44 protein-coding genes, 1 tRNA gene and 2 pseudogenes (2 of these 47 cut by a window edge) are annotated in these 57,671 nt (G+C 65.2%); 29 read left to right on the plus strand and 18 right to left on the minus strand.

What is annotated here, in order from left to right; all coding sequences use genetic code 11:
* From OF380_RS16265 to OF380_RS16300, 8 genes are all read left to right on the plus strand, one after another.
* A protein-coding gene (locus OF380_RS16265) for a hypothetical protein (RefSeq protein WP_264045745.1) crosses the window boundary here: on the plus strand, positions 1 to 678 show its final stretch. Its footprint begins 1,689 nt before the window's first position; 678 of the gene's 2,367 nt are visible here — the last part of the coding sequence; its start codon lies beyond the left edge, outside the window; its stop codon occupies positions 676 to 678.
* Between the two features lie 236 nt (positions 679 to 914).
* Positions 915 to 1,684 (plus strand): IS5 family transposase gene (locus OF380_RS16270; RefSeq protein ID WP_264045747.1). Its coding sequence is split into 2 segments (ribosomal slippage): positions 915 to 1,230 and positions 1,230 to 1,684, totalling 771 coding nucleotides; the frame shifts between segments, so codons are not numbered across the junction.
* A gap of 55 nt (positions 1,685 to 1,739) precedes the next feature.
* Entirely contained in the window at positions 1,740 to 2,945 is a 1,206-nt protein-coding gene (locus OF380_RS16275) for an IS701 family transposase (protein WP_404810462.1), read from the plus strand.
* 11 nt (positions 2,946 to 2,956) lie between these two features.
* Positions 2,957 to 3,172, plus strand: coding sequence for a hypothetical protein (locus OF380_RS16280; protein ID WP_264045155.1), 216 nt, complete (start codon positions 2,957 to 2,959; stop codon positions 3,170 to 3,172).
* Positions 3,173 to 3,326: 154 nt separating this feature from the next.
* Complete coding sequence (locus tag OF380_RS16285) at positions 3,327 to 4,124, plus strand: DUF1883 domain-containing protein (protein WP_264045749.1); 798 nt, start codon at positions 3,327 to 3,329, stop codon at positions 4,122 to 4,124.
* A gap of 144 nt (positions 4,125 to 4,268) precedes the next feature.
* Positions 4,269 to 5,033, plus strand: a complete 765-nt coding sequence (locus OF380_RS16290) for an IS5 family transposase (RefSeq protein WP_264045750.1) — start codon at positions 4,269 to 4,271, stop codon at positions 5,031 to 5,033.
* Between the two features lie 520 nt (positions 5,034 to 5,553).
* Positions 5,554 to 8,040 (plus strand): OmpA family protein, encoded by a 2,487-nt coding sequence (locus OF380_RS16295; RefSeq protein WP_264045751.1) that lies wholly within the window; start codon positions 5,554 to 5,556, stop codon positions 8,038 to 8,040.
* The gene (locus OF380_RS16300; RefSeq protein ID WP_264045753.1) at positions 8,028 to 18,032 is read left to right on the plus strand and encodes a hypothetical protein; all 10,005 of its coding nucleotides are present in this window, start codon (positions 8,028 to 8,030) and stop codon (positions 18,030 to 18,032) included. The genes OF380_RS16295 and OF380_RS16300 overlap by 13 nt, the downstream gene beginning before the upstream one ends.
* Here the strand turns inward: OF380_RS16300 and OF380_RS28815 are convergent.
* Positions 18,025 to 18,228 (minus strand): hypothetical protein, encoded by a 204-nt coding sequence (locus OF380_RS28815; protein WP_404810467.1) that lies wholly within the window; start codon positions 18,226 to 18,228, stop codon positions 18,025 to 18,027. The genes OF380_RS16300 and OF380_RS28815 overlap by 8 nt on opposite strands.
* 169 nt (positions 18,229 to 18,397) lie before the next feature.
* On the opposite strand from OF380_RS28815, the gene OF380_RS16310 reads away from it, so the two are divergent.
* The gene (locus tag OF380_RS16310) at positions 18,398 to 19,207 is read left to right on the plus strand and encodes an IS5 family transposase (RefSeq protein ID WP_264045755.1); all 810 of its coding nucleotides are present in this window, start codon (positions 18,398 to 18,400) and stop codon (positions 19,205 to 19,207) included.
* A gap of 84 nt (positions 19,208 to 19,291) precedes the next feature.
* Here the strand turns inward: OF380_RS16310 and OF380_RS16315 are convergent, their stop codons facing one another.
* The 3 genes and pseudogenes from OF380_RS16315 to tnpC all read right to left on the minus strand — a co-directional run bounded on the left by OF380_RS16315 (position 19,292) and on the right by tnpC (position 22,411).
* A complete protein-coding gene (locus OF380_RS16315; RefSeq protein WP_264045757.1) occupies positions 19,292 to 19,618 on the minus strand; it encodes a hypothetical protein in 327 nt (108 codons plus the stop codon).
* A 493-nt stretch (positions 19,619 to 20,111) separates the two neighbouring features.
* Positions 20,112 to 20,876 (minus strand): IS5 family transposase, encoded by a 765-nt coding sequence (locus tag OF380_RS16320; RefSeq protein ID WP_264045759.1) that lies wholly within the window; start codon positions 20,874 to 20,876, stop codon positions 20,112 to 20,114.
* Positions 20,877 to 21,131: 255 nt separating this feature from the next.
* Positions 21,132 to 22,411: pseudogene (gene tnpC, locus OF380_RS16325) on the minus strand (IS66 family transposase).
* A gap of 188 nt (positions 22,412 to 22,599) precedes the next feature.
* On the opposite strand from tnpC, the gene OF380_RS16330 reads away from it, so the two are divergent.
* From OF380_RS16330 to OF380_RS16340, 3 genes are read left to right on the plus strand one after another with little or no spacing between them, the layout of a single operon-like run.
* Positions 22,600 to 23,088, plus strand: a complete 489-nt coding sequence (locus tag OF380_RS16330) for a TIR domain-containing protein (protein WP_264045761.1) — start codon at positions 22,600 to 22,602, stop codon at positions 23,086 to 23,088.
* Positions 23,089 to 23,097: 9 nt separating this feature from the next.
* Entirely contained in the window at positions 23,098 to 24,258 is a 1,161-nt protein-coding gene (locus OF380_RS16335; RefSeq protein WP_264045763.1) for a toll/interleukin-1 receptor domain-containing protein, read from the plus strand.
* Between the two features lie 2 nt (positions 24,259 to 24,260).
* The gene (locus tag OF380_RS16340) at positions 24,261 to 24,917 is read left to right on the plus strand and encodes an SLOG domain-containing protein (RefSeq protein ID WP_264045765.1); all 657 of its coding nucleotides are present in this window, start codon (positions 24,261 to 24,263) and stop codon (positions 24,915 to 24,917) included.
* A 406-nt stretch (positions 24,918 to 25,323) separates the two neighbouring features.
* Here the strand turns inward: OF380_RS16340 and OF380_RS16345 are convergent, their stop codons facing one another.
* Together OF380_RS16345 and OF380_RS16350 are read right to left on the minus strand one after the other, a co-directional pair.
* Positions 25,324 to 27,966 carry a patatin-like phospholipase domain-containing protein gene (locus tag OF380_RS16345; protein WP_264045767.1) on the minus strand — a complete coding sequence of 881 codons (2,643 nt, stop codon included), beginning with the start codon at positions 27,964 to 27,966 and terminating at the stop codon, positions 25,324 to 25,326.
* A 324-nt stretch (positions 27,967 to 28,290) separates the two neighbouring features.
* Entirely contained in the window at positions 28,291 to 29,052 is a 762-nt protein-coding gene (locus OF380_RS16350; protein WP_264045769.1) for a toll/interleukin-1 receptor domain-containing protein, read from the minus strand.
* 175 nt (positions 29,053 to 29,227) lie between these two features.
* On the opposite strand from OF380_RS16350, the pseudogene OF380_RS16355 reads away from it, so the two are divergent.
* Positions 29,228 to 30,093 (plus strand): annotated as a pseudogene (locus tag OF380_RS16355) (IS3 family transposase); the annotation flags it as partial.
* 206 nt (positions 30,094 to 30,299) lie between these two features.
* Here the strand turns inward: OF380_RS16355 and OF380_RS16360 are convergent.
* On the minus strand, positions 30,300 to 32,345 hold the full coding sequence (locus OF380_RS16360) for a DUF6538 domain-containing protein (protein ID WP_264045771.1): 2,046 nt from the start codon (positions 32,343 to 32,345) through the stop codon (positions 30,300 to 30,302).
* Between the two features lie 99 nt (positions 32,346 to 32,444).
* Positions 32,445 to 32,519, minus strand: a tRNA-Gln gene (locus tag OF380_RS16365).
* Between the two features lie 96 nt (positions 32,520 to 32,615).
* On the opposite strand from OF380_RS16365, the gene OF380_RS16370 reads away from it, so the two are divergent.
* The 3 genes from OF380_RS16370 (at position 32,616) to OF380_RS16380 (ending at position 36,133) form a co-directional block, all read left to right on the plus strand.
* The gene (locus OF380_RS16370) at positions 32,616 to 33,368 is read left to right on the plus strand and encodes an SDR family oxidoreductase (RefSeq protein ID WP_264045773.1); all 753 of its coding nucleotides are present in this window, start codon (positions 32,616 to 32,618) and stop codon (positions 33,366 to 33,368) included.
* A gap of 121 nt (positions 33,369 to 33,489) precedes the next feature.
* Positions 33,490 to 35,109 (plus strand): peptide chain release factor 3, encoded by a 1,620-nt coding sequence (locus OF380_RS16375; RefSeq protein WP_264045775.1) that lies wholly within the window; start codon positions 33,490 to 33,492, stop codon positions 35,107 to 35,109.
* A gap of 232 nt (positions 35,110 to 35,341) precedes the next feature.
* Positions 35,342 to 36,133, plus strand: a complete 792-nt coding sequence (locus OF380_RS16380; protein ID WP_264045777.1) for a DUF2189 domain-containing protein — start codon at positions 35,342 to 35,344, stop codon at positions 36,131 to 36,133.
* A 31-nt stretch (positions 36,134 to 36,164) separates the two neighbouring features.
* Here the strand turns inward: OF380_RS16380 and OF380_RS16385 are convergent, their stop codons facing one another.
* Both OF380_RS16385 and OF380_RS16390 read right to left on the minus strand, forming a co-directional pair.
* Positions 36,165 to 36,617 (minus strand): response regulator, encoded by a 453-nt coding sequence (locus tag OF380_RS16385; RefSeq protein WP_264045779.1) that lies wholly within the window; start codon positions 36,615 to 36,617, stop codon positions 36,165 to 36,167.
* A 55-nt stretch (positions 36,618 to 36,672) separates the two neighbouring features.
* Positions 36,673 to 37,140 carry a BLUF domain-containing protein gene (locus OF380_RS16390; RefSeq protein WP_264045780.1) on the minus strand — a complete coding sequence of 156 codons (468 nt, stop codon included), beginning with the start codon at positions 37,138 to 37,140 and terminating at the stop codon, positions 36,673 to 36,675.
* A 253-nt stretch (positions 37,141 to 37,393) separates the two neighbouring features.
* Between OF380_RS16390 and OF380_RS16395 the strand changes: the two genes are divergently transcribed.
* From OF380_RS16395 to OF380_RS16410, 4 genes are all read left to right on the plus strand, one after another.
* Positions 37,394 to 38,785, plus strand: coding sequence for a flagellar hook protein FlgE (locus OF380_RS16395; RefSeq protein WP_264045782.1), 1,392 nt, complete (start codon positions 37,394 to 37,396; stop codon positions 38,783 to 38,785).
* A 45-nt stretch (positions 38,786 to 38,830) separates the two neighbouring features.
* Positions 38,831 to 40,708 (plus strand): flagellar hook-associated protein FlgK, encoded by a 1,878-nt coding sequence (gene flgK, locus OF380_RS16400; protein WP_264045783.1) that lies wholly within the window; start codon positions 38,831 to 38,833, stop codon positions 40,706 to 40,708.
* Between the two features lie 8 nt (positions 40,709 to 40,716).
* Positions 40,717 to 42,531: a hypothetical protein gene (locus tag OF380_RS16405; protein WP_264045785.1), complete on the plus strand. Its 1,815-nt coding sequence runs from the start codon at positions 40,717 to 40,719 to the stop codon at positions 42,529 to 42,531.
* 148 nt (positions 42,532 to 42,679) lie between these two features.
* Positions 42,680 to 42,997, plus strand: coding sequence for a porin (locus OF380_RS16410; RefSeq protein WP_264045787.1), 318 nt, complete (start codon positions 42,680 to 42,682; stop codon positions 42,995 to 42,997).
* Between the two features lie 26 nt (positions 42,998 to 43,023).
* Here OF380_RS16410 and OF380_RS16415 read toward each other — a convergent pair whose 3' ends face one another.
* From OF380_RS16415 to OF380_RS16425, 3 genes are read right to left on the minus strand one after another with little or no spacing between them, the layout of a single operon-like run.
* Positions 43,024 to 43,509 (minus strand): hypothetical protein, encoded by a 486-nt coding sequence (locus OF380_RS16415; protein WP_264045789.1) that lies wholly within the window; start codon positions 43,507 to 43,509, stop codon positions 43,024 to 43,026.
* On the minus strand, positions 43,502 to 43,867 hold the full coding sequence (locus tag OF380_RS16420) for a rod-binding protein (RefSeq protein ID WP_264045790.1): 366 nt from the start codon (positions 43,865 to 43,867) through the stop codon (positions 43,502 to 43,504). The genes OF380_RS16415 and OF380_RS16420 overlap by 8 nt, the downstream gene beginning before the upstream one ends.
* A 46-nt stretch (positions 43,868 to 43,913) precedes the next feature.
* Positions 43,914 to 45,056, minus strand: a complete 1,143-nt coding sequence (locus OF380_RS16425) for a flagellar basal body P-ring protein FlgI (protein ID WP_264045792.1) — start codon at positions 45,054 to 45,056, stop codon at positions 43,914 to 43,916.
* Positions 45,057 to 45,293: 237 nt separating this feature from the next.
* Here OF380_RS16425 and OF380_RS16430 point away from each other — a divergent pair, with 237 nt between their 5' ends.
* On the plus strand, positions 45,294 to 45,716 hold the full coding sequence (locus tag OF380_RS16430; RefSeq protein WP_264045794.1) for a flagellar assembly protein FliX: 423 nt from the start codon (positions 45,294 to 45,296) through the stop codon (positions 45,714 to 45,716).
* 78 nt (positions 45,717 to 45,794) lie between these two features.
* Here the strand turns inward: OF380_RS16430 and OF380_RS16435 are convergent, their stop codons facing one another.
* Positions 45,795 to 46,349: a YciE/YciF ferroxidase family protein gene (locus OF380_RS16435; RefSeq protein ID WP_264045797.1), complete on the minus strand. Its 555-nt coding sequence runs from the start codon at positions 46,347 to 46,349 to the stop codon at positions 45,795 to 45,797.
* Between the two features lie 551 nt (positions 46,350 to 46,900).
* On the opposite strand from OF380_RS16435, the gene dksA reads away from it, so the two are divergent.
* Complete coding sequence (gene dksA / locus OF380_RS16440; protein ID WP_056186249.1) at positions 46,901 to 47,320, plus strand: RNA polymerase-binding protein DksA; 420 nt, start codon at positions 46,901 to 46,903, stop codon at positions 47,318 to 47,320.
* 85 nt (positions 47,321 to 47,405) lie between these two features.
* Here the strand turns inward: dksA and flgH are convergent, their stop codons facing one another.
* The 4 genes from flgH to flgF all read right to left on the minus strand — a co-directional run bounded on the left by flgH (position 47,406) and on the right by flgF (position 50,868).
* Positions 47,406 to 48,194 carry a flagellar basal body L-ring protein FlgH gene (flgH, locus tag OF380_RS16445; RefSeq protein WP_264045800.1) on the minus strand — a complete coding sequence of 263 codons (789 nt, stop codon included), beginning with the start codon at positions 48,192 to 48,194 and terminating at the stop codon, positions 47,406 to 47,408.
* A 62-nt stretch (positions 48,195 to 48,256) separates the two neighbouring features.
* Entirely contained in the window at positions 48,257 to 49,309 is a 1,053-nt protein-coding gene (gene flgA / locus OF380_RS16450) for a flagellar basal body P-ring formation chaperone FlgA (protein WP_264045802.1), read from the minus strand.
* Between the two features lie 14 nt (positions 49,310 to 49,323).
* Positions 49,324 to 50,115 carry a flagellar basal-body rod protein FlgG gene (gene flgG, locus OF380_RS16455; protein WP_264045804.1) on the minus strand — a complete coding sequence of 264 codons (792 nt, stop codon included), beginning with the start codon at positions 50,113 to 50,115 and terminating at the stop codon, positions 49,324 to 49,326.
* A gap of 12 nt (positions 50,116 to 50,127) precedes the next feature.
* A complete protein-coding gene (flgF, locus tag OF380_RS16460; protein ID WP_264045806.1) occupies positions 50,128 to 50,868 on the minus strand; it encodes a flagellar basal-body rod protein FlgF in 741 nt (246 codons plus the stop codon).
* A 263-nt stretch (positions 50,869 to 51,131) separates the two neighbouring features.
* Between flgF and fliL the strand changes: the two genes are divergently transcribed.
* The 7 genes from fliL to OF380_RS16495 form a co-directional block, all read left to right on the plus strand.
* Positions 51,132 to 51,638 carry a flagellar basal body-associated protein FliL gene (fliL, locus tag OF380_RS16465; protein WP_264045808.1) on the plus strand — a complete coding sequence of 169 codons (507 nt, stop codon included), beginning with the start codon at positions 51,132 to 51,134 and terminating at the stop codon, positions 51,636 to 51,638.
* Between the two features lie 61 nt (positions 51,639 to 51,699).
* Positions 51,700 to 52,917, plus strand: coding sequence for a flagellar motor switch protein FliM (gene fliM, locus OF380_RS16470; RefSeq protein WP_264045810.1), 1,218 nt, complete (start codon positions 51,700 to 51,702; stop codon positions 52,915 to 52,917).
* A 10-nt stretch (positions 52,918 to 52,927) separates the two neighbouring features.
* Positions 52,928 to 53,449 (plus strand): DUF6468 domain-containing protein, encoded by a 522-nt coding sequence (locus tag OF380_RS16475; RefSeq protein WP_264045811.1) that lies wholly within the window; start codon positions 52,928 to 52,930, stop codon positions 53,447 to 53,449.
* Positions 53,446 to 54,234 (plus strand): MotE family protein, encoded by a 789-nt coding sequence (locus OF380_RS16480; RefSeq protein ID WP_264045812.1) that lies wholly within the window; start codon positions 53,446 to 53,448, stop codon positions 54,232 to 54,234. Before OF380_RS16475 ends, OF380_RS16480 begins: the two co-directional genes overlap by 4 nt.
* Positions 54,235 to 54,359: 125 nt before the next feature.
* Entirely contained in the window at positions 54,360 to 55,016 is a 657-nt protein-coding gene (locus OF380_RS16485; RefSeq protein ID WP_264045814.1) for an invasion associated locus B family protein, read from the plus strand.
* 84 nt (positions 55,017 to 55,100) lie between these two features.
* Positions 55,101 to 55,505, plus strand: coding sequence for a hypothetical protein (locus tag OF380_RS16490; protein ID WP_264045816.1), 405 nt, complete (start codon positions 55,101 to 55,103; stop codon positions 55,503 to 55,505).
* A 121-nt stretch (positions 55,506 to 55,626) separates the two neighbouring features.
* Positions 55,627 to 57,671 carry the 5' portion of a hypothetical protein gene (locus OF380_RS16495; protein WP_404810468.1) on the plus strand. Its footprint extends 1,288 nt past the window's final position, so only the first 2,045 of its 3,333 coding nucleotides appear in the window; its start codon is at positions 55,627 to 55,629; the stop codon falls past the right edge of the window.

Genomic DNA, 57,671 nt, shown 5'->3' on the forward strand with positions numbered 1-57,671 from the left:
GCCATCCTCGGCCAGTTCGGCTGCTTCGTCCGGTTCGAGGGCGTCCTGCGGGTGAACAGCGGCGGCCCGACGCTGGACTTAACGCGGGATATCGAGCCACTCCTCGCCTCTACGACGCCCCATCAGCGTCTGGAGTTACGGCTCGCGATGGTGAGCGCTTTCTGCGCGTACGGCATGGACATCTTCGTGCGCGCGTTCGAGACCGAGTTCCGGGCGCTCCACGACGACCTGCACGCGCTCGTCCGCGACGAGTTGGGGCGTCAAGGCCGCCCGGAGCGCAGCGATGCCGCGCTCAAGCTCATCGCCCACCTCGACATGGTCGGCGTCGTGCTGCTGCTCACCGAGCCTTCGCCCGGACCGGACGTGCGCGAACTGCTCGGGCTCGTGCAGGACGGGACGATCGTCCCGGCACGTCACGATCTGGCCGGACGGCATCTGGCTTGCTGCCTCTGGCTGGCAGGGGACATCGAGCGGGCGCTGACCGTGGCGACGCGGTTGACGCAGCGCCAGCCCGGATCCGCATCCTACGAACTGCTGCGGCTCGAAATCCTGACCAACCACCCCGGCTGCAAAGAAGAGGTCATGGCCGGCGCGGTGCGCCTCCGGCGCGATTTTGACCTGTCGGCCGAGGAGCTTGCGCGGGTATCGGCGATCGAGGCCTCGCCCGAACCGACCTGATCCAAGTCGGCTGCCGCGCCCTCGTTCACAGGGCTGCTAGCACCCACGGCTCGGAGCGCGTCGAAATCCCGCGTGCCTTCACGGCGATCGGCCGGATGGGACCGATGTCCCGCCATCGGCCCATCAGGATCTCGGCGCCCACATGGGTTTACGGCTGTGTTCGTCCATTAGGGCCTGTCGTCGCCTGAACGGATTGGGGTCGCTGGCGTTTTCCTCTCTCTGATGCAGGAGGGGTGATGCTGAGCGACGCGCAATGGTCTGAACTGGAGCCCCTGGTCGAGGCCTGCCGGCCCAAGGCCAAGACACCCCCGCAGGATCTGCAGCGTACGCTCTCGGCGATCCTCTGGCGGCATCAGAACGGGGCCAAATGGCGGGCCATTCCGGAGGAGTTGGGTCCGTGGTGGCGGGCAGCGCAGATCTTCATCCGCTGGTCCCGTGCCGGCGTCTGGGAGCGGCTGCTCGGCCTCGTGCAGGAACGGGGCGTCCAACTCGGAATGGTGTTCCTCGACGGTACGAACATACGCGCGCACCAGAAGGCAGCCGGTGCCGCTAAAAGGGGGGATCTGGGGCCGAGCGAGACGCTCGTGAAGCTCTTGGCCGCTCGCGTGGCGGCTATGGCACCAAGGCGTGCGTGATCGCCGACGGGCAGGGCCGCGCCATCGCCTTCCAGCTGGCACCGGGGCAGGCCCATGAACTGCCCCATGCGGTTCCGCTCCTCGATCAGCTGCCCGGCGTGCCCAAGTGGGTCGTCGGGGACCGCGGCTACACCAGTCACGCCTTCCGCGAGCACATCTGGGATATGGGCGCTCGGCCCGCGATACCGCCCCAACGTCACGAAGCGCCCGTCGCATGCCCGAACTGGATCTACAACAACCGCAATCAGGTCGAACGCCTCTGGGCCAGGCTCAAGGAATGGCGTGCCATCGGCACCCGATACGAGAAGACCGCCATCAGTTTCATGAACGTCCTCTGCCTCGCCGCCGCCATCGATTGGCTCAAGCGATGACACACCCTAGCATTACAGTTGCGTTTTCGATGGGGTTCTGACTCTGTGCAGCACCATGACGCGCACATTATGGACGACCGGGACCTCTATCGAGGCGACGCTGGAGTTGTGGGCCTCGTCTCTGCGAGAGGTGAAGGGGCGCATGCGGCCCCTGTTCAGCCAGGAGCGGGTCGCCGCCTCGGCGGGAGCGTTCCTGGACGGACTGCTCGGCGCGGAGCGGCGTAAGACCGGTTGGATGCGGGCGGAAGCCGCGGGCGATCCTGGGCCTTGGCGTCAGCAGGCGCTGCTCGGTCGCGGACGCTGGGATGCCGACACCCTGCGCGACGTGGTGCGGGATTATGCCCTGGAGACGCTGGCCGACCCGGACGCGGTTCTGGTCCTCGACGAGACCGGCTTCCTCAAGCAGGGCAAGGCTTCGTGCGGGGTGCATCGCCAGTACACCGGCTCGGCCGGCAAGATCACGAACTGCCAGATCGGTGTGTTCGCAGCTTATGCCTCGCGGCACGGTCATGCCTTCATCGATCGGGCCTTGTACCTGCCCAAGACCTGGACCTCGGATCCGACCCGGCTGGCCGCCGCCCACGTGCCGGAGGGGACAAGCTTCGCGACCAAGCCGGGGCTGGCTCTGGCGATGATCGAGCGGGCGATAGCTGCGGGCGTGCCGTTCTCTTGGGTGGCGGCCGACACCGTCTACGGGGTCGGCGACATCGAGATGGCGCTACGCCGGGCGGGCAAGGGCTACGTGCTCGGGGTCAAGACCGATCACGCATTCAACTCCTGGGTCGGCAAGCCGGAGATCGCCGGCACTGCCGAGACGATCGCGAACGGCCTCGCTCCCTCGGCCTGGATGCGCCTGTCGGCGGGAGACGGAACGAAGGGCGCGCGGCTGTATGACTGGGCCTATTGTGAGTTGGCTGACCTCGATGGTGCCGACGACCAGACCGGCCTGTGGACGCGGGGGCTGCTGATCCGCCGCAGCCTGGCTGACGGCGAGCAAGCCTACTTCACGACCTGGTGCCTGGCCGGCACGCCGCTCGCGACCCTGGTGGCGGTCGAGGGACGGCGCTGGAGCATCGAGGACGCGTTCGAGACCGCCAAGACCGAACTCGGGCTCGCCCACAACGAGACCCGCTCCTGGCATGGATGGCATCGGCACGTCAGCCTGGTGATGCTGGCCTTCGCCCTGCTGGCGGTGATCCGCCATCACGCCAACGCGCCGCCCCCAAAAAGCCGAGCCCGGCCGAGACAGCGCGCCCCCTGATCCGCTGGTCGGTGCAGGAGATCCGCCGCATCGCCGTGCGGCTGGCGCAGCGGCGCATCCAGCCCGCTCACGTCATCGCATGGTCGCTCTGGCGACGGGCGCATCAGGCCGCGGCCCATCAAGCGCATCTGAAACGCCGTGCTGTAAACCAGAAGATGCGCCGACGACGCAAAGGCCGGCCGTCCACGCCGAACAAGGAACCCATTCGCAACAAAACGCAACTGTAATGCTAGGGGGGCGAGTGTGGGATCGTTGAGTAAAAATGAACGTCGACGAAACAGTCGTTTTTCGCACATATGCATCATTGCAATTTGCGGGCACAAACCGGGAACAAGCTAGCTTGGCACACGTTATAATACTTTGGCCTTTTGGGGTGGCCCTATGAAATTCACGAAATATGACTTTGGCCACCTGGACCGTGGTGACGTTGTCGAAGTTACACTACAGGGCAGTGCAGCCAATGTTAGGTTAATGGATAGCTCAAACTTCAGCAACTATAAATCAGGTCGTCAGCACCGTTATACGGGTGGTCTGGCAAAACAGTCACCAGTTAAATTAGTAGTACCAAACTCCGGGCATTGGTATTTGACCATCGATATGCAAGGGCTTCAGGGTACGACTCGGTCGTCTGCACGTGTTATTCCTGCCGCGGCGATGCGACCACTGCCAACCTTCAATGAGGCACCTCTTAGCAGTATCCGGTCATTGGTTCGAGATGCAGAAGAGGAACTTGTTCCAGCTGTGGATGGACCGGATGGACGCACCTTCGACGTGTTTATTTCACACGCGTCAGAAGACAAAAGTGACGTTGTCCGCCCGCTCGCTAACGCTTTGAAGCAGGCTGGCCTCAGTGTCTGGTATGACGAGTTCGAGCTACGCATTGGCGATAGTCTCCGGCGCAAGATCGACAAAGGGCTAGCTAGCAGTCGTTTCGGTGTTGTTATTCTTTCCAAGGCTTTCTTCGGGCGTGGCTGGCCGGAATATGAGCTGGATGGCTTGGTCACACGATCCAATTCAGGCGAGCAGATTATCCTTCCTGTCTGGCATGACGTCAGCAAAAAGGAAGTTATCGGCTACTCTCCGTCGTTGGCCGACAAGCTGGCACGTAGCACGTCGACCCATACGGTTGAAGAAATCGCCGCCGAAATAGTCGAGGTCATCCGTTCTCCGGCAGATTAAGTCAAAGCTAAACATCATCTGTCAGTCTCTGCCGCAGTAGGAGTTTCGAGGCTAGAGGCTGTTTCGGATCTTTGGGTGCACCAGTTTTGGGGGATGCAGTCCCGCCGCGCCTACCCATCCGATGTCAGCGATGAATAATAGGGGTTGGTCGCCCCTTACCTGACGCTGCTGCCTGAAGCGGCCGGCCAGCGTGAACACAGCCTGCGGGAGGTGTTCAATGGATTGCGCTACGTGGTGCGATACGGCGTGGCTTGGCGCGCGATGCCCCATGACTTGCCATCCTGGCACGCCGTGTACGATCAGGCGCAACGCTGGCTGGGGGCCGACTGCTTCGAGAACCTAGTCCACGACCTCCGCGCCGTGTTGCGCCTCGCCTCGGGTCGGGCCGAGGAGCCCTCGGACGTGGTGCTCGACAGCCGCACCCTGCGCTCGACGCCTGAAAGCGGCGCTCGCGAGGCCTGGGATGGACACAAGCGCAACCGCGGCTCGAAGCTGCACGTGGCGGTCGATACGCTTGGACAAGTGCTGGCGCTGCACGTCACACCGACCAACACCGACGATCGGGCTGCCGTGGCCGCGCTGGCTGATGCCGTGCAGGAGGCGACCGGCGACAGCGTAGATCTCGCCTATGTCGATCAAGGCTACACGGGCGAGCGTGCAGCAAAGGCGGCGGCAGATCACGGCATTGCCCTGGAGGTCGTGAAACTGCCCGAGGCCAAGCGCGGCTTCGTTCTGTTGCCGCGACGGTGGGTGGTCGAGTGCGCCTTCGCCTGGATGGCGCGCTTCCGCCGCCACGCTCGTGACTATGAACGCCTGCCCACCACCCTGGCAGGACTTCACCTGGCCGCCGTCAGTGTACTGCTACTCCGCAGGGCGGCCGACCTCGCAGAAGCCCCTAACAGCCTCTAGTTGGATATTGGAGAAAAGCTTGACGTAAATCCCGATAGTCGCACAAACCAGTCTGTCCTAATACCCCAAGATGTCAAAATCAGTAAATACTAATCAATACTCGTCGTCGATAGGTATCTTACGGCAATTCTAGATACATCAGATGTACCATTCGCCGTATATGCTGCAGCAGTACGATTAAATATAGACAATTAGCCCAGCATTGTTATCTGCCATTTATTTTACGCCCGAGAGTTGCATCGCATACAGCGCAAGGTGACAGCATGGGTTTGTAAATAATATTCATTTCCCTCTTTGACACGTATCGCAATTTGATTATTCTAGAGCACGAGTGACACACAGATCCGGCTGGGATTGAAGTCAATAGGTTATCGTCACTTCTTGTCAGACATGAGCTGCCGGGCAATCATTGGTGGTGTCCGGGCTCACACTGGACCAATAGATCATTCTGAAACGATCGGTCGGAAGTGAGCTGGCAGCAGATGAAGCGGCAGCTCCGAACTTGGTGGCGGAGCTTCGCATGATCACGCGATTGTTGGTCCTGATAGGCCTTGCCCTTCTTCTGCCCCCAGTGCAGGCCCCCGCGAGTGGAGCGACGCTCCCGGAACGCGACCCCTCTTATGGCGGAAGCGAGGTCACCGGCCTCTACCGCCTCTTGGCCCGGCTGAACGGCGAGCCGCTGCCGCTCGCCGACCCGGACCCGTATCCTCGCGCCGGTGACATGCTGACGACTGGGGGGGGCGCAGCGCCGCCTTACGTGGCCGGCAAGCCGGTGGTCTGCTTTCCGCTCGGGGTCACGCGGCTCGACGGGACTTTCAGGCGCAAGGCGCCGGCACTCTTTAAGTCCGTCGAACGAGCTCTTGGCGCGCTCGCCTCCGAGTTGCAGCGGGCGCGCGCCGCCAGCACCTCCGGGCGAGCATCGCCCACGATCACGCTGCGCCTGATCGGCTATTCCGACCCGACCACCAATCCGCCGCAGGCCAGCCTGCCGGGGCGGGACGGTACCAATTTCGAGACGTCGCTGGAGCGCGCCGAGGCCGTCCGCGAGGCGCTGCGTCGACGGCTCGGCCCCGGCTTCACGTTCGAGGTAGAGGGACGGGGACATTACCGCCCCCGCCCGACCGATCCCGCCGATGGCGAGGGCACGCTCGAGCACGACCGGAACGACGACAGTTGCGCGACCTTCGAGTCGGGGCCGGCCGGCGCAGCCGCCATCCAGGCGACCACGCCGGCGCCCCCGGAGGGGCCCGGCTCGCTGCGATACGTCGCGTCGCAGCGGCGCGTTGAGTTCGAGATCGTCACGCCTGTCCTGACCCATGTCGGCCACCGGCTGACTAAGGTGCCGGAGGCCGACGACGCCTCCAACGACGTCCGTCTGCGGCTGTTCCCGGGCAGAACGATGCCGGCGCGGCTGTTCGCGCACGAGATCTCCTGGTTGCCCTTTGGGCCGCGCCTACCGGGCCGAGACCATCCCTGCGCGCCGTGGCCGGGCACCGGGTCGCTCAAGCTGCTGCGCTCGCCCTCGTCTGGCTGGGTCCGTCAATTAGGGGCCGACAACAGGGAGCTCCCGACCAGCCGGCTCGACGGGCGCGACACGCTCGCGCTGCGGCTCGACGTCGACGAGGTCTGGAAGCGCGAGGGGGCGCGGACACTCAAGGCGTGGCGCGTGTCGGTGGCGTTGGCGGCCCTGCCCGACTTCAATCACGACCCGGACACGCAGCCGGACCTGAACCCCAAACTGCCTCCGGAACGGCGGCCGTATTCCTATGACCGGGGGATCGGCATGCCGACCTACTGGGCCGTACACCAGCGCTTCGAGGCTCTCGTCATCAAGGCGGCTACCGATCCGCCGGAGGGTGCCGCGGCCAATCCGGTGAAAGCGTGCCTCGACGCGCTCGGGATCATGCCGGCAGACGCCGACAAGCGGGCCGCCTGGCTGCGCGCGCTGCGCGACGCCGTCCTCGCGCAGCTGCCGAAGGACATAGACGGGATCCTGCTGCACGTTCACCGGCTCGACCGCCGCTTCCGCTTCTACGACCTCGCGCCCGGCATGGTGCTGCGGCCGCGGCCGACGGATTACGATCTGCTGGCGCTCTGGACGCGGCCCGCCGACCCGACGCCGATCCTGCTCAGGTCCGACCCCGTCGACCCGTGCGCACGCGTCCCGGTTCCGCGAACGACGGCGGGCGGGTCGATCGATCCGAGGCGGGTTGTGACCGGCGACCCCTTCGCAACACTGTTCACCGGCCTTTCCTTCGGCGCGGTCTGCACCGGCACGCCCTATCCCGGCGACTCCCTGTCTACCCCCGAATGCCGAGTGGATGGGGCGAGCGGTACCGGCGACGAGAATTGCACCAAGCAATATCGTCCGCTCACCAGCCCGGGCGACATCGGGCAGTACGTGGCGGGCACGCACGTTCGGGTTTTCGCGCCGCTCGGGGACGGGGAGCCCAAGAGCTACGACGCGAAAGCACCACGCGTCGTCACGTGCCCGCGCAGCGGAAGCAAGCTGTGCGATACCAAAGCCTGGATATTCGGCCTCGACGCATCCAACAATCCAAATGCGAACCACGTCACGATCCTGGCGCGAACGCCTTGGGGTGCACCCCTCGATGACTGGCGCTCGGCTCGGAACGACGCTCTTCCGAAGCCTAAGGCACTCCTCCCCTGCGTCGGTCCCGTCGAGTGCGGCTACCTGGGCGGCGGGCTGTCGCTGTCTCCGGCGATCAAGGTGAAGCTGAACGGCCGCGACGAGTTGGCGAGCCTTGGCTCCGGGGTCGCCCACCTGCTGCCGACCGAAGACAGTGCGGCCTGCTTCGAGCGGCTTTTACCCGCCGCGCGTGGTTGGCCGCGTGGTGCGCAACTGGCTATGCCGCTGGACGTCGAGCTTGCAGGGCCGGGCGGAGCTCCGCTCGTTTTGGCGTCCGAGCTCGTCGCGGATCGCCGCGACTGCAGGCTGCTCGGCCTCATCCTCACGCACGGGAGCCGTCTGAGATGGTCACGCTGACACGCCTGCCCGGCACCAAATGCTTCTCGAAAGTCTCCGGAGAGGCGCGCGTTATAGTCCGCCCGCGCGGCGAGGTGCCGGGCGACGACTTCATTCCGACGCAGGACACTATCCGGGAGGCCATCGTGGCGTTCCCGCATCGGCTGGCAGACGCAGCCGAAGTCTGTACTTGGCTCGAAAATGAGGCCGAGGCTCAGCGTCAAGCGGCACCGGACGCGCCGACTCGACGGGTGGTATTCCTCGATCGGTTGATGAACGTCGTCGCGGTGATCGTCGGGAGCCGCCGGGGCGAGATCCCGGCTGTCCTGAACGACGGCGGCCAGTCCCGCGCCAACGGCGTCGATCTCGGCGATCAGTTCGGGTTGCTCCTGTCGGAAGCCGAGTTGCGCTTCGACGGGACATCGCTTTCCGTCGAGCCGTCCGAGTCGCCGCACCGCCTGGTTCGCTGGCGGCAGGCCCCGTCGAGCGCCGATCACCTGGCCACCGACGCCGTCACGCTGGCGCTCGACGGAGACATGCTCGGGCTCGTGATGGCGCGCGGTCGCGCTGGGCCGCACGAGAACGGCAAGGTCACGTCCGATCTCACGACCTATCACGATTTAGGCCTCGTCAGCAGCTTCGTCGAGCTGATCAAGACATCCGGTCCATTCGGCGACACCTTGAAGTACCGCGCGACACGTGCTGCGCTGCTGCATGCGGGCGACGGATTTGACACGGTGGCGTCCTTCGCGGCCTCCTTCGACCCGCACGAGCTCTACGACGGGGAGCGCTCATTCTTGCGGCTGCTGCCGGAGAAAGGAGGCGACGCCCTGACCTTGTCGCTGCCCGCCACGCCCGGACAGCCGGTCCGCGTCAGGCCCAGCGGCGGAGACTGGGAGCGCGGGAATGCGCCCCGGTTCGTGTTCACCAATCAGATCGGTGATGGGAAAAGCCTGGAGGATCAGCGCGAAGACCTGCTGACGCTCGTCGGCGAATACCTCGTCGAACCGCTGGCCGTCTCTTCGGGCGGTATTGGGGCGGCGCTGGACGTCTCCGATCTCGGCCTCGTGCCGGGTTTCGCGGCCAGCGAGGCGATGCAGCCGATGGTCGAGGCCGGTGGGCTCAGGACGCAGGCGGCGAAGCCTCTCACCGTCAGCTTCGTGCTCGGACCGGCCTTCGACTCGACGGAGAAGACCGTCGACGGACCGCCTGTGATCGAGGAGGAGTACGCCCTCGCGCTCACGGCCGGAAACAAACCGCACCGCGACCGCACGTCGTGGATGAAGCTGCATCGCGGGGGCGAGATGGACCTGCTTGCCGAGCCGCCGAGCGGGCGCACGCTCGACGCCGTGGCGAGCGCTGGCGCGACCGTCCTCAACCATGCGCCGCTGCTCCGCCAGGTCGGGACAGGGGGGACGGACAAACATGCCGGCTTCCTGCCGGTTCTGCCGCCACGCGGCGTCCTCGCCGACGACCTCGACCTCGCGAAGGCTTTCGACCGCGGCCTACTGGCGCGCGAGCGTCGGCGCGTCTCGCAGGCACCCCGCGGCGCGAAGCGGGGTCAGGTACCGATGGTGGCGGGCGCAGCGTCGCCCGTGACGACGCCCCTCGGCTTCGAGGTCGAGACGAACGCGGACGGATCGCCGACCCGCCTTGTCTTCGCCCGAGTCAAGCTTGAGACCGGGGAGGCCGTCTTTGCGCTTCGAGGCAAGGCCGGAGCGCCGATCCCGTCACCGATCCTCGACGCGCTGGTCCGCAACAAGCTGTTCCTGGTCGCAAACCGCATGCCGAGCGCGGTGGAGGTGCCGGGTCTCGACTTCGAGAGTAGCATCAACATCGGCGGCTACTCCTTCGACGTGCGGCTGGACGCGCCGGACTCGATGGTGCCGATTGGTGAGACGTCGCCGCGCTTCGACACCTTCGTAATCGTCAAAAATGTCGCCGACCGATCGATCGCCGAGCTGGTGGGTGACCCCTCGTCATGGTCGGGGCGCGGGCTGTTCCTGACCAACCCGCGTGCGAACACGAAGGCCGGCGCCGATCCGAAGCAGGCCGTTGGGGAGGTCCAGAAGGCGCTCGACGCCTTCATCGCGCGCGCCCGCGCGATCTCGGAGGGCAAGATCCCGACTGGAGGGGACGAACCCACGCCTGCCGACCCCGCGCGGTACGGGCGGCTGTACAACGCTATCCTGAACGACGCGTCTTGGCAGGGCGTCCTCGTGGTCGGCGCGAGCTTCGACCTGGCAGGCTTACCCGTGCAACTGAAGGGGCTGCTCGGCGGCATCGATCTAGAGAGGCTAAAGGCGGAGTACATCGCGGTCCCGCTGAAGCCGCTGCCGAGCGGCGGGGTGCCGCAATCGCGACTCCAGGGCCTCGTCGACTACCGGGGCCCGCCGAAAGCTAAGCCCGATGTCAGTCCGGAGGAGGGTCAGAAGGACGACGAGGAGGGCCCTTACGGCTTCGACGTGCCCCGGCTCGTCGTAGAGTTCGCCCGCGGCGAGGTGTTGGGCTTCGAGGCCAGGGTGCGCCTCGTCGCGACCAAGCTGTTCCGCGCGGTTGGCAACATCCAGCAGAAGAAGAACGGAGGCTGGGAAAGCGCCACGACCATCGAGCTCGACGGCCGCTACGAGAAGCGGCGCGAGGGCGACACGGTGCTGGAGAGCTACGTCTTCGAGACCTCCGGCTCCTATCGCTACGTCAGCGGCACGGATCCGGAGGGAGACCCGGCTGCCATCATCCGGCGCGCGACGCTCGACCGCGTCGCCTACGAGACCCTGTCGGCCGAGTCCAAGGACGGCAAGTCAAAGGTGGGAGCCGCGTTCCGGATCAACGGCGACATCGAGTTCGGGAACGTGAAGATCCCCGGGCTGTCGGACCTGTTCAACATCGAGAAGGTCGCGTTCTCCGACCTGCGCATCTCGTGCGACTTCCTGCTCGATCTCGTCAAAGGCGTCATCGACGGCGTCAAGAAGATGTCGTTCCGGGTCGGCGCGCTCGGCTTCGACTTTCCCAACGCGAGCGTCCGCAAGGACGGCGGAGGCCTGTGGTCGGCCTTCCCGCTGAAATTCCGGAAATTCTGGATGTTCGACGGGCCGGTCAACCTGCCGTCGCTCGGCTATGTCAGCTTCGCCGAATTCGACGCCGCGCTCGCATTTCGGTTCGGCTTCGACTTTGATCTCGACCTCGGCACTCTCGGCGGCCTGTCGTCCTTCAAGGGCCTGCGGCTCGGCCTCCTGTTCGCCTTCGTGGACGGCGGGTCGTCGGCCGGCAACGTCACGTTCGGCTTCCGCTTTCCCGAAGGCGACGGCTCGCTCGATATCGGCCTGCAGGGCTTCCTGAAGCTCAAAGCGAAGAACTACGGCATACTCAATACCGCCTATTCTAACGGCAAGAAAGCAAAGGCGATTTACAGCGTCGGCACCCAGCTGGAGGTGCTCGGCCAGGACTTTCCGGCCGATCCGGGCATCACCTTCGCGGTGCTGGCCGCCCCTGAGCTGATCAAGAAAAACGGTCTCGGTTCCATCGGCTGGCTGGCTGCGCGCAAGTTCGCTTCCGACACGGGCAGGATTGGCAATGTCATCGACCTCGAACTGATTGCGCTCGGTCAGCGCGTCGACCCCATGAAGGGCGTCGAAGTCAGGACGACGAAGGACTTCGTTGCCCAGCTCGGCAATCTTTTCGCGGATGACCTCGGCAGCGAAGAAGCCGACCCCAAAAAGATCGCCGAGAAAATCATCAAGGCGATCGAGACCAGCATCGGGTTCGCGCCCGACCGCAATTGGTCGCTCGGCTTTAGCGCCTGGATCGCCGACCGGGTGCAGATCGGCCTGGCGGTGCGCGACGCCGACATATACGGCCTGCGTGTCGACCTCCGCAAGTCGCGCAGCAGTCCCGATCCGCTCTTCGCGGTCGACGTGCTCTACCGCAAGCTATCGGAGCGTCTCGGCGTCTACTCGATCGAAATCGTGCCGCCGGAGCAGTTGCGCCAGATCGATTTCGGCTGGGTGGTCGTTGACCTGCCGGCGATCGGCATCGAGATCTTCACCGACGGCGGCTTCACGATCGATCTCGGCTATCCACACAACATGGACTATGCGCGCGCCTTCAGCGTGCAGGTCCTGCCCTTCATCGGCTCCGGCGGGCTCTACTACCGCCAGGTCTCGGGGCCGGGCGCGAACTTCATTCCGCACCCCAGGTTCAAGAAGGGCGGCGTGCTGCAGCCGCGGGACGAGACGGTCCTGTCCTACCAAGTGGTGGAGGCCGGCATCGCGTTCCGGGTCGGGCTCGGCAAGGAGATCGACAAGGGCATCTTTAGGGCCGGGCTATCGCTCACCGTATTCGCCACGCTTGAGGGCGGCTTCGGTTACCTGAAGAAGAGCGACGCCTTCGCGCAGAACGGTTTCGAGACTGGGGCGGCCACGACCTTCATCGCCGTTGGGGGCACCGTGGGCGTGATGGGCGAGGTCTACGGCTACGTCGATTTCGGTATCGTCAAGGCCGGCGTCGCGATCAGGCTGTGGGTCGCGCTCAGTCTCGACTTCAAAACCGACCACCGCACACGGCTCTTCATGCAGGTCGGCGTCAGCGTCGCGGTCGAGGTGGAGATCGCGAGCTTCAAGATCTTCGGCCGGCGCATCTCGATCTCGATCTCGTTCAGCTTCGACACGACGGTGGAATACTCTACCTATCTTGGCAGTGACCGCAACGCCGAATATTACGAAGTGGGCGCGGGTGTCGGAGTCGCCTCGATCCCGCGAGCCCGGACGGCGGTCGCGGAGTACGGCCCGATTGCCGCGTTCGACTGGACACGGTCACTCGCGCCAGCCGAGTGGCGCGAGGCGGCCGCGAAGCTCGCGTTCGCGCTTCGCTTCTCGCCCGACGTGACTCTCGCCAACCATGCGAACCAGATGCGGCCCGAGGCCGTCATGATCCTGACCTCGGAGGTGCCGGACAAGACGCCGACCGACATTGACGGAGTACCGGCGATGCTGGCCGCCTGGGCATTCAGGGCCGCTTACGAACCGGGCTCGATTCGGGACAAGACCGTTAGCCTCGACGAGCTCGACGCGCTGGCGCGCGCGGTCGCCGAGGGTCCGCCGCCGATACCGGGCGCTCCGGCGCCGACCGCACCGCCCGCCCGCCTCGCCCATCTCCCGGACGTGAGCGCGATCCTGTCGCTTTTCGCCGACAACATCGCGGCCACGTTCGAGGAGCACCTGGTCCACGACGACCCACCGCCGCCACCGGTGCCGGCGGTATTCTGGCCGATACCGCCCCGGACGCGGATCCGCCGCCACGGGTTCGCGGACGACGCCATCTTCGACGACGTCACGCCGTCCGAAAAGCGTGTGGTCGATGACCACTACCGCGACACGGTCGACCTCGCGTTCCGCGAGCAGATGGCGGTCCTCAACCGGGAGGATGGGCCGGGGACGGTTAGGACCCAGGCCGCGCCGCCGCCGATCTCGATCGCGGACGCGGCCTTCACCGAATACGCGATCCTGCTAATGCGCGCCGCGCTGGTACGGCTCGCGAGCCTCGCACACGAGTCGATCCTAGCGGACAAGGACCGCCCCGATCGCGTCCGGCTCGGTCCTCTGCTCGACCGGCTGACCGCCTCGCCGGGCGGGACCGGCATGCCGGACGTCCCTGGCCCGGCGCGCGACATTCTGCGGTCGGCATCGCGGATCTTCATGCACGCACCGCGCCTGCCGTTCCCGGAGCTGGCGAAGGGCGACCTGTCGCTCGTGCCGCCCGACGCGATGGACCCGACTGCGCATCACAGCCTGTTCCGCCTCGGCTGGCTGCAGGTCCCGCTGGGCGCCGCAGCGAATACGGGGGGCGCCGGAGCGGACACGAGGAGGATCGAGGTCGAGATCGATCCCGGCTTCGGCGCGAAAGCCACGCTGAGCGTCGACGACGTCATCGGGGCGAACCTCGACACCTTCGCGGCGCTCGGCACGACCAAGCCGGCGCTCGGCGGTGCCTGGCACCCGTCGCAACTCGTCCGCACCGAGCGCCGACGCTTCCACGCCGGCCTTTCGCATCCGCGCAACGACGGCGGCCGGCTGGTGATGCTCGACCCGCTACTCCTGAGCCAGCTGGCCGAGCGCGCCCTCGCGGACGCTAGCCTCAAGCTGTTCCTGCGGAAGCTCCCGGACAGCGACAAGGAGCTGCCCGCGCTTCCGGCCGATATCGAGCACGACAAGGACACGTTGAAGGCAAAGCCCGCGATCGCGGTCCGCATCCGCCTCGCGTCGCGCCGCGCCGAAGGCGGCACGAGTGATCTCGACGTGTTCGAAATCCTCGGCATGAGCGAGGCGAACCGTGTGCGGCTCGACCGCTACGAGGACGGGCAGAACCCCGGCGAGATCGTCGGCATCGCGTTCTACAGGCTTGGCGACACGCTGCTGAACGACGTCGGGGCGCCACCCGACGCCACGGTCGTCCAGGTCGACGTCTCGGCCGAGCCGAAGCCGGATGCCGACGGCGCCAAGGTGCAGCCGGCGCCGGTCCAGGCGACCTACGTCGCGAGGCTGGACGAGATCGGCGCCTTCGTTGACATCGTCCGGCGTACCGGCATGGTCAATCGTGGCGGCACCGTCTTGGGCTGGGATGGCGGTAAGGGAACGTTCGGCGCCGGCTCGACCGTCGAGGCCTTGATGGTGCTGACCCTGCGGGCTGATGCCGTCGGCCAAGCCAACGCGATGCTGATCGCGCCGGCGGACGCGGCCGGGGCAGATCGGCTTGAGGCCGTCCTCGCCGGCGACGCGGGCACGGATGCGGTCGCGAGCGTCGGCGAGCCGGTCGCGCAGGCCGGCACCATGCCGGCTATGGTCGTGCGCAAGCCGCTGCCGCCGCCGGAGGGCGCGGATGCCGGCGCCTGGAAAGCGCTAATAGACCGGTTCTCGATGCTGGCGGTCGGTATCTCGGGCCAGGACGGCACTGTTCTGGTAGAGGCCGCGAAAGCGCTCTCGGTCGGCCCGACGAAGGACGCCACGACGGGCGCACTTATGTTCTCCTTGCCGATCCCCGTCGCCAAGCTGTTCCGCGACGCCTCGCCGTATCGTCGGGTGGGCCAGACGCTGATGCTGCGCGGCCTGTGGCGCGACGTCTACGGCAATGAATGGCCGGTCCCGGCCTTCGTAAAGCCCGACGCGCGAGTCCAATATGTCGATCGGCTGACCCCGTTCACCGACCTGCCCGGGCTCGGCATCGGCTGGTGGCCGACCGCGACGCCTGGCATCCTTCAGGTCAAGCTCCAGATCGAAAGGCGCTGGCCCGACAGCCTCGTCCCGTCACCGCCTCCGACTCAGTCCCAACCCGATGACAAGCTGACCGCGGCCGCCCAGGCCGAGCTCGCGGGCCGTCTCGAACGGACACGCGCCGTCTATGCCTGCGCGGCCGAGCAGATCGCTGATCCTCTCGCGGATGCGACCCTGACGGCGAGCTGGAGCGAGGCGACGGTGGCGCCGGATCTAGGGACTGCGCTCCAGACCTTCATTAAGCTTGCAGCTGATGCCCTCGGAAAGCTGGTAGAGCTCGATCTCACGCGATCGGCGACGGCGATCCGCGATGACATTAAGAACGCTATTGCCGGGCTGTCTCGGTCCGTGTCTGCGACGGCACCCATTCCAACTATCGGAGAGTCGAACGCGGACTTCTTCGAGCTGGCGCTCACCCTCAAGGTTGCCCGGCGGGAGACGAATGACGCAGGCGACCAGATCTTCTTCAGCACCGACGCGACGTCGGACATGAAGTCGTTCTCCATGCCGGTCCGGCTGCGACTGCGCGAGCTGGACTCGATCCCGCCGGACGACCCGTTCGGCGGCACGCTGGTCGAACTGCAGCAGGCAGTGTGGAGCGGCTTCGCGCCGCACCACCTCGTCGGCACGGGCCTGTCGGCCCAGCCGGGGATCGGCGACCGCGCGGCCTGGCTGATCCGCCGCGAGGTCCTGCCGCCACCCGACCATCTCAAAAGGGGGGCGCGGCACGATTTCGCGCTGCCGCCCGTGTCGACGCACCTTCATACGGTGGAATTTACGGAGAAGACTGGTCTCTTGCCGACCTTCGGCGGGATGCCGCGCTCGGCCACCTTCCGGGCCGTCGATGCGGATGTCGAGGCGGCGCGGGCACTCGCCGCCTATGAGCAGATCCTGAAGCCCGAGATCGTTGATCGACTGATGCGATCATCGGTAGGCAGGGCGGCCCTGCAAGAAATCGTTACAGCCAAGGCCGGTTTCTCCGAGGACGTGACTGAAGAAGAGAGCGAGAAATTGGGCATCGCGCAGCTTCTCGCGACGCGGGCCGCACCCGTCTTCGTCGGCAGCGCGCCCGCTCCGCAAAGCCTAGCACTCACCCATCGGGTGCTGACCGATCTGGTGCGGGGCGTGCTGACCCGCGCCGACACGATCGACACGATCGTGGTCCTGGGTGACCCTGATCCGACGACCCGACCCGTAGCGGGTAAGAAGCTCGAGGCCGGCCCGCAAGCCTACGGGCGCTTCGAGCCGGAGGGTGCCGCGATCGCGTCCGTGCGTCCCTTCGTGATGAGCGTCGGCACGCAGAGGGTCCGACGCGACCTCGCGATGGCGGTGGACGTGCCGCCGGACTTTGCCGAAGCTTTCATCCAGGTCGTGGGTCGCTATCGCGTCACGCACGTGCAGCGCCTGGACCGGCCAGACAACGTGGAGGCGGGGCGGCCCGGCCGCTACCGGCCGACCGCGTGGCTCGCCCTAGTGCCCCCCCCCGTCGAGAAGAAGCAACCGGGATTGTCGCATGCCCCTATTCCCGCCTGGCTCCCGGAATACGAGATCGAGCTGAAAGACGTCCCCGTGTTGCGCCGCCGCTATCCGGTCGTGCCGGCCCTCCTGCGCGAGACCGCGACGGAAACGTCCTGGCCGCCGGCGATGCCGATCGACGCCAGCCTTCGCGACTGGTCATCGTCCCGGACCTGGAAGGCGGAGGCCATTGGCCCCGACCGTATGGACCTCGGGCTGCGCTACAATCCCAGCCCTGCTCGAAACGACGTGGTCTCGTCGGCGGCGAGCGCCACGGAGTTCGCCTGGGCGACCGCCTTCCTACGCTTCGCCGAGACGGTCGGCCCAGCGCTGGAGACGGCGCGCAAGACCGGGCCATCCGCCGCCGACGTCGAGCTTGCGGCATTCCTGCGCGACGCCTGCCAGTCGCTCTGGGTCACCCTGCGGACGCCGCTCGCGACACCCGCCTCCTCGGATCCCGACATCTTCGATCGGCTCAGGCTTGAGGAAGAGCCGTCCACCGGCGGTTCTCGCCGGATCAAGCTGCGCCGAAACGCAGACCCCCGGGTTGCAGGAACCAGGCTCACGCTGGACGTTATGAAGAGCGACACCGCGGTGGCGGGCTCGTACGCAGTTGCGGACGGCGACTGGGCGAACGCGCCCAGCACGCCTGGGTCGCTGCAGATCCGGCAGCTCGGCGCGGAGGGTGCCGACATCCTCCTGCTGCGTGCCGTCCAGACGGAGCTCACGCTGAGCCGCAACGCGATGATCGGTCCGAAGACGGTCGACGAGCCCTTCGTGTACCGTGTGCCGACCGTGGTTTCGGGCGCGCCGGTCCTGCCGGTCATCGACGTCGCGGAGGCTCCGCTCGCGACCGCGCCGGCCCCTTTCGAGACGCATCTCGCACAACTGCTTGACGCCTTCATCGGGCCGGATGGTGGCCCAGCCGCGGAGGCCCTACAGGAACTAGCGCTCGATCTCGTGCTAACATTTGAGCCCGAACTCGCTCCCGGGCTCGACGTGACGGCCGACGGGCTGCACGTTGCAGGGTTGAGCCGGCTCGACCTGTCGACCAAGCGCGCGGCGTGGATTCAGCCCTTCGTGGACGCCGTCGCTGCGTGGCGAGGCACGCGGGCTCCGACGCAAGGCCTGTTCGCATTTGACGTGCGGCTCTACGAACGCGGTGAGGGCCGGAGCGAGCGGCTGATCATGCGAGTGCGGCGCATCACTCTGGGCATAACATTGATTACGTGATCATCACGAGCAAGTAATGAGAAGAGATTACCGTCCCGTGCCGGGAAAAATCGGACACGGCTGGTGCCGAAATGTCTTCGTCCGCCTGCACGGCTTGGTGATTGCCCTCCAGTATGCGTCGCGTCCAGGCGAAGAGCTGAGACGCCCCGATCCCGGCCCACCTCGTCACGAACGAGACCGACATGTTGGGCTGCATCGTCTCCTCGACCAGCCGCACCTTCTCGGCCGTGGATCAGCGACGACGACGCTGAACGAAGGTGATGACCTCCACACGACCGGGCGGAGCAAACCTCGGATCCGATGACATAATCTTGCTCCTAGAGGCTGTTATGGACCTATGACGGCTGGATTCCAGATGAAGGGACATGACCTCTTCACGCAAAGCCTACCCGTCCGACGTCTCCGATGACGAATGGGCGCTGGTCGCTTCCTATCTGACGCTGCTGCGCGAGGATGCGGGACAGCGCGAGCACAGCTTGCGCGAGGTGTTCAACGGGCTGCGCTACGTGGTGAAGACGGGCGCGCCGTGGCGCTGGATGCCCAACGACCTGCCGCCCTGGGAAGCCGTCTACCAGCAGGCGCAGCGCTGGCTGGCGGCCGGCTGCTTCGAGCAACTCGCCGACGATCTGCGGGCATTGCTGCGTCTGGCCTCCGGACGTTCGCCCGAACCGAGCGCGGCCATCCTCGACAGCCGGACCCTGCGCTCGACACCCGAGAGCGGCGAGCGGGCCGGCTACGACGGTGCCAAGCGCAAGAAGGGTTCAAAGGTCCACTTGGCCGTCGACACCCTCGGCCACCTCCTGGCCCTGCACGTCACCCCCGCCGATGCCGACGACCGCGCCCAGGTCGGGCGTCTGGCGCAAGCCGTGCAGGCTGCCACCGGCGACAGCGTCGATCTCGCCTATGTCGATCAGGGCTATACCGGTGAGAAGCCGGCCAAGGCTGCCCGCACGCACGGCATCGAACTGGAGGTCGTCAAACTGCCGGAAGCCAAGCGCGGCTTCGTCCTGCTGCCGCGCCGCTGGGTGGTGGAGCGCTCCTTCGCCTGGGCCACCCGCTTCCGTCGTCTCGTCAAAGATTACGAGCGCTATCCCAGCACGCTCGCAGATTTCCACATCGTCGCCTTCGTCTGCCTCATGCTCAAACAGGCCGCTCAACTCGCGGCCGGTTCATAACAGCCTCTAGGCGAATGCCTATGCGAGCTACGTTGCTTGCTCGGTGAAAACGGGGTGCAGTTCATCCACCCGCACTGCATCCCCCTACTTGACCTCCCACTTGCCGACTTTCCCCGTTCCTAGAAAATGAGCAACTCCGGAGTTGCCAGGTTGGGCTTCACCCGGAATAAGATTGTAGAAGAAAGCCTCAACGTTAGCGCCGCTCTCGCCGACGAGCAGTCCCGTCCCCTTTACGGCGAAGCCGGGAACCACGTTCGTACCAGATTTGTACTTACCGCTTCGAGATTTAATAATATCACCCGCCCCGCCATTGGTCCCCGACCATTTCTCAGTTCCTCCGTTAAGAAATACAGAAGCAGTCTCACTATCTGATGAGGTGAGTCGAACGGTAATATCTGCAGCATTCGCCACGGATACACCGTATAGAAGTCCTACGAGGGTAATTGCTAAGCTCGCGCATCGTACGATCATCATCGGGTCCCCCTCTGAAATTAGGAAGTCTGTGATACCTAGCGCGTATCTGACGTCACTTAAGATCGCTACAGGCACTTCAGCGACATACGAGACTCCGAACGATGCGGTCGTTGTCGGCACGCCACCAGTACCGCAATCGTGCACCGAGATAGTAGTTAAAGATTCCGCCCCGGATCAAGGAGAAGTCACCATCAGCCCGCGTTTGAGCTTGCGTGCGGGGTTTCGGGTCGACCGACTGTGCGCAGGAGGTGCTGCGAGTTGGCGCTACCCCATTCTGCTTACGAGGCTTCAACGCCCAAGACCTTACGGCGGGTTGTTCTCGTCCCCGGTCTGTCCGGTTCGCCATCAACTCACATGGCCCTCGCAATCTCATTCGCGCGGGTACCACGCTGTTGGTGGAACGCGTCCTCAGGCCGTCGCCGAGCCGAACCTAGAGGCTGTTAGGGGCTTCTGCGAGGTCGGCCGCCCTGCGGAGTAGCAGTACACTGACGGCGGCCAGGTGAGGTCCTGCCAGGGTGGTGGGCAGGCGTTCATAGTCACGAGCGTGGCGGCGGAAGCGCGCCATCCAGGCGAAGGCGCACTCGACCACCCACCGTCGCGGCAACAGAACGAAGCCGCGCTTGGCCTCGGGCAGTTTCACGACCTCCAGGGCAATGCCGTGATCTGCCGCCGCCTTTGCTGCACGCTCGCCCGTGTAGCCTTGATCGACATAGGCGAGATCTACGCTGTCGCCGGTCGCCTCCTGCACGGCATCAGCCAGCGCGGCCACGGCAGCCCGATCGTCGGTGTTGGTCGGTGTGACGTGCAGCGCCAGCACTTGTCCAAGCGTATCGACCGCCACGTGCAGCTTCGAGCCGCGGTTGCGCTTGTGTCCATCCCAGGCCTCGCGAGCGCCGCTTTCAGGCGTCGAGCGCAGGGTGCGGCTGTCGAGCACCACGTCCGAGGGCTCCTCGGCCCGACCCGAGGCGAGGCGCAACACGGCGCGGAGGTCGTGGACTAGGTTCTCGAAGCAGTCGGCCCCCAGCCAGCGTTGCGCCTGATCGTACACGGCGTGCCAGGATGGCAAGTCATGGGGCATCGCGCGCCAAGCCACGCCGTATCGCACCACGTAGCGCAATCCATTGAACACCTCCCGCAGGCTGTGTTCACGCTGGCCGGCCGCTTCAGGCAGCAGCGTCAGGTAAGGGGCGACCAACCCCTATTATTCATCGCTGACATCGGATGGGTAGGCGCGGCGGGACTGCATCCCCCAAAACTGGTGCACCCAAAGATCCGAAACAGCCTCTAAATTTTCTGATGCACAAGCGCTTGGATAATCGCCTGCGCGCGCTGTCCGGGGGCAGATCACAAACTAATGCTGCAGGGCAGACATGCAGCAAGAGACTTCTCGTGCAAGTGATTCGGTACCATGGCTGTTGCGAGTAATTACCCACGCCTGTGATGGCAGGGTTCAGGCACCGATGGTTTTGAGGACGGTGCTGAAGGGGCTGCTGCCTGTGAGGCGCGCGGTGTCGACGACGGTGCGGATGGCGGCCTCGCCCTCGGCCGCCCACATGACGCGATAGCCGTTGGTCACCTTCCGCTGCACGACAGCCGGACGAAGCAGCCGCTCGGAGCCGTTGTTGGTCGGCTCGACCTTTCCGGGATAGGCGAGGAAGACCAGGAGCTGCTCGCGGGCGCGGCTGATCTTGGCCTGCAGCTCGCGGGTCAGGTCACAGCGGCTCGGCGTGGTCAGGATGGCACCGAGTTGCCGATCCAGGCTCCGGCGCTTGGCCGAGAGCGTCGAGGCCGCCAAGTCGGTGACGCGCTCGGCCAGGGCGAACACGCTCTGCAACCAGAGCTGCAGGCGCCAGGGGACGGGATCGTCGCTGACCTCGACAGCGTAGGCGACATCGCGCGCCAGATGCGCCAGGCAGGTCTGGTGCTCATCCGCGTGGCCTTGTTGGGCCGTGTAGCGATCCGAGATCCACACTGCGGGCCGGTGCCCGTCCATCATCTCGCGCACCCGACAGCGCCGCGCGTCGGCGAGGCCGTGTGCACCACCGCGTCGGCCGAGTGGAACAGCCAGTGGTACGCGTTCGAGCCCTCGATGCGCACGCCGGTCTCGTCGCAGGCGACGACCTCGGCCTTGCGCAGGACCGAGACGGCCGCGTCACGACCGGCACGGAACCGGCCCTGCGCGCGCCGGAGCAGGTTCATCAGCCCGCCCTGGCTGAGGGTCAGGCCGAACAGGTCGGACAGCGCCGCCTGCAGCCGTTCGTATGAGAGCGCCTGAAAGGTCTTCAGGTACGTCGCCACCGCATGCAGCCGCGGACCAAACGGGGTGCCGCGCGCTGCCTCCGGCACCGGTGCGACCACCCGATCCCCACAGCGCGGGCAACGGACCGCGAGACGCTGGTGCTGCGTCACGATCGGCGCCACCGCGGGCAGCTCGATCTGCTCGGCGACGCTGACGACCTCTGCCGGAAGAGCGGCGTGCAGGCTGGCGCCGCAGCACGCGCACGCCTCGGGACGATGCTCGACGACAGCATCGGGATCGTCGCTGACGACGCGGCTATGGCCCTCGTGACCGGGCTTGGCGCCGCCGGGCTTGGACTGCGCGCGCTGCTCCTTGCGATCGGTCGCGGGCGGTTTGGACGAGGTGCGCGACGTCTTCTCTGGCCGCTGCAGACGCAACACCAGCTCGATCAGCTCTTCGCGGCTCAGCCGTTCCAGTTCGCTGCGGCCCATCTCACGAGAGAAACAGCGAAACCCATCCCGCGCAAGGGCGTGGATAATTACTGTTGCGAGACGCCGAATGCCGTCGCGCTCGCCTGAACGATTGCCTGATGCCATAAGAGGGAAGCTGGAGGGTTTGCCATCGAGGCATCCTCAGCGACAAGCTCGACCGAACCATTGGGCATGGGACGAGGTTATCTATGGCGAGACGGGTCTTTTTCAGCTTCCATTACGCTCGGGATGTCCGACGTATCGTCCAGGTCCGCAATTCTTGGGTCGTTCGGGCGAAAGGCGAAGCGCAGCCCTTCTACGATGCCGCCGCGTTTGAGGAGGCGAAGAAGCGCGCTGGCGGCATCGAGAAGTGGATTGAGGAACAACTCAGGGGCACGTCGGTGACCGTAGTACTGTTCGGCGCGCAGACCTACGAGCGTGAGTGGGTACGGCACGAGATCAAGCGCAGCTACGAACTCGGAAAGGGACTGCTCGCTATCGACATACACAAGGTGAAGGACCCGCAGCTTGGCGCAGACGTGCAGGGCAAAAATCCTCTATCCTACTGGTCAGTCGAACAAAACGGCCAGAAGGTACCCTTTAGCAGCCTCTATAAGACATACGATTGGGTCCAAGGCGACGGCTACACCAACATGTCTTCGTGGATTGAGGCAGCAGCGACAGCGGCAAGGCGTTGAGGTGCACCGATGAGTTTATATGAGCTCGCGATCCTGGGTCACGTAACGCAAGACGAGAAGGCAATCCTTACCGCGACGCTGTGCGGGATGATTGAGGACTTCGGTCTTGCCATTGACGAGGACGTGCGCATTCTCGATGGAACGAACGTGGCTGCGCGGGACAAGCGTGCGGCGTTTGCCGCCGTCTATTTCGCCAGCGAAAATCCCTTGGACGTTGAGGCCACGCGGGAGGTGGTCCGCTCGAGCGCACCGGTCATTTCAACTGTCGCTGCCGACAGCGACTTCGGATGTCAGGTTCCCAATTTCCTCCAATCTACTAACGGATTGAGGCGGCGCAACGATGATCCAGCGATGTCTGAACTCGCTTCCGCGTTGCTCGAATGCGTGGGACTGCTACGAAGGCAGCGACGGGTATTTGTCAGCTACCGTCGAACAGAGTCACGCGCAGCCGCATTACAATTCCACGACCTGCTCACCGAGCGCGGGTTTGATGTCTTTCTCGATACGCACGACATTCGGCCAGGAGACCCGTTCCAAGACGTCATCTGGCACCGCCTGGTCGACGCGGACGTTATGGTTATGCTCGACACGCCGACCTACTTCGACAGCCGCTGGACACGCCAGGAGATTGGGCGCGCCCGCGCGAAGGACATTCAGGTGCTCCGGGTAATCTGGCCTGCGCATACGCCCAACAAGCTGACGGACATGGCCGAGACGGTCTACCTTGAGCCCGCCGAACTTGCGGGACCTGATGGGCCCATCGCTCAGACTGCTGCCGAAGCAATCGTACTTCGGTTGGAGCGACTGCGCAGCCGTGCGATCGCTGCCCGATACATGTCCATTACCGGTAAGTTGCGGGCCGATGTCGAAAAGATCGGCGCTTCAGTGGACGGCGTAGGCGCTCATCGAGCGATCGCAGTGCGGCTGCTTGATGACCGAAAGATCTGGGCTTACCCGATCGTCGGCGTGCCGACCGCCGAAATCCTTAACGATGTCGCCGAAAAGGCGCGGCGCGCGGATCAAGGCGAGGTCCCGGTGCTGGTCTACGATCACATCGGAATCCGCGAAGCCTGGAGCGCGCACCTGCAATGGCTCCAAGAAAACATCCGTGTCGTCCGTGCCATCAAGGTCTCCGAGGCCGGTTGGGCGCTAGCCGGCTGGGAGGGCTGAGCTTGACCGAAGCCGTATTCCTCTCAGCAGGTATCCCCGATCCACGACGCGGACCGCAATACGCTGCTACCGCCGACACCGTAGCGATAACTGCGGCGGTGTCGGCGCTCGTCCATGTAACGCTCGGTCGTCGGCTGCTCGTCTGGGGCGGCCATCCGGCGATCACGCCGATGATCTGGGTGATCGCACAGGACATTGGCGTCGATTACGGAAGCTGGGTCCGACTCTACCAGTCGCGGCATTTCGAGGATGAGTTTCCTCAGGACAACGAGCGTTTCAAGAATGTAACGTTTACTGATGAAGTAGGATCAGATCGTGAGAAGAGCCTCCTGGCAATGCGCGAGCGGATGTTTTCAGATCATCGATTCAAAGCCGCCGTGTTTATTGGCGGCATGGGCGGGATAGTGAATGAGTATGAGATGTTTCGCCGCCTGCAACCTGACGCTACTGTCGTCCCAGTTATATCAACGGGTGGTGCAACACTCGATGTCGCCGCAAAGGCCGGACTCTTCTCAGCTGATCTTGTCAGCGACTTTGACTATGTGGCGTTGTTCCATCGACACTTGAATGTTTCGGTTAGGGAGGAGCGTTTCAGAAGTCCGGAAGCTCAGCCAGCCGCGGTCGAGCAACGCTTCTGGGACGCTGGGACAAAACCGTGATCCGCACTGGCATTCCTGCAAGAGGACGACAGACACTCGTGAGCGCAACGGCGCTGCCTTCCAATATCCTCGCGGTGTGACTCGAAGTAAGAGGTGTCAATGCCGCGAATTTCTTATCAACGCATACGCGGCCGCCATCGTTCTATACAGCTTTTATTACGCTCAAAAAATATTGTTCATCTAAGAAAATGTGAAAGGAAGATAGACCCTGCCAGAGAGGCCTTTTATGCCTTTCGAACCATACACTGCAGATCTTCGGCAATGATCTGCCTTCCAAATCGATCGAGATCATCTAAGGTTGCATACTGAGCCGAAGAAAAATCTCGTTTGGTACATCCGGAGGAGAAACATGCCCCCTGGCATGATAGAACAAAGCTTATAGGTGTTTTGCTAAAACATACCTAAGCTAAATAATGGGTCTGAGCAAATTCCTGCTTAAAGCTGCGAACCAGTCTTGTAGAACCACATTTTGTTCCTTATTTATGTCGCCGACCAATGCGTCTAGGAACAGTTTTTCCCCCACGTGCTCACCCAAAGCTCTGTAAGCTTCGAATTGAACCTCGCTGAAATTCTGGTGGGCGGTCGGATGATGCGGAAAGACCGGCTCATCGAGACGGTGCCTTCGCAGAAACTCTCCCTCATTACCAGTGAGAGACAATTTAACATAAAGCAAATATCCGCAAGGAATTCCGGTTCCCGGATAGATGATACGGCAGAGTCGAAAATGCGACCGACTCAATCCCGTCTCTCGTAATCTAAGATCGTCTAGGTCGATTTCCACTCGGATCCCAAAGTCTATTGCTGCCAATCGCTGCAGGTTTGCGAGACCATGAAAGGTCATCTCGGGATCCTGCTCTCCGTCGATCGCGACTATGAATTGGCATCGGCGGCGCAGAAGTTCATAAACCCCTAGATTCTCGATATGCCCCCCATCCGTGACATTGATAAACCCTGATTTTTCATTCATTGATCCGCGTAATTCTTTGAGAAGGTAGAAAATATTCGGCGGAAGTAGACGTAACTTGTTTGGCTTTCTCAACCAGTAGCCAAGACGAGCGTTCAGTAATGTAAGCCAAAATCTAGCTCGATTATCCGAATTCATCCCCATAACAGGGGAAACGGCTGCGCCCGAGATGGCCATAGCTGTTCCAACGTTTAAGTTCGGATTTGAGCGCTCCCATGTCTTTGTACACTGATATCGCATCAGCGGACTACCGCAATATGCTGGGCTAAACAGGAAAAAATCTGTAAGTCGGCCTTGTATAGTAGTATTTGAAGATCCAGGCACATTGAGAGCGCAGTTCATTAGGGGATAAGAGCCGCACGATGAAATTAGCAAATCGGAAAGTTTTGTTGATACGTCAGCATTGAATGATATGTTATCTGGGATGTCATCTTTGGGTTGGATAAGAAAAGTTTCTGCGAGCTTCCTTCGATAGTGTCTGTGTGGCGATGTAAAGTTGATATCAAGCAAGATCCCAAAAATCCACAATCCGAGCAATAAAGTTCCAAGCACGCTATAGCGATTACTGAGATCCGCAGGCCCATACGCCGTCCCAGTGAGCCACAAATATACATACAACTCTATCCCCAAAAACAGCACAGGAGCGGCAAGGGCCGCCAGAATTGTAAGAACCAATTTTATGCGAAAGTGCTGTTGGTTTAACAGGCTGAGTAATGCCGATGCTGTAAGGGGAATTGCAGCCGACGTGAATAGGAGCCAGCCACCAGCTCGCTCTCCGAGCGAAGCGACGCCGTTATGAATGTAACCAAGTACATTCCAGGCTAGAAGCAGAACAGCAATGCTGCTTACGAGCGCAATCAAGCCGTCCGCGTATTTTCTGAGATACGGAATAAAGCGTACTATCGAAGGGATTATCAGCGCAAATACGGCTGCTGCGACCGCAAGATAAAAGAATTTTGAACTATCTGGGCTGGGGTTTCCGTTGACTGGTCGAACTCCAGCCTCGATCCATCCGATGGTACTCGGAACAACCAATAAAGCCAGTATATTCGATGCCATGCCGTACGCTTGAGCAAAAGCAATCTTTATTCTTTCCCATAGAGAAGTTTGCAGATATTTGCTTCGGTGGCGTATGTAGCGTAACGCGGGGGCTTCACCTTTATCCAAGATAAACGGCTGCTGTGACGACTTTAACCCGATTTTCTTCTCTTCTACTTTCAGCTGCTTAGTAGCGAGGAAAGTTGTGAGAAATGAGCCTAGATAACCTCCTCCCGATACGGTTGATAGGTAGTCAAATTGGGGAAGAAGATTCCGGCGGCCGAGTGAAACTAGAATTCCAAGTGCAAATGTTGCGGACCGAATCCCACCGCCTGAAATTGCGAGTCCGGATGCGCAAACCGCGTCCATATCTAATCCGTAATTCTTCCGACGTGCCTTGATGGCGGTAACCTCAGCTAGGTTGATAGCCTCCGCGTCTTCCGGGTGAATTTTTCCAAAAGTGACATCAATACCAAATGGGAGCTGTGTTCGCACCTCTCGCTGTACGCTGTCATCCTTCTGGCCGGGTTCGGCCGCCGGCGGCGGCGCATCATCGCGTAGGTCAACCAGTAGGATGTCAAAGCACTGGAGCAGGGTTTGCAGCCTCTTCAAATCGGCGCGAAACTCGTCTGTCGAATCCAGTGCCTTAAGTGCTCCAAGTTTCGCCTCGCGATGCCAGCGAGACGTGAATGGCCGAACGTGAGTGTTGAGGACATGCCATACAACCACGTCAAAATGACGGGCACCAAAATTATTATCTGCTGCCTCGCGGGCCCGATCGAAAAGGAGCGAAACACTCTCGAGTGCAGAGACCTCGTCGCCGTCTTGATATCCAATAGCTTGGGTCGCAACTCGCGAGCTAATTTGCGTGTGGAGTATACTTGCAGCTTTCTTGTCTGCCTCCTGGGGATTCCAGATCTGCCCGCCCCAGCGCTGTAGAAACACCTCGTCAAATAAAGGATGCTCTTCGCCGGCGTAGGATTTTAATTTATCGAACCAACTTACGTGCGGCACGGCGTCTGTTCCCATCTTCGTACTAAAGCTCATGGACCTTATTGTTTTATTTTCAGTGCGGACTAAGCATTGGTGAGCTCGAATATGCCGGCTTGTTTAGATCGTTGGGGCTTGCATGGTGCCGACTGCGGATGCTTCTAATCGACCAGCGTTCAGCAGACATGGCCAGCAAAGTTCAATGAAGCCTCGAGCCAGCCTTATTGCCTGCGCCTTGAAGTACCAAGCGGGCACGATAAGGGATGCCAGGTTTCCAGCGTCACCCAAAGCTGAAGACTATGACAAATGCATCCTAAGGTGATCGGTATCGTAGGCTTCGGGCCTTTGAATTAACAATTAAATTTAATTCTGGCACTTTATTTAGTCCATAAGATTAGGATGGTTCGCAATAGACGGCACATTTCGGCAGATGGTTTTCAGAAGTTGCGGTAAGGAACTTTCACGACGAGCTCTATCTATAAGTTCGACACATGCCATGGCTACATTCGGTCTATTGACGTCATCATCCATTCGCCGCTCGAATATGTCGAACCAAATGACGCCGATCTGATCAATCGTTAGCCGGTCCGACATCGCGTATCTTAGACTGCCTAGCTTGGCGCGACCCAAGGTGTCTACGCAGGGATTCGGGCCGCCATGATGTTTGATTGGAGAGGATTGTCGAAATCCAAAGGACAACGCCTCTGACGTTTCCGATTGTGACTTGAAAAATCTCCTGAGTTGAGCGAGGCCCTTCGCGAAGGATTCACGAAAATCGATATATAGATAGCCGCTAAATTCAATTGGTAGCTCAGCGTTGTCCGTTAGAGCAGGTACGATCGTGGTCTTCTTCTCCCGTGAAAGCTCGAAAGCATAGGAAATTTCACGTTTGACCCACTCTGACTTCGAAGATTTGTCCGTGATATATAGCAAAAAATAGTCAGATCCGGCAATACCATCTTTAATCTTATCTGCTGGTCGGTCGCCGAGCAGAATGTTATCTCGATCTATCCAAACATCGAGCCCAGCGGACCGAACAGCTTCTTTAAGTTGATCTACTTGATGTGCATCTGCCCAGCTGTAGCTGATGAAAACGCGCTTTTTTTGTTCCCGCTCAGAAGGTCCGTTGCTCATCATCGACATGCGTTGTTTCCCAAACCGCGTCCACGCACACTAATCTCCTACGATAAAAGGACGGTTGCAAGCGTACTCAGCGCTCAGGCTTTGGTCGGGATTAGGGGCTCAGTTGCGGGCGATCCTCCCTCGGTTTTACTGACACCTTTGATAAGCTCGTCATGGGCCGAGAAGGTGTCCGACGATTAAGACTAAGCGCGAGTTGACGCCCGAGTTCAAACGGGAAGCGGTTGCCCTGCTGGAGAGCTGCGGCCAGCCGCAGATGCAGATCGGGGCCGAGCTTGGGATCCAGCCCTCGACGTTACGGCGGTTGCGGGCCGCGCTGAAACGGGGGCCCGCTCCGACCGCGGCTGGCTGGATCGATCGGGATCTCACTTCCAGGCTTGGTCGCGGCGCCGTCCGACCAGGCCGCCGAGATCGCGCGCCTGCGAGGTGAACTCGACCGCACGCGCATGGAGCGCGACGTCCTAGGAAAGTCACAGGCATCTTCGCGGAAATGCCCAAGTGACCTACGCCGTCATTGAGCAACATGCACGCACGTGGCCGGTGCGTCTCATGTGCCGCGCGCTCAAAGTGTCCCGCAGCGGGTTTTATGGCTGGCGGTCAAGTCCTGAGAGTGCCCGCTCGGCCTCCAACCGTCAACTCCTGGAGGATGTCCGGCGGTTCCGTGTCGCCCATCACCGACGCTATGATGCCCCACGGGTGCATGCCGCCCTGCTGGCCAAGGGCCGTTCAGCCAGCCGCGGGCGAGTGGAGCGACTAATGCGCCGCTACGGCATCTGTGCCCTGTCGGTGAGTCGGTTCCGGCCCTGCACGACTTATAGCCGCCACGATCTCCCGATCGCCCCGAACCTTCTGACGCAGGGCTTCTAGGCCACTCGGCCGAACACGGTCTGGCTAGCCAATATCACTTATTTGCCAACGGGCGAGGGCTTGCTCTACTTGGCTGCCGTCCTCGTTCTGACCACGCGCAAGATCGTCGGCCGGTCCATGCGTGATCACATGCTCAGTGAGCTGAGTGTAGCTGCACTGATGATGGCTGCCCACAGATGCACGCATCGCGCGTCTGAAGTCGCTTGTACGTGTGGTCAAGAGCGCATAATATCGGCTTGATGGCAGACAGCTAAGTGTTTGATTTTCCCTAGTTAATTGGCATGAATTCGAGTCCTGCCGGAGACACCAATGCTCCACCTCGAATGAATAATTTCGGAGCGGTTAGAGGCGAAATAGGCAGCCCTTTGATCTACTTCAGAGGCTTAGCGCGGCGAGGCTCCTTTCGCGGCACGCTTCGACTGACGAGCGAAAGGAGCGGGCTTTTTGTTGGAAACCCAACCGAGCAGCCGAATTGGTTGCGCATCGAGATGCGCCGTCACGGCCGGTAGCTTGATGAGATCGGCGAGCATGGAGCGCAGTGCGATCGGATCACAGTACCGCTCGTCGGTCTCACCCTTGCCGCCATGCCCGAGGATGTCCGCGCGGATCTCCGTATGGACCCGCGCCTGTTTCAAGTTGTTGCCCAGGGCATGCCGGAAGGAGTGGATCACTTTCTTCCTGACGGCGGCATCAGGAATCGCGATCTTCATGCCCTCTAAGAACTCGTCATAGAGCCGATCTCCAAGGGGAGCTCTTGAACTCGGGGATTTCAAATCCGGAAACACAAGGGAGTACCCGAGATTTTTGATAGCTTGAACGTAATCTAAAAATCCGAGGCGTAAAATCTCGGGGTGCAATGCGATGTATCGAACCGACTGATCGTTCTTGACGCGCCGCGTCTGATTCCGCCTGATATCGATGTATGCAACGCCATCGAGCTCACCCACATCATCGACATGGAGACCGCAAATTTCCTCCCGTCTTGCGCCGGTGTAGTAAAGCAGGATGATCGCAAAATACAGCGCTCGATGGATCGTGTCGGGGCCGGGCTCGAACGGTTGCCGCCAGGATTTGCAGCCAGTGAAGCAAGTCAGTCGGAAGATCGCCCCGACATCCTCGTTGGTCAGCGCCGCGCGCTTGTTGCGAGCCCGGTTCTTCGTCTTGGCCCGCAGGAGGGCGACACTGATGCCGGGGTCGAGCGGCAGTCCCTGCGCCTTCAGATAGGTCAGCAATTGGCCAAGGAAGGTTAGGTGGCGATTGAGGGTGGCACCCAAGATCCCGCGCGCCTCCGGCGCAAGCTTGGCGCCGACAGCCCTGAGTTCGGCCGTGGTACGGTACTGATCCTTCGGGCTCTTACCATAGCTCGGCGATACGGCACGCAGAAGGCCGACGAGATCGGCGAAGTGGCTCTGGCGCAGGTCAGCGACGTCCACCAGATTATTTTCGAACAAGAGCTTGGCAAAGAGGGTGAAGATCTGGCGGGCCTGGACCTGCGTCTTAGTATCCCAGTCCTCATCCCTGGCGCGTGCCGCGATCATCGCCTCGCCGAACTCGATGACGGGGTGATTTTCGAGAGTCTCCACCCGGGGGCTGGGCTTTCGAGGCGACGAAGGCCTGTCTGACGCCCGATCCGCGGCCTCCTCCGCCTGCTGCGGCACAGGTTTGGAGGCCGTTGTCGGTGATTGAGAAGCCGCGGCATCGGTGAGCGGAGCGAAAGGGTGTGTGATCGCGGTGACTTCGCCGAGGACGATGGCGTCCAGCTTCGCCTCGTCTTCGATTCGCGCGCCGTCGTAGCGACGCTCGGTCGCGAAGGCGGCGGTCGCCATCGCGCGAAACGTCACCTCTTGCGCTAGCGACAGGTTCACTGACGTTGCCGGGGCCTCCTGGTTGATTAGAAGTGCTTCGAGTCGCTGCTGGGGCATCCGATGCGCGCCTTGCGCGATCATCGCGGCAAGCGTGGCGCTGACCTCGGCGACATCCTCTCGGCTCAGTCCCTGCTCGGCCATCTTCGCGGCCGTGCCGTCGTCGACGAAGGCGGCAGCACCTCGACCGGCCAGCAGGCGAAAAACCCACCCCATGCGGTGGTCGCAACGTCGGCTGTCGTCGGGATCGAAGTTCGGGTCGGCGCGCTCGGCGGCGGCGACGCGATCGAGCTTGTCGAGATGAGCGAGCAGGCTCTCGCGGAATACGCCGTCGAGCTGGCGGCGGCTCATGACGATGTCGGGATCGGCGTTGGCCATGGCGCGCTGGAACATATCGTCGGAATGGGCCGTGAGTTGGCCGGCGAGGAAGCGGGCCCGACGCGGGTCGCGTGTGCCGAGGCTGACGATAAGCGCTTCGCCCTTACAAAATCGGCACAGCGGCTGCGGGATTCGGCGGCGCCAGGTATAGGTCGCGCCGCGGCGATAGGCATGGACGATGGCGGGCATGGGGCACATCCTGTGCTACAGGCATGTGCGACAGAGATGTGTGCCGGCTCCAAATCCGCAAGGCGAATATAGAGCAAAATCAAAGACTTGCGTGGAGATTGGCTGGGGCGCCAGGATTCGAACCTGGGAATGGCGGTACCAAAAACCGCTGCCTTACCACTTGGCGACGCCCCAAAGCGCTGGCGTGGCGTTGTCTAGACCCAGTCTGCAGCGCTGGCAACGGGGTGCGCGGGCGCTTTATGGTCCGTCATGCACAGGAGAGGGTGGGGCATGACGGGTCGGACGGCGATCGTGACGGGGGCCGGCTCGGGGATCGGGCGCGTGGTCGCGCTCGGATTGGCGCGGGCGGGCTACGATCTGGTGCTGGCCGGGCGGCGGTTCGAGCCGCTCACGGCAGTGTCGGACCTGGCGCGCGAGGCCGGCATCGACGCCGAGGCCGTCGCGACGGACGTGGCGGACGAAGATTCCGTAACCCGTCTCTTCGCACGCACGGCCGAGCGCTTCGGACGGCTCGACCTCCTCTTCAACAATGCCGGGGTCTTCACGCCGGGCGCGGCGATCGACGCGGTGACGCTCGCCGATTGGCGGCGCTCCGTCGACGTGAACCTCACCGGCGCGTTCCTCTGTACGCAGGCCGCCTTCCGGATGATGAAGGCGCAGGACCCGCAAGGTGGGCGCATCATCAACAACGGCTCCATCGCCGCCCAGGCGCCCCGCCCGCATTCCGCGCCCTACGCAGCCACCAAGCACGCGATCACCGGGCTGACCAAGGCGACCTCCCTCGACGGGCGCCCCTACGGCATCGCCTGCGGGCAGATCGATATCGGCAATGCGGAGACGGAAATGACGGCCGGCATCGCCGTCGGAGCCCGCCAGGCGGACGGCAGCGTCAAGCCCGAACCCGTCATTGATGCCCGTCACGTCGCCGATGCGGTGGTCTACATGGCCGGCCTGCCCCTCTCGGCCAACGTCCAGTTCCTGACGGTGGTCGCGACGAACATGCCGTATCTCGGGCGCGGCTGAGTCTCACGCACCGGACGCCGCGTTTTGCGCATCGCGTCCGAAGCGCCTACAGAACAGCCCATCGCCGCCCTTCATCGCGAACGCCCCACCGCCGCGCGCGGATCCGGAATTCCTGCCCGCCATGCTGATGCCGAACGAGACCACGCCCGCAGACGTGAAGGCCGACCCCGTCGCCCGGCGCCGCACCTTCGCGATCATCTCACACCCGGATGCCGGCAAGACCACGCTGACCGAGAAGCTGCTGCTGTTCGGCGGCGCCATCCAGCTCGCCGGCGAGGTCAAGGCCAAGCGCAACCGCGTCTCGACCCGCTCGGACTGGATGGGCATCGAGAAGGAGCGCGGGATCTCGGTGGTCACCTCGGTGATGACCTTCGAGTACGGCGACTGCGTCTTCAACCTTCTCGATACGCCGGGCCACGAGGACTTTTCGGAGGACACCTACCGCACCCTCACGGCGGTCGATTCGGCGGTGATGGTGATCGATGCGGCCAAGGGCATCGAGGCGCGCACGCGAAAGCTGTTCGAGGTCTGCCGCCTGCGCGACATTCCCATCGTCACCTTCGTGAACAAGCTCGATCGCGAGGCCCGCGACCCGTTCGAGCTCCTCGACGAGATCGAGAAGGTGCTGGCGCTGGACGTGGCCCCCGTCACCTGGCCGATCGGGCGTGGGCGCAGCTTCGCCGGCACCTACGACCTCGGCAACGGCCGGGTGCGCCGGCTCGATGCAGCCGACGACGCCGGCACCGTGCCGGTGACGGGAGTCGCGGATCCGCTCTTCGATCAGCTCCTCACCGAAGAGGGCGAGGCCGCGACCTGGCGCGAGGAGGCGGAACTCGCCGAAACCGGCCTGAAGCGCTTCGACCTCGAGGCGTTCCGTGAGGGCCACCTGACGCCGGTGTTCTTCGGCTCCGCCCTGCGAAACTTCGGCGTGCGCGATCTCATCGACGGGCTCGCCCGCTTCGCCCCGCCGCCGCGCGGCCAGGATGCCGACAAGCGCCTCGTGGAGCCGGGCGAGCCGAAGATGACCGGCTTCGTGTTCAAGATCCAGGCGAACATGGACCCGAACCACCGCGACCGCATCGCCTTCATGCGGGTCTGCTCGGGCCGCCTGAACCGGGGCATGAAGGCCAAGCTCGTGCGCACCGGCAAGCCGATGTCGCTCTCCGCGCCGCAATTCTTCTTCGCGCAGGACCGCGCCATCGCGGACGAGGCCTTCGCGGGCGACGTCGTCGGCATCCCCAACCACGGCACGCTGCGAATTGGCGACACCCTGACCGAGGGCGAGGAGATCGTGTTCCGTGGCGTTCCGAGCTTCGCCCCCGAGATCCTGCGCCGGATCAAGCTGACCGACGCGATGAAGGCCAAGAAGCTCCGGGAGGCGCTCCAGCAGATGGGCGAGGAAGGGGTCGTGCAGGTGTTTCGCCCGCATGACGGGTCCCAGGCCATCGTCGGCGTCGTCGGTGCTCTGCAGCTCGACGTGCTGAAGGAGCGCCTTCAGGCGGAATACGGCCTGCCGATCGACTACGAGCCGACTCGCTTCTCGATCTGCCGCTGGATCACCGCCGAGGCCGAAACCGACCTCGACAAGTTCATCGGAAGCCATGGCTCGGCCATGGCGAGCGACCTCGACGGGGCGCCGGTCTTCATGGCGACCACCGCCTTCTCGCTGCGCTACGAGGAGGAACGGGCGCCGGCCCTGCGCTTCAGCGACATCAAGGACTACCAGAAGCGCGCCGCTTGAGCGGAGATCCCGGGCAGCGCCGGACAGCCGGGCAATAAATCTCCGGCTCAGCTTTCCGCGCCGGAGACAATGGGCCGAAAAGGGCTTACGCTCACTGGAAGTTGCTCGCGGCGCCCGATCGCGCGAGACAACGTTGCAGGATATGGCCGCGTCGCATTCGTGATGCGGGACCTGCAGCGGACAACTTGGGCGCCGACGTCGTGAGCGTCATTCCCGGAAGAGGGTCTGAGCGATGACGACACTCCCTGCCCGTGATCTCGGCCATACCCTGGCCCGCCCGATCGTGAACGCGATCGGCTGGAACGACCTGTCCTTCGCGCTCCGGCGCGGAGTCGACGATTTCCTGGCGATGCCGACCCATGCGCTCTTCATTGGCCTGATCTACCCCCTCGTGGGCATCGTCCTCGCGACCTTCGCCCTCGGGGCCGAAGTCCTGCCCCTGGTGTTCCCCCTCGCCGCCGGCTTCGCCCTGATCGGCCCCTTCGCGGCCGTGGGTCTCTACGAACTCAGCCGGCGGCGCGAACAGGGCCTGTCCACGGATTGGGCCTACGCCTTCGCCAGCCTCTCCCGTCCAGCGGCGGGCGGCCTGATCGGGATCGGGCTGCTCCTGGCGGTGGTCTTCGCCTGCTGGCTCGTCGTCGCGCAGGGGATCTACTGGGCGCTCTACGGCGATACGGTGCCGGACTCGGCCCTCGAGTTCGCGCGGGACGTGCTCACCACGCCGCGCGGCTGGGCCCTGATCGCCATCGGCAATCTCGTCGGCTTCGCCTTCTCGCTGCTGGTGCTCGCCGTCAGCGTTGTCTCGGTGCCGATGCTGGTCGACCGGAACGTGGACACGCTGACCGCGATCGAGACCTCGCTCGCCGCCTTCCGCCGCAACCCGCGCACGCTGCTGGCCTGGGGTGCCGTCGTCGCCGGATTGCTGATCCTCGGTTCGCTGCCGCTGTTCGTCGGCCTCGCGGTGGTCATGCCGATCCTTGGCCACGCGACCTGGCATCTCTACAGGCGGGTCGTCCCCGCCTGAGGGTGCGGTTCGGGGCGCCGCTGTACGCTCCTCAGAACTTGCCCAGCATCGGAAACTCGATGTTGAGGGCCGATTCGGCGGCGAGGGGCGCCTCGCGCCGGCGCGGCTTGCGGTTGATCACCTGCTTCAGCTTCGACTTCAGGACGGACATGTCGAACGGCTTCAGGATGAAGGCGTCCGCACCCGCCTGGTGAGCGAGGTTGATGTCCTCGAAGTCGAACGACGCCTCGGTGAGCAGGAACGGCGTGTTCATCAGGTTGTCGTCCGCGCGGATCTCGCGCAGGAACGAGAGGCCGTCCATCGGCTCCATGTCGAGGTCCGAGATCACCAGGGCGTAGCGGCGCTGGCGCATGCGCTCCAGGGCGGTAACGGCATCCGTCACACCCTCGACATCCGGGAATCCGAGCCGGTTCATCAGCAGGATGACCAGCTTCATCAGCTTTTCCTGGTCATCGACGATGAGGATCGCGGGTGTCTCGCTCATGGGTTTTCAGGGGTTCGAGGGCGGGACGACGGGGTCGTTCCGGGCAGGTCCATCATCAGACGAACAGGTGATCGATGCCCTGCTTGGTCATCGATTCTGCCTGCAACGTCAGGGCGAGGGCGTGGATGGAGGCGCCTTTGGGGGTGCCGCGCTGGAACATCGGCAGCAGACTTGCCTTCTGGAAGACCGCGTCGTTGACGGGGCCGCGGACCCCCGTGGTGAACGAATTTACGAACTCACGCTTGAGGATCTCGCGCCACTCGACGATCTGCACGTCGCGGTGGCGCGAATCGTTGCTGATCCGGGCGAAGGTCTCGCTGACCGAGGCGCGTTCGCCCTCGATGATCTGAGCCGCGAAGTTCTGCTCGATGATCAGGAAGCTCGTGATCACCGCGAACTCGTTCTTCTTCTGCGCCTGCCGCGTGATCTCTCCGATCTCACGGGTGCGCGACAGAGCGTCGGCCGCGAGGTTCAGCCGCGAGAAGTAGATCAGGTGGACGAGGGACGACCGTTTGGCTTTCATGAGTGCGATCCATCGCCTTCGATCCGGCGACGTTAGACAGATCGGCGATAACGCGGCGTAAACGCCGCGCGTCCGGAGCCGGAGCCCGGCAAAAGCTGCCCGGTCACAGCGGTCCGTGCGTTTCCTGCCGGGTTATCCCAGGAGAAAACCCAATCAAATCAACGGTCTGACGTTGGCATAGCGATTGCGGATCGGGATCAGGACCGGTGCGCATGCGTTCCGGTGGCTCCCTCGTCAGTCAAGGTTCCGGGTCATGGATGTCTTCACCGCGATGCAGACGGCCGTTTCCGGCCTGAAGGCGCAGTCTTTCTCCCTGGAGAACATCTCGGGAAACATCGCGAACTCGCAGACCACCGGCTTCAAGCGGGTGGACACCAACTTCGTCGACCTCATCGCCGAGCAGCAGACGCCGACCCGTCAGGTCGCGGGTTCGGTCGCGGCCAATTCCCGGCAGACCACCACGGTCCAGGGCAGCCTGAACGCCACCGAGGTCGGCACCAACATGGCGCTGAACGGCGAGGGCTTCTTTGCGGTCCAGACCAAGACCGGCGACGCCGCCGGACAATCGACCTTCTCGGCCAGCGATTTCTATACGCGACGCGGCGATTTCGCCCCCGACAAGGACGGCTACCTCGTCAACGGCGCGGGCTCCTACCTGAAGGGCAACAGCCTCGACCCCGTCACGGGCCAGGCCACCGGCGAGGGCCCGATCAAGATCTCCAACTCGATCCTGCCGGCCCGACCGACATCGACCATCACCTACTCGGCCAACCTGCCCAAGACGCCGGCGACGAAGAACGCCAATGCGAGCATAGCCGGGTCGGAACTGCTCGGCACGCTGGCATCCGGCGCGAACCCCGCCATTCTGTCCGGCACGGGGACCAAGACGGTTTCGGCAGCGGATTCGGCGAGCTTCATCAACGGCAGCATCGACGGTCCCTCGCTGACCGCCTACACCGAGAGCGGCGGTCCGGTGGGCATTCAGACGCGCTGGGCGAAGGTCCAGAATGCGGACACGGAAACGGACACCAAGGACGTCTGGAACCTGTTCTATGCCGACAAGAGCACGGTGACGAGCACCTCGACCTCCTGGACCAATGCCGGCACGGCGTTCGAATTCAGCAGCAGCGGGCAACTGACCTCGCCGACCACGACAGCCGTGACCATTCCGGCCCTGACCGTCGATGATGTCAGCCTCGGCAACATCCAGCTGAACTACGGCAGCGGTGGCCTGACCGCCTACACCTCCTCGGGAGGTACCGTGACCACGAACACGCTGACGCAGGACGGCTACAGCTCGGGCACGCTGAACAACCTCAGCATCACCAAGGACGGCAAGGTCTCGGGCACCTACAGCAACGGCAATACCGTCGCGCTCGCGAACATCAAGGTGGTCCAGTTCAACAACTCGGACGGCCTCAAGGCGAACTCCAACGGCACCTACGAGCAGACCCTCGACTCCGGCACGCCCCTCGTCGGCCTGAATGGGACGGCCGTGATCGGGGGCAACGTCGAGCAATCGAATACGGACATTGCGAGCGAGTTCTCGAAGATGATCGTAACCCAACAGGCGTATTCGGCGAACACGAAGGTGATATCGACCTCGCAGGATATGATGTCGGCGTTGATGAACATCATCCGTTGAGGACGCCGACATCCGGCCGTGCCGTGATACCGGGGGAGGGGGCTCGTGAGCTTTAACGCCATCAACACCGCGACCGCCGGCCTGAAGGCGACCCAGGCCGCCATCGGCGTCGTCTCGCAGAACATCGCGAATGTCGGTACGGTCGGCTACTCCAAGCGCACCATCACCGCGGTGGCGCAGGGGGTCGGCAATTCCAGCGTCTCGATCGGGGCGATCGGGCGCGCCCTCGACGCGGCCTCCCTGAAGCAGTTGCGCATGGAGACATCCGGCGCGGCCTATACGGGTACCCTCTCGGCGGTGCGCACGCAGCTCGATCAGCTCTACGGCACGCCGGGGAGTACCACCGCCCTCGACGGGGTGGTGAACGACTTCGCCTTATCCCTGCAGAGCCTGGTCAACGACCCCACCTCCGTGGCGGCCCGGTCCGCCGTGATCTCGAAGGCGGCGAACCTCGCCTCGAGCATCGGCACGATCGCGAACGGCGTGCAGCAGCTGCGTACCGCCTCGGAAAGCCAGCTCGGCAGCGACACCGCCAAGGCCAGCGAGTACCTCAAGGCCATCGCCACCCTGAACACCCAGGTCACCGCTGCCACCGACGAGGGCACCCGCGCGGACCTCCTCGACCAGCGCGACCAGGCCATCAACGGCCTGTCCGCCTATCTCGACGTCCAAACGGTGGATCAGTACGACGGCACCGTCTCGGTCATCACCACGTCCGGCATGACGCTCGTGGACCGCGGCGCGGCGGCGACCCTGAGCTTCGACGGCCGGGGCACCCTGTCACCGGAGGCCGCCTATTCCACGGATCCAGAGACGCGCGGTGCCGGCACCATCACGGCCACCACCCCGGGCGGCTCGCGCATCGACCTGATCGCCGCCAAGGCGATCCGCTCAGGCTCCCTCGCGGCCGGCGTCGAGCTGCGTGACACGATCCTGCCGCAGGCGCAGCGCCAGCTCGACGAGCTCGCCGCCGGACTCTCGCGCTCGATGTCGGACCGGCAGGTGACGGGCGCGCCCCCGACCCCCGATACGACGGGGGTGATGGATATCGACCTGACCGGGCTCAAGGCCGGGAACACCATCACGGTGAGCCTCAAGGATGCGCAGGGCATCGCCTATAATCGGGTCCTCGTGCCCTACACGTCGGACCCGACCCCGAGCATCAAGCTCACGGACCTGAACGATCCGACAGCCAAGCTCAGCCTGGTCGACCTGCGTGGAACGGATCCCGACCTGAGCACGGCTGTCCAGGCCGCCCTCGGCAGCGACTTCATCGTGGAAGACCAGACGAGCCTCGGTGCGGGTGGCCTGCGGATCAGCGTCAAGGCAGGGCCCGGCGCGCAGACGCTGCTGGGAATCAGCGCCAGCGTCACGACGCCGAAGGACACGACCACCTTCCAGAGCGGTGAGGCCCAGGTGCCGCTCTTCCTCGACGGGACGGCGAAGGGGAAGCTCTATACCGGCTCGTTCGACGGGGGCTCCCAGCTCACGGGGTTCGCGCAGCGCATCGGCGTGAACCCGGCGCTGGTCGCGAACACCGCCAACCTCGTCAACACCACCGCCAACGCGCTCCCCTCCGACACGACCCGTCCGCAATTCCTCTACGCGGCACTGACCGGCACCGACCGCACCTTCGCGGCGGCGAGCGGGATCGGCGGAATCGAAGCGCCCTACAGCGCCAGTGTCCAGGATTTCGCCCAGCGCATCATCGACGCGCAGGGGGCCGGCGCCGCCACGGCCCAGAGCCTGGACGAGGGACAGAGCATCGCTCTGGCGACCGCGCAGTCCCGCGTCGCCTCGGTTTCCGGTGTGAGCATCGACGAGGAAATGTCCAAGCTGGTGCAGCTCCAGACCGCCTACAGCGCCAACGCGCGGGTGCTCACCGCCGCCCGCGACCTCCTCGACACCCTGCTGCGGATCTAGAGGCCCCGATGAGCATCGCGCCCTTCAACGCCAGCACCTATCTCAGCGACCGGAACACGGCGAACCTCGTGGGGCTGAAGAGCCGCCTCGACACGCTGACGAACCAGCTCGCCAGCGGCAAGACCGCGACGACCTATGGTGGTCTCGGCGCAGGCCGCACCACCAGCCTCAGCGCGCATGCGGCCTTGAGCGCCCTCGACGGCTACGACGCCGCGATTAATGGCGCCACCACGCGGGTCGCACTCGCCAATGCCAGTGTGACGCAGATCAACACCCTCGGCGACAGCCTGCAGCGCTCGCTGAACGCCAGCAACACGTCGACCCAGGCAAACACGGCCAAGATCGCGAGCAACAGCCTCGACGCCGCCATCGATGCCCTGAACGTCGACGCGGCCGGCCAGTACATCTTCGGAGGTCGGGCGACGGATTCGCCGCCGGTGGCGCCGGCGGACACGATCCTCAACGGCGATCCGGCTGCCGGGCTCGCCGGGCTGAAGGTCCTCATCGCCGAACAGAAGGCGGCAGACCTCGGAAGCGGTCAGGGCCGTGTCGCGGCAGCCCCGCCAGTCGGGTCCACCGTGACCGTGAGCGAGGAGGGTGCGGATGCGGCCGGAATGGAGACGCGCGCCAATTTCGGCTTCCGGCTCGTGAGCGCGACGAGTTCCAACCCGACCGCGATCAAGGCGAGCGCGACGGCTGGCGGCACGCCCGCAGACGTGAGCGTCACGCTCGCGGAGGTCCCGAAGGAGGGAGACCGCATCCGCGTCACCCTGAACCAGCCCGACGGCACCCAGACCTTCAAGGATTACACGATCAAGGCCTCGGCCGCCGACAACGACCCCGACGCCCTGCGCCCGGACGTCGCCGAGGCGGAGCTGAACAAGCGCTTCGGGACGGATCTGGAGAAGAACTTCGGCGGCGCCACGGTGGCGGGGATACAGGGTCCCGAGCGTCTCGGGATCACCGCGACCTTCGCCAACGGGACGCCGGCCTCACTGACGCTCGCGGTCGGCGCCACGCCCGCCGCCGGCGACACCGTGACGGTGACCGTCGGCATGCGCGACGGGACGACCCAGACGCTGACCTTGACGGCCAAGGCCAACGCCGATGCCGCGTCGGCCACTGAATTCTCGATGGTGGGTGACGCACCCACCATCGCCAAGAACCTCTCGAACGCCGTAAACAACGCCCTGAAGGGGGCCGCCACGACCACCCTCGCAGCGAGTTCGGCCTCTCGCGCATCGCAGGATTTCTTCGCCGGATCGCAATCGGCCGGGCTTGCACCCCGCCGGGTCAACGAGAGCCAGACCGGCTACGTCGAGGCGGCCAGCACGGGGACCGTGATCTGGTACACTGGCGACGACACCGCCAGCGATCCGCGCGCCACCGCGACCGCGCAGGTGAGCGCCAACCGCGTGCTCAACATCGGCGTGCAGGCCAACGAGGCGCCGATTCGGGCCGTCCTCGCCGGGCTCGCCGTCATGGCGGCCGATGGCGGCACCACGGGCACGGCCGGAACGGTGGATGCCCTGCGCTTTCGCGCGCTCGCCGAACGCAGCCAAACCCTGCTCGCCTCGGACACCGCGCAGGGCGGCGTGCCGGGCATCGCCAGCGACCTCGGCCTCGCGGCAAGCACCCTCGCCAACACGAAATCCGAGAACCGGACGAACCGCGTCGCCCTGGAGAACTCCCTCGACGGGGTCGACAATATCCCGGCCGAGACCGTCACCGCGCAGTTGCTGCAACTGCAGACGCAGCTCCAGGCGAGCTATCAAGTCACCTCGATGCTCTCGAAGCTGAACCTGGTGAATTACCTGAGCTGAACTGCTAACTCGGCATGCTCTGTAACGCGCGCGTTCCGGGCTCAACGCTCGCGGTCCGCCACGCGCGCGGCGTGGGCTTCAGCAAGGGACTTGGAACGGTGGACGCGATGGCTTACCGCGTGCCGAGGGTACGACGGGATCAAAGGCCATGAGTCGTGCGATTCGCGCAGGCGCGGTGATTGCGACCCTGATGGCGGCGGTGCCGGGCTCGGGCGCGGAGCGGGCGCGTCCGCATGTGCCCACGCGGGATGCGCTTCGACCCTGCCCGAAGCAGGGCGCCGGCTTCGTGCGCGTGCCGGGTTCGTCCACCTGTATCCGCATCAGCGGACGTGCCGTCGGGGGTATCGACGCGGGCCCGCACGCGACCGCCCCGATCACGGCAGGACAGGTCTCCATCGATACCCGGACCGAATCCGACCTCGGCCCCTTCCGGGCCTTCGTTCGCGCGGGACATGGACGCCCGTAGGCGTCCCCCGAGGAGGATACGGCCTCTCAGAGGCTGCGCGAGAGCACCAGGGGCTGGCTGCGGGCGACACCGGCCCGGCCATAGGGCGAGGGCGACTGCGACGGGTGACCGTAGACGGTGGGCGTGAGCGACCGGTTCATCTCGTCGGCCAGCGTCTTGACCAGACCCTCCGAGACCGTGCGGGCGGTGGCCAGCACGGCTTGGTTGGCCTCGACGGCCTGCGTGAAGCGCGCATGCGCCGCCTTCAGGGCCGCGATACCGTCCGGTGCGAAGCGGGCCAGCGCGATGGCGTTGGCCTTCGTCGCCTCCAATCCCTGCAGGTAGGCGGCGGAGAGGGCAGTCTTGCGCTCGGTCTCGGCGAGCCCCTCGCGCAGGCGCCCGACCCGGACATGGCCACTTTCGCGGGCGAGCACGGCTTCCAGCGCTTCGAGGCTCGCGAGCACGCCGGCCACATGCGCGGCGGCGCCGGAAGGATCGGTGATGCGCAGGGGCGCGTCGGCGGGCCTATGCATGGGCGGCCTCCTGCATCTTCATCATCTCGCGAAACACCTGGTCGGCGATGCCGACGCCGCCGCTCTTCACGATCTGGCCGGCATATTCCTTCGTGAGCATCGAGCGGTAGACTCCGCCGCCGGTGCCGTTCTCGCCCATCGGCCCGTCGGTGCCTTCCGACTGGGCAAGCCGGTCGAGGGATTGCTCCAGGAACATCGACTCGAATTCCGTCGAAGCCTTGCGGGCCTTGGCCTCGGCCGCGGTTTTCGAGGCGCTCGCGGCGGAGGCGGCGGTGCCCTGAACGGTCTTGGCAATATCGCCGACGATGGCCTTGCCGACCCCGAGGGCGGCGCTGGCGGCGAGTGGCGCGAACAGCATGGGAATTACCTCGCGAACGGAAGGCGGGACAGGGTGCGGACGGACATCACATCACCTCGATATCGGCCTGGAGGGCACCGGCGGCCTTGATGGCCTGCAGGATGGAGATGAGGTCGCGTGGACCGACCCCGAGGGCGTTGAGGCCGTCGACGAGTTCGCGCAGCGTCACGCCCTCCTTGACCAGGGCGAGCTTGTTGCCGTCGCCGGTATCGACCTTCACGCCGGTGCGCGGCACCACGGTCGTCACGCCGTTGGAGAGGGGAGCGGGCTGGCTCACCTGGGGCTGCTCGGTAATCGTGACCGTGAGGTTGCCCTGCGCGATCGCCACGGTTGAGACGCGAACGTCGCGGCCCATCACGATGATGCCCGAGCGCTCGTCGACGATGACCCGCGCGGTCTGGTCGGGCTCGACCTTCAACTGTTCGACCTCCGTGACGAGGCGGATCATGTTGCCGGTGTAGCGCGCGGGAATCTGCAGGGTCACGGTGGCGGGGTCGGTGGGCTCGGCGGTGTCAGCGCCCATGAAGTCGTTGATCGCGGCCGCGATCCGCTTCGAAGTGGTGAAATCCGGGTTGCGCAGGGACAGGCGCAGGGTGCGCAGGTCGTTCATCTTGAACGCCATCTCGCGCTCGATCATCGCCCCGTTCGGCACGCGCCCGTTGGTGGGCACGCCGCGCGTGATCTTGGCCGCGTCTCCCTCGGCCGAGAAGCCCGCGATGGCCACCGAGCCCTGGGCCAGCGCGTAGACTTCGCCGTCCGCGCCGAGCAGCGGCGTCACCAGCAGGGTGCCACCCTGGAGCGACTTGGCGTCGCCGAGCGACGAGACGGTGATGTCGATGCGGTTCCCCTGCGTGGCGAAGGGGGGCAGACTCGCGGTGACCATCACGGCGGCCAGGTTCTGCGTGCGCATGGTGGCGCCCCGCGTGTTCACGCCGAGTCGCTCCAGCATCGCCTGGAGCGACTGCTTGGTGAACGGAATGTTGTTGAGGGTGTCGCCGGTGCCGTTGAGGCCCACCACGATGCCGTAGCCGACGAGCTGGTTCTGGCGCACGCCCTCCACGCTGGCGAGATCCTTCACCCGGGACAGGGCGAGGGCGGGCACCGCGTGGCCGAACACCAGCACGAGCCCGGCCAGGAGACCGAGCGCGAAGCGGGAGATTCGGACGAGGCCGGTATGTGGATCGGGCATGGCGCACTTTGATGCGGGCGGATGCCGGACATCTTGCCAGGAGCGTGCCAAACACGACCCTGAGCCAACCCATTGCCTTTGAAGTATTTTCTGCTGGACCCAGGACTCCGGTCCGCAACGGTCGCGGACGCTTCCTGCCGACCCGGCACGTTCTGCCGGGCCGTTTACGAACGATTAACCACGCCCAACGGATCCTGGCGGCGCCGGGCGGTCTCCGCCCCGAACGGTCCCCATTCCATGCGCGTCGATACCCGCTTCGTCACCACAGCCGCCCAAACCGGCGCTCCGCGTCGGAGCGAGACCGTGCCCTCCTTCACGGTGGCGCATCCCGGCGCGCCGGCCAGCAGCGCCGCCGCGACTCCGGCGGCTTCCCTGGCGGGGCTCGATGCGATCCTGACCCTCCAGAGCAACACCGACACACCGGAGGAGCGCCGCCGCCGCTCCGCCCGCCGCGGCAGCGACCTTCTGGATGGACTGGACCGGCTGAAGGCGTCGCTCATCATGGGTCGCGTCTCGACGCGCGACCTTCAGGCGATCGCCGCGCGTCTCGGCGAGCGCACCGGCTCCAGCGGGGATCCACGGCTCGACAGCCTGATCGCCGACATCGAGCTGCGTGCGGCGGTTGAACTCGCCAAGCTCTCGACCTCGCGCGCCGCCTGACGTCGCCGGATCCGGCGAAGGGTGCCGGCGAACCGACACCCTCCCGGATGATGCACTGCCTCAGGCGGCGCGGTTCGGTCAGCCCTTGGCCTTCGCCTTGGCGCGTGGCTTCTCCTCGGGCTCTTCCGCCATCTCGCCGCCTTCGCTGCCCTCGACGTTGATCTGTTCGGCGATTTCGCTCAGGAGTGCGTCGGTCTTCTTCTCTTCCTCGAGCGTCTGCTCAAGCAGCTTGGCGGCGTCCTCGTATCCAAGTTGGCGGGCCCAGGTCTTCAGGGTCCCGTACCGGGCGATTTCGTAGTGTTCGACGGCCTGCGCACACGCAGCGAGTACGGCATCGGCGGCAGGGCTGCCGGCGAAATCCTCGAGATCCTCCTCCATCTCGGAGGTGATCCCCTGCATGGCCTCGCAAGTCTTGGCGCGGGCCGGCTTGCCGATGATTTCGAAGACCTGCTGCAGCCGCTCGACCTGCTCGGCGCTCTCTTCCGCGTGAGTCTCGAAGGCACTGCGAAGCTGCTCATGCTCGGCCGCCTTGGCGGACTTCTTCAGTGCCCGTACTGACTGCTTCTCGGCGTAGTAGACGTCTTTCAGCGTCTCATAGAACGCATCGTGCAGGGTCTTGGTCTTGGTGGCCATGATGCTGTCTCCAGGTAGATTTAATTTATATCAGGAATTCGAAGCAGCATCCGACGCCGATGACGATCAGGATGCCAGTCTTCAGTTAGCCGATCTCGTGATGTTCAGGGATCACCGACGAACCCTATCCCGTTACCGAACAGGACCCGAACTTCGTAAGCCTGCAAAACACCGGGCGAGAGAGCGAAAATTGCATCGTTCGATCCGTGTTCCACGTAAGCTCATCTTTGGTGTCCGACGTGGCCGAGCCCAACGTGACGCGGTGCTTCGGGTTCCGTATGCGGCGGCGTCTGTCCCCACGTCCGCTCCGTCACACACAAGCGGAAGCTCCCTGCATTTTAACGCAGGTTAGGTCGGCGCTGACAGAAAGCGTCCGCTGTTGCAGTGCACGCATGGTCAAAGCGGCTTTTGCAGCCGTTGCGTGTTTGCCGCAGCGCGCAAAACATCCATGAGGATTGCAGCGCGCTGTGCGCGCGATGCGTTGTCGTGGCCTGCCCCCTGCATTATAGCCACGCAAAATGATCGCCGCGGACCGGCTGCAAGAGGCGCGAATGGCGAAGATCACGATCGAGGATGGATACGTACCGAGCGAGACCGAGCCGTTCATGAACGATCGGCAACGGGAGTATTTCCGTCGCAAGTTGCTCGGCTGGAAGTCCGATATCCTGCGGGAGGCCCAGGATACCCTCGTCGCATTACAGACCGAGAACGAGAATCATCCCGATCTGGCGGATCGGGCCTCTTCCGAGACCGACCGGTCCATCGAGTTGCGGGCCCGGGATCGCCAGCGCAAGCTGACGGGCAAGATCGACGCCGCCCTGGCCCGGCTCGAGGATGGGTCCTACGGCTATTGCGAGGAGACCGGCGAACCGATCTCCCTCAAGCGCCTCGACGCCCGCCCGATCGCGACGCTCTCCCTGGAAGCGCAGGAGCGCCACGAGCGGCGGGAGCGCGTCTACCGGGACGATTGAGACCGCCGCGACGCCCCCCGGCGGCGCGGGGCCTCGCCCCGACGCCCTTCCGACCCGGTCACGCGGTCGAATGACCGATCCTGCCTCAGAATGGCAGGATCACATCCACCAATTGCTGGCCGTAGCGCGGCTGCTGCACATCGGTGATCTGGCCGCGGCCGCCGTAGGCGATCCGCGCCTGTGCGATCTTGCTCGAATCGATGGTGTTGTCCGATTCGATATCCTCGGGTCGCACCACGCCGGCCACGATGAGCTCGCGCACCTCGAAGTTGATGCGGATCTCCTGCTTGCCCTCCACCACGAGGTTCCCGTTCGGCAGGATCTGCGTGACGATGGCGGCCACGCTGGTGGTGACGGTCTCGTTGCGCTGAACCGAACCGGCCCCGTCGCTCGACGTGGTTGAGGTGGCGTTGAGGAGCTTATCGGCCGCGATGCCCGCCGCCGCGACCCCGGCGTTGTTCTCCAGGCCGAAGGCGTTGGGCAGGCCGAACCCCTCGGCGTTCGAGCGCGAGCGCTTGGTCTCGTTGCTCAGGTTGGCCTTGTCCGTGACGTTCACCTTGACCGTTACGAGGTCGCCGATGCGGGCGGCCCGCTGGTCCTTGAAGAAGGCGCGCGAGCCGGTGCGCCAGAGGGAGTTCGGCGCGTAGGAGACCGGCTGGATGTCGGGCATCGGCAAGCGCACGGGCCGGTACCCCGCCTGTGTGGTGGGATCCTCGATCGCCGAGAGGGCCGGCGTCGCGCCGATCTGCGACAGGCGATCGGCGGTGTTGCAGGCACCCAGCGCGGTGCAGAGCAGCGCAACCGCAAGGGCCGGGGAGAGCCCGGGGCGCGCCGCGCGGCACGTCGAGTGGCGGATCGTCGAAGGGTGGGTCATCGCGGAATGGGTCATCGGGACCGGACCTCTGGCAGGTCGAAGGGGTAGGCGGACCACGCGGGTCAGCGCTGAAGCGTGGGGAGGTCGAGGGCGGCGCTCGCCTGCCGGGCAGCCGGCGCCGGCCCGACCGAGACCCGGCCGGGGCCGATCACCGCCGCGGACAGGATCTTCTTCGAGACCGGGTTGGTCACCGTGATCGCGGCGCCGAGACGTCCGCTCTCGTTGGCGACGCCCCGAAGCGAGAGGTTCAGCCCGGGTGCATCGAACACGATGGTGACGGCCTCGCCGCGCGTCACGACGTCGGGGGGAGCCAGGTCGCCCGAGCGCAGGATCGCTCCAGCGCCGAGGCCGCGCTGCGCCACCTGGCCGGCGAGGTTGCCCTGCGCGCCCTGCGCATCCGCCGGAGTCGCCTCGCGGGGGCGTCGCTCTACCGTGATGTCGCCGGCCGTCACCGCTTCGCCCCGGTTCAGGGCGCGCCCCAGGATTGCGACCTCGCGGATCTCCAGGACTTGGCCGGTGACGCGCAGCGATGCCTGGCGCTCGCCCAGGGTGACCAGGGCCGCGATCCGGCGTGAGCGGGGATCGTAGCTCACGTCGAGGGCCGCTGCCGGCCCGTCGAGGGTGACGGGGGCGAGGAGGACGGGCGCCTCGCCGTCGAGGCGCACCGCGAGGTTGCGGGCGTCGAGGCCGTGATGCGTCTCGAGGGCGCGCTTGAGCGCGGCCTCGATCTCGGGCTGGGTGACCCGGCGCGCGGCGCGCAGGACGGAGACCTGCACCCGCCCCCCGGTCTCGATCTCGCCCAGCCCCAGGGCCGCGACGGCATCGGCGATCCGGCGCGCCTGGATCGTCCCCGTCGCGCCCAGGGCCGGGGCACGAAACAGCGGGTGGCGCTGGACCTCCGCGGAGGCGCCCTCCACGAGGTCGCCGAGCGTCAGCACGTCGCCGCGCGCGGTCACGTCGCCGCGCAGGCGCAGAACAGGGGCCTCCTCCGCCAGCACCTGCCCGATGAGCAGGGAGAAGGCGAGGACCGCGAGCAGGACGCGGCCGACGGTGGCGGCGCTCACCGTCGCGACCCGGACGGGGCGTACGGAGGGGATCTGGCGAAGGGCGTGCATGGTCAGGAGCCCGGTCAGCTGCGGAACATCTGGGAGGTGGTGGAGAGCATCTGGTCGGCGGCCGTCACCACCTTCGAGTTCATCTCGTAGGCGCGCTGAGCCGCGATGAGCGAGGAGATCTCGGTGACGGCGTTGACGTTCGCCTCTTCGAGGTAGCTCTGCTGCAGGTTGCCGAAGCCTTCCGCGCCGGGCAGGCCGGTGATCGCGGCACCCGAGGCGGCGGTCTCGATGAACAGGTTGTCGCCGATCGATTCGAGGCCGACCTTGTTGACGAAGCGGGCGAGCTGGAATTGCCCGAGCGCCTGCGGCGCGGTCTGGCCGGGGATTGTCGCCTGAACCGCGCCCTGGGCGCTGATCGTCACCGAGGTGGCAGTGCTCGGCACCGTGATCCCGGGATCGACGAGGTAGCCGTCGCGGGTGACGAGCTGCCCCTGCGCGGAAAGGTCGAACGAACCATCGCGGGTATAGGCGGTGCGGCCGTCCGGCAGGGTGATGCGGAACAGGCCCTCACCCCGGATCGCGACGTCGTACTCCTTCTCCGTGGTCGTCAGCGTCCCCTGCGACATGACCCGGGCGGTGGAGGTGGTCTTCACGCCCGAGCCGATGGCGAGACCGGCCGGCAGCTGCGTGTTCTGGTCGGAGGTCGAGGAGCCGGCCCGGCGCAGGTTCTGGTAGAGCAGATCCTGGAAATGCGGCTGCTGGCGCTTGTAGCCGGTGGTGCGCAGGTTCGCGATGTTGTTCGAGATGACCTGGACGTTGAGTTCCTGGGCCGCCATGCCTGTGGCGGCAGCGTAGAGGGCGCGCATGCGGGTCGATCCTTACGCGACGTCGGCGAGACGGCGGATTGCCGTGCCGCGCAGGTCGTCCAGGCGCGAGATCACGCCGGACACCATGGTGTAGGTGCGGTTCACGTCCATCAGCCGGGTCATTTCGATGACCGGCTTGACGTTGGAGCGCTCCAGGGCCCCGGCCTCGACACGGCCGGCGAGACCGGCGGCCTGCGGCTGGGCTGTAGAGGCGTAGAGGTTGGCGCCCTCGTTGGTCAGCGCCTGCGGGTTGGCGAAGGTCACGAGGCGGACGCGGCCACGAATGCCGAGGTTGGTGGAGATGGTCCCGTCGGGCCCGATGGCGATGCCGGTCTCCTGCGGGTTGATCTGGATGGGACCGCCCTCGCCCTGGACGGGGTAGCCGTCGCTGGTCACCAGGGTGCCCTGCGCATCGGTCTCGAACGCGCCGTTGCGGGTGTAGCGATCACCGTTCGGCGTGCGCACAACCAGGAAGGCGTCGCCGCGCACGGCCACGTGCAGCGGGTTCCCGGTCTGCTCGATGGGGCCCTGCGCCAGGTCGAGGGCGGTGCCCTGGTCGATGACGTAGGAGACGCGGCGATCCGGCTTCTGAAAGGAATCGGCGCTCGCCACCGGCATCAGGTATTCCTGGAAGCGGCTGTTGCGGGCCTTGAAGCCGTTGGTCGAGACGTTGGCCATGTTGTTGGCGATGACGTCGAGCTCGCGCTGCAGCGCCATCTGGCTCGACACCCCAACGAACAACGCGTTCTGCATGACACTCTCACGGCCCGACGAGCGACGACACCCCAACCTCCGCACGCGTCATGCCAAACGGGATCATCCTTTTTTTCCATTCTATCTCAGTTACTTATGATCATAACGGTCGTCCTGCGGCTCCGGTTCGCGGCGACCGGGCGGCAGATCCAACCCGGCAGATCCTGCCGCCTTAACGAGACGTTAACCCTGTTCGCCAGATACCTCCTTCGAGGTACCGCACGGGTGCGGACACCCTCGATCCGCAACCCCGAGGTCCACCGATGGCCAAGAAGCCGAAGAAGGCCACCGAGGGCGAAGAGGGCGTCGAGGGCGAGGCTCCGAACCCGGGGAAGAAGAAACTCGTCATCATTGGCGCGGTCGTTTTGGCGCTCGTGGGCGGTGGCGGCGGCTACTTCTTTATGAAGAAGAAGGGCGCGGGCGACGGGCATGGTGACGCCGCAGCCGAGGTGAAGAAGCCGGTCGTGTTCCTCGACGTCCGCGAGATGATGATCAACCTCGCCAACGAGCCCGGCCAGGACAAGTCACGCTTTGCCAAGATCAAGGTCACCATCGAACTCAAGGATGCCAAGGTCGAGGGCGAGGTGAAGCCCCTGATGCCGCGCATCGAGGACACCTTCCAGGTCTACCTGCGCGAACTGCGCGCCAGCGACCTGGCGGGCTCCGCGGGCATCTATCGCCTGCGCGAGGAACTGCTGCGCCGGGTCAACGTCGCGATCCATCCGGCACGGGCCGAGGCGGTCCTCTTCAAGGACGTGATCGTCCAGTAGCCGTCCGGGATCGAGACCAAGAGTGTGCGGGTGACGAAAGTTTGCGGGTGACGAGAGTCTGATGGCCGGACCGGACGACGAGATCGACGAGGACGACTGGGCCGCAGCCCTCATCGCCCAGAACGGCGAAGGCGGGGAATCTTCGCTCGCCGACGAGTGGGGCGCGGCCTTGGCCGAGCAGGGCACCACGACCCATGCCAGCGACGTCGCCGCCGAATGGGCGACGATGATCGAGGACGGGGAGACCGACAACCTCCCCGAGCTCGCCGGCAACGACCGCATCCTGAACCAGGACGAGATCGACGGCGTCCTGGGCTTCTCCCTGCGCGAGCTCTCGGCTTCGGGGGCCGGGGGCGTGCGCGCCATCGTCGATTCGGGCGTCGTCCAGTACGAACGCCTGCCGATGCTGGAAATCGTCTTCGACCGGATGATCCGGTTGCTGTCGACGAGCCTGCGCAACTTCTTCCAGGACAACGTCGAGGTCACCCTCGACAACATCACGTCGGTGCGCTTCGGCGACTACCTGAACGCGATTCCGCTCCCGACGCTGCTCGGCGTGTTCCGCGCCGATGCCTGGGAGAATTCCGGCCTCGTCACCGTGGAGTCGAACCTCGCCTACTCGACCCTCGACCTGCTGCTCGGCGGCAAGCGCGGCGGCTCCTCGACGCGCCTCGACGGACGGCCCTTCACCAGCATCGAGATGCAGCTCGTCCGGCGCCTCGTGGAGATCATCCTCACCGACCTCGAACTGTCGTTCCAGCCACTCTCGCCGGTGCGTTTCGCCATCGACCGGATCGAGACCAACCCGCGCTTCGCCACCATCACCCGGCCAGCCAACGCCGCCATCCTGATCAGCCTCAAGCTCGACATGGACGGTCGCGGCGGCCTGCTGCAGATCCTGTTTCCCTACGCCACGATCGAGCCGATCCGTGAACTGCTCATGCAGAGCTTCATGGGCGAGAAGCTCGGCCGCGACCACGTCTGGGAAAGCCACCTCGCCACCGAGATCTGGCAGGCCGACGCCACCATGGAGGCGGTGCTGCACGAGATGATGCTGCCGCTGAAGAAGGTGCTGTCCCTGAAAGTCGGCGACACCCTGATGTTCGACACCAAGCCGTCGGACCTGATCGCGGTCCGCTGCGGCGACTGGGCCCTGACGCAGGGGCGCATCGGCCGGATCGACGACAGCATCGCGGTGCAGCTGACGCGGCCCCTGCGCCGCTCACGCACCACGCTCCAGGCCTTCGAGGCCTCCATGAACAACCGCCGCGACGGGTGACCCACACGCCATGAGTCTGATCGTGACCCTCGCCGCCGACATCCTCGTCGCCATCCTCCTCGTGGCCACCATCGTCTCGTCGGTGCGCCTGAGCCGGCGCATCACCAAGCTGAAGGCCGACGAGGCAGCCCTGCGCCAGACCATCGGTGACCTCGTCATGGCGAGTTCCACCGCCGAGCGGGCCATCGTCGGACTGCGCGCCACGCTCGACGAATGCGACCGGACGCTGGCCGATCGGCTCAGCACCGCCGAGCGCTACGCCGCCGACCTCGCCGCCCATGTGGCGGCCGGTGAATCGGTGATCACCCGGATCGCCTCCATCGTCTCCCAGGCCGCGCCCGAGCGTCCGGGCACTCGGGCCGCCGCCCCGCCACCGAAGGAGGCGCGGGACCTCGAACGCGTGCCGCCGCCGGTGCGCGTAACCGCCGCTGCCCCGGCGAGCCCCAACGGTGAGCGCCTCGGTGTCGCGGCCGCGGCGGCGCTCGCCATGTCGGAGCGGGCCCTTGGCCGTCTGCGGAGCAAGGCCGCGTGACCAAGCCCGGCCGCCTCGTCCGGTTTCGTCAGCCGCGCCCGTTCAAACTGCGCCTGATCGATGCCGTGACCCTGGCGGCCGCCGGGCTGCTGGTGCTCAAGCTCTCCGCGATCGCCGTGGAGGAGACCCGGCCACAGCCGGGTGCACCCCCCTCGGACTTCGCCCGGGTGCTCGCCAAGGCCCGCACCAACTACGAGCCGGCCGACCCGACGACGACGGGCTCCGTGACCCCGAAGGAGCCCGAGAAGCCGGCCGCCGAACCCGAGAAGCCGGCACCCCGTCCGCCGCCGCCGCCCGAGACGATCCCGGCCTCCGAGCGGGCGATCCTGGAGCGGCTGTCCGCGCGCCGCGATACCCTGAAGCAGCGCAGCGAAGCCCTCGACCTGCGCGAGCAGCTGCTCGGCAACGCCGAACGCAAACTGGAGGAGGGCGTCGATACCCTCAAGCAGGGCGAGGACAAGGCCGAAGGCGGTGGTTCGCAGCGAGCCGAGGCCGAGCGGGCCGCGCTGAAGAATATCGTGACCATGTACGAGACAATGAAGCCGAAGGACGCCGCGCGGGTGTTCGACCGCCTGAACCTCGAGGTTCTCGTGCCCATCGTTCTGGCCATGAATCCGCGCAAGATGGCGGAGGTTCTGGCCCTGATGCAGTCGGAGCCCGCCGAGAAGCTGACCGTCGCGCTGGCCAACCGTGCCCGGGGCCAGGGCGCGCCGCCGGCGCCCGCCGTCGCCGCCGGACTCGGGCCGAACGAACTCCCGGCGATCGAGCCGACGCCCCGACGCTGAAGTCGGAATTGCCGATAGGCCCGGGCCCGCGAAGCCATCCTCCATTGCGCGAGGCCCGTCGCGCGACTAGGGGCAGGCATCCCGTCGGGCATCGAGCCGCCCTGCGGATCCGGGGAGCGATATCCGTGTTGTCCAGCAGCCTGTTCCGTCCATTTGCCGCCGTCGTCCTCACGCTGGTCGTGGCGGGGCCTGCCACGGCTCAGGAGGCCGAGGCCCCCGAACCGGCCGCGGAAGCGCCGGCGAAACCCAAGCCCCGCAAGCCCGCGCCGCCCAAGCCCGCCCCCGCGAAACCACCCGTCGCGGCGCCGGCCGCCGCACCGACCGCCGGCTGGCCGACGGGGGCAAGCTCGCTCACGGAAGTCTACGGCGACTGGACGGTGACCTGCGCGCGCGGGGAAGCCGCCGACGCGAAGGCCGAATGCGCGGTCATGCAGGCGCAGGGGGCCAAGGGCCGACGCGAATTCGCCATCGAGATCCGCCCACCCGCCGAGGGCCGGGCCCAAGGCTTCATCCTCATGCCGCTCGGCCTCGCGATCGAACCGGGGATCTCCTTCAAGCTGGACGAGGCCGTGCTCGGCAAGGGCGCGCCCTACCTCTCCTGCAGCCTCGAAGGATGCCTCGTGCCGGTGAGCTTGCCGACCCTTGCCACGGACACGATGAAGACCGCCAAGGCCCTGCTGGTCTCCGCCACCAAGCCGGAAGTCAAGGATCCGACCGTGATCACCGTCCCGCTGGCGGGGTTCGCCAACGCGCTTGCCCGGGCGTCCACCCTCGCGAACTGAACGGCCGAAGGGAGGTCCGTCCCTTCGGAGCGTGGCCACGCCTGGCGGCGGCGGTCGAACAACCATCGAATGAGGAAATGGCGCATGACCCGGAATATCGCGACCGCCCTGGTGCTGGCCGGGCTACTGATGGGTCAGGCGCAGGCTCAGCACGGGCGCGCGGGGGCGCCGGACGGCGTGCCATCCGATCCCCCTGCCGCACCGGAGAGCAAGGTCGAGCGCCAGCGGAACAATGCCGCCAAGCTGGCCGGACTGCTCGCCTTCGTGCGGGCGAACTGTCCAGATCTGCAGCCGAACGATGCGCGCTTCAAAACCGTGGTGGCGAGCCTCGGCGTCGCTCAGGACGACCTCCAGGCCGGCGATCTCCAGGTGCGGGCGCTCGCCTACGCCGACGCCTACGGCAAGGACATCCCGGCCAATTGCGCGCGCGCGACCGAGAATTTCGGTGCCGGCGGCCGAACGATCCCGGACCTGCTCGCCAAGCGGTAGGACTCGCAACGACGCCTTAAGTGCCCGTTAGCCTCGATGCGCGACACTGCGGGACAACGTGGCGTAAGCCGAACGATCCGCCGATTGGTCGTTCCGCGCATCGGGTTTGGCGTATCCTGCGATGGCTCTGGGTGCCGGTATCGCGACAGGACGGAGGCGGCCCTGGGCGCGTCTCGTCGCGGCGTCGGCGTTGGCCGGAGCGCTCTGGAGCCCCGGGAGCGCCGAAGCCGCGCGCCTGACCGCCATCAAGGGCGCTCAGGCCGAGCGCTACGGGCGCATCATCCTCAGCTTCGACAGTGCGGTTTCCGTGAAGGCGCGGGTGTCCGGCGCCGTGCTGGTTCTCGGCTTCTCCGAGAAGGCCGGGGCCGCGCCTGAGCGGATCACCGCCGAGATGCCGGACTACGTCTCGGCCGTTCGCCGCGACCCGGACGGCCTGGGTCTCCGCCTCGCCCTCCAGAGGCCGTATCGCGTCAACGTTCAGGAGGCGGGCGAAACCGTCTTCATCGACCTGCTCCCGCAGGACTGGGCCGGCCTGCCGCCCGCCCTGCCGTCGGAAGCGGTGGCCGAACTGTTCCGGCGTACGCGCGCCGCCGAGGCGGCCCTCAAGGCGGCGAAGCCTCCGCCGGAGCCCCGGCCGGTGCGCCTCGAACTCGCGCAGCTCCCGACCCTGACCCGCCTGAGCCTGCGCCTGCCCGCCTCGGCGTCCGCACCCTTCGACACTCTCGGCTCCGCGACGCGGGTGACGCTGCCCGGCGCCTGGCGGATCGACGACGTGGCGACGCGCGGACGCCTGAAGCCCGCCATCGAGGCGTTGCAGGTCGAGGCGGATGTGACGGGCGCACGCCTCCTGGTGACGCCGGCCGCCGGCTACGAAGTTAGGACCTTCCGGGACGAGGACGGCGTGACGGTCGATGTCGCGCGGGTGCCCGGTCCGGAAAAGCCCAAGCCCGTGGCGGCCACCGCCCCCGAAAGCGAGGGCAAGCCCACCGCGTCGGCGGCTCCGGCGCAGGAAGGCCCGAAATCCGTCGCGGCCCGCGAGCTGCCGGGAAAGCCGGTTCCCCCGCCCGTCGTTCAGCGTCCGCCGGGCCCCGGCCTCGTCTTCCCATTCCAGCGCATGCCGCCCGCTGCCCTGTTCGAGCGGGCGGGCATCGCCCACCTCGTCTTCGAGACCTCCGAGCCGGTGAGCGTTTCGGCCGGCGAGGGGATGCTTGCCGCGCTGGGGCCGCCGGCACGGAGCGGACGCGTCTTCAGCCTGCGCTTCGCCGTGCCCCGTGACCGCCTGTTCGACCTCGTGCCCGCCGGGCCACCGGAGGCACCGACCGGATGGGAGCTCGTGGCCGGCGAAAACCTCGCGGCGAGCGAGTCCCTGGCCGCGATCCGCAATGCCGATCCGGCGGGCCGCATCGGCGTGAGCGTACGCCTGCCGAACCCGGGCGCGGCCTCCTGGCTCGACCTCGACGGCGAGCGCGTCGCGGTGGTCACGGGGTACGGCCCGAAGCCGGCGGGCATCCCCAAGCGACAGGTTTTCGTGGACTTCGAATTGCTGCCGAGCCGCCAGGGCGTCGCCGTGCTGGCGCAGGCCGACGACCTCCTGGTCCGACCCGATATCGACGGCGTCGCGATCGGCCGGGAATCCGGAATGGCGGTGTCCGGCGTGGCGCGCGTCGCCGAAGCGCCCCTGACGGCGATGAGCGACCTCGCGGTCGATCGGGGTCCCTGGGAGGCGTCACAGCGCGGCGCCACGCGCGATCTGCTGCGCGATCAGCTCCAGGCCACGGCGGAGGCGCCACGCGCCGCCCGGGGCCCGCTCCGGATGGTCTACGCGCGCAGCCTCCTGGCGAACCGTCTCACCATCGAAGCCCTCGGCGTGCTGAAGGCCGCCGCGGCGGACGACCCGGTGATCGCCGGGCAACGCGACGTGCCGATGCTGACCGTGATCGGGAACGCCCTGATGGGCCGGAACGGCGATGCCCGGGCGAAGCTCGCCGCCGACATCCTGAGGAACGATCCCGAGGCCCGTCTCTGGCAGGCCTATCTCGATGCGGTCGAGGGCCACTGGCCCGCCGCCGACAGCGGCTTTCGCGTCGCCGCAAGCGTCCTCGAACGCTATCCCGACGATCTCCAGACCCTTCTGCGCGGGGCCGCCGCCGAGGCCGCCATCGAGAC

The sequence above is a fragment of the Methylobacterium sp. FF17 genome (assembly GCF_025813715.1).
Taxonomy (GTDB): Bacteria; Pseudomonadota; Alphaproteobacteria; order Rhizobiales; family Beijerinckiaceae; genus Methylobacterium; species Methylobacterium flocculans.

Bases quoted from the DNA above. Each gene is read 5' to 3' on its own strand.
- OF380_RS16275 (WP_404810462.1), top strand. From the start codon at position 1,740: ATGACGCGCACATTATGGACGACCGGGACCTCTATCGAGGCGACGCTG.
- OF380_RS16285 (WP_264045749.1), top strand. From the start codon at position 3,327: ATGAAATTCACGAAATATGACTTTGGCCACCTGGACCGTGGTGACGTT.
- OF380_RS16295 (WP_264045751.1), top strand. From the start codon at position 5,554: ATGATCACGCGATTGTTGGTCCTGATAGGCCTTGCCCTTCTTCTGCCC.
- OF380_RS16300 (WP_264045753.1), top strand. From the start codon at position 8,028: ATGGTCACGCTGACACGCCTGCCCGGCACCAAATGCTTCTCGAAAGTC.
- OF380_RS28815 (WP_404810467.1), bottom strand. From the start codon at position 18,228: ATGCAGCCCAACATGTCGGTCTCGTTCGTGACGAGGTGGGCCGGGATC.
- OF380_RS16310 (WP_264045755.1), top strand. From the start codon at position 18,398: ATGACCTCTTCACGCAAAGCCTACCCGTCCGACGTCTCCGATGACGAA.
- OF380_RS16330 (WP_264045761.1), top strand. From the start codon at position 22,600: ATGGCGAGACGGGTCTTTTTCAGCTTCCATTACGCTCGGGATGTCCGA.
- OF380_RS16335 (WP_264045763.1), top strand. From the start codon at position 23,098: ATGAGTTTATATGAGCTCGCGATCCTGGGTCACGTAACGCAAGACGAG.
- OF380_RS16345 (WP_264045767.1), bottom strand. From the start codon at position 27,966: ATGAGCTTTAGTACGAAGATGGGAACAGACGCCGTGCCGCACGTAAGT.
- OF380_RS16350 (WP_264045769.1), bottom strand. From the start codon at position 29,052: ATGTCGATGATGAGCAACGGACCTTCTGAGCGGGAACAAAAAAAGCGC.
- OF380_RS16360 (WP_264045771.1), bottom strand. From the start codon at position 32,345: ATGCCCGCCATCGTCCATGCCTATCGCCGCGGCGCGACCTATACCTGG.
- OF380_RS16370 (WP_264045773.1), top strand. From the start codon at position 32,616: ATGACGGGTCGGACGGCGATCGTGACGGGGGCCGGCTCGGGGATCGGG.
- OF380_RS16375 (WP_264045775.1), top strand. From the start codon at position 33,490: ATGCTGATGCCGAACGAGACCACGCCCGCAGACGTGAAGGCCGACCCC.
- OF380_RS16380 (WP_264045777.1), top strand. From the start codon at position 35,342: ATGACGACACTCCCTGCCCGTGATCTCGGCCATACCCTGGCCCGCCCG.
- OF380_RS16385 (WP_264045779.1), bottom strand. From the start codon at position 36,617: ATGAGCGAGACACCCGCGATCCTCATCGTCGATGACCAGGAAAAGCTG.
- OF380_RS16390 (WP_264045780.1), bottom strand. From the start codon at position 37,140: ATGAAAGCCAAACGGTCGTCCCTCGTCCACCTGATCTACTTCTCGCGG.
- OF380_RS16395 (WP_264045782.1), top strand. From the start codon at position 37,394: ATGGATGTCTTCACCGCGATGCAGACGGCCGTTTCCGGCCTGAAGGCG.
- OF380_RS16405 (WP_264045785.1), top strand. From the start codon at position 40,717: ATGAGCATCGCGCCCTTCAACGCCAGCACCTATCTCAGCGACCGGAAC.
- OF380_RS16410 (WP_264045787.1), top strand. From the start codon at position 42,680: ATGAGTCGTGCGATTCGCGCAGGCGCGGTGATTGCGACCCTGATGGCG.
- OF380_RS16415 (WP_264045789.1), bottom strand. From the start codon at position 43,509: ATGCATAGGCCCGCCGACGCGCCCCTGCGCATCACCGATCCTTCCGGC.
- OF380_RS16420 (WP_264045790.1), bottom strand. From the start codon at position 43,867: ATGCTGTTCGCGCCACTCGCCGCCAGCGCCGCCCTCGGGGTCGGCAAG.
- OF380_RS16425 (WP_264045792.1), bottom strand. From the start codon at position 45,056: ATGCCCGATCCACATACCGGCCTCGTCCGAATCTCCCGCTTCGCGCTC.
- OF380_RS16430 (WP_264045794.1), top strand. From the start codon at position 45,294: ATGCGCGTCGATACCCGCTTCGTCACCACAGCCGCCCAAACCGGCGCT.
- OF380_RS16435 (WP_264045797.1), bottom strand. From the start codon at position 46,349: ATGGCCACCAAGACCAAGACCCTGCACGATGCGTTCTATGAGACGCTG.
- dksA (WP_056186249.1), top strand. From the start codon at position 46,901: ATGGCGAAGATCACGATCGAGGATGGATACGTACCGAGCGAGACCGAG.
- flgH (WP_264045800.1), bottom strand. From the start codon at position 48,194: ATGACCCACCCTTCGACGATCCGCCACTCGACGTGCCGCGCGGCGCGC.
- flgA (WP_264045802.1), bottom strand. From the start codon at position 49,309: ATGCACGCCCTTCGCCAGATCCCCTCCGTACGCCCCGTCCGGGTCGCG.
- flgG (WP_264045804.1), bottom strand. From the start codon at position 50,115: ATGCGCGCCCTCTACGCTGCCGCCACAGGCATGGCGGCCCAGGAACTC.
- flgF (WP_264045806.1), bottom strand. From the start codon at position 50,868: ATGCAGAACGCGTTGTTCGTTGGGGTGTCGAGCCAGATGGCGCTGCAG.
- fliL (WP_264045808.1), top strand. From the start codon at position 51,132: ATGGCCAAGAAGCCGAAGAAGGCCACCGAGGGCGAAGAGGGCGTCGAG.
- fliM (WP_264045810.1), top strand. From the start codon at position 51,700: ATGGCCGGACCGGACGACGAGATCGACGAGGACGACTGGGCCGCAGCC.
- OF380_RS16475 (WP_264045811.1), top strand. From the start codon at position 52,928: ATGAGTCTGATCGTGACCCTCGCCGCCGACATCCTCGTCGCCATCCTC.
- OF380_RS16490 (WP_264045816.1), top strand. From the start codon at position 55,101: ATGACCCGGAATATCGCGACCGCCCTGGTGCTGGCCGGGCTACTGATG.